General features: G+C 70.8%; 56 protein-coding genes (2 of these 56 only partly in view). 21 read left to right on the top strand and 35 right to left on the bottom strand.

Features of this window, described 5'->3' with window-relative positions:
• The 6 genes in view from nuoF to ACIPFH_RS37805 are tightly spaced (at most 13 nt apart) and all read right to left on the bottom strand, a layout consistent with a single transcriptional unit that may run on beyond the window.
• Positions 1-1033, bottom strand: partial view of an NADH-quinone oxidoreductase subunit NuoF gene (gene nuoF / locus ACIPFH_RS37830; protein ID WP_401833811.1) — the 5' portion only. Its footprint begins 317 nt before the window's first position; the window shows 1033 of its 1350 coding nt (coding positions 1-1033); it begins with the start codon at positions 1031-1033; its stop codon lies beyond the left edge, outside the window.
• On the bottom strand, positions 1033-1905 hold the full coding sequence (nuoE, locus tag ACIPFH_RS37825; protein WP_356247306.1) for an NADH-quinone oxidoreductase subunit NuoE: 873 nt from the start codon (positions 1903-1905) through the stop codon (positions 1033-1035). Before nuoE ends, nuoF begins: the two co-directional genes overlap by 1 nt.
• On the bottom strand, positions 1902-3224 hold the full coding sequence (locus ACIPFH_RS37820; protein ID WP_401833809.1) for an NADH-quinone oxidoreductase subunit D: 1323 nt from the start codon (positions 3222-3224) through the stop codon (positions 1902-1904). Before ACIPFH_RS37820 ends, nuoE begins: the two co-directional genes overlap by 4 nt.
• On the bottom strand, positions 3221-3985 hold the full coding sequence (locus ACIPFH_RS37815) for an NADH-quinone oxidoreductase subunit C (RefSeq protein WP_356247302.1): 765 nt from the start codon (positions 3983-3985) through the stop codon (positions 3221-3223). Before ACIPFH_RS37815 ends, ACIPFH_RS37820 begins: the two co-directional genes overlap by 4 nt.
• The gene (locus ACIPFH_RS37810; protein ID WP_062640096.1) at positions 3982-4536 is read right to left on the bottom strand and encodes an NADH-quinone oxidoreductase subunit B family protein; all 555 of its coding nucleotides are present in this window, start codon (positions 4534-4536) and stop codon (positions 3982-3984) included. The genes ACIPFH_RS37815 and ACIPFH_RS37810 overlap by 4 nt, the downstream gene beginning before the upstream one ends.
• A gap of 13 nt (positions 4537-4549) precedes the next feature.
• Complete coding sequence (locus tag ACIPFH_RS37805; RefSeq protein ID WP_007383963.1) at positions 4550-4909, bottom strand: NADH-quinone oxidoreductase subunit A; 360 nt, start codon at positions 4907-4909, stop codon at positions 4550-4552.
• 741 nt (positions 4910-5650) lie between these two features.
• Here ACIPFH_RS37805 and ACIPFH_RS37800 point away from each other — a divergent pair.
• Positions 5651-6454, top strand: a complete 804-nt coding sequence (locus ACIPFH_RS37800) for a C40 family peptidase (protein ID WP_356247300.1) — start codon at positions 5651-5653, stop codon at positions 6452-6454.
• A 994-nt stretch (positions 6455-7448) separates the two neighbouring features.
• On the opposite strand, the gene ACIPFH_RS37795 is transcribed toward ACIPFH_RS37800, so the two are convergent.
• Positions 7449-8744: a geranylgeranyl reductase family protein gene (locus ACIPFH_RS37795; protein ID WP_401833805.1), complete on the bottom strand. Its 1296-nt coding sequence runs from the start codon at positions 8742-8744 to the stop codon at positions 7449-7451.
• A 97-nt stretch (positions 8745-8841) separates the two neighbouring features.
• On the opposite strand from ACIPFH_RS37795, the gene ACIPFH_RS37790 reads away from it, so the two are divergent.
• Both ACIPFH_RS37790 and ACIPFH_RS37785 read left to right on the top strand, forming a co-directional pair.
• A complete protein-coding gene (locus ACIPFH_RS37790) occupies positions 8842-9348 on the top strand; it encodes a GNAT family N-acetyltransferase (protein WP_401833803.1) in 507 nt (168 codons plus the stop codon).
• A gap of 648 nt (positions 9349-9996) precedes the next feature.
• Complete coding sequence (locus ACIPFH_RS37785) at positions 9997-10311, top strand: PASTA domain-containing protein (RefSeq protein WP_401833801.1); 315 nt, start codon at positions 9997-9999, stop codon at positions 10309-10311.
• A 61-nt stretch (positions 10312-10372) separates the two neighbouring features.
• Here ACIPFH_RS37785 and ACIPFH_RS37780 read toward each other — a convergent pair whose 3' ends face one another.
• The 4 genes from ACIPFH_RS37780 to ACIPFH_RS37765 are packed head-to-tail and all read right to left on the bottom strand — an operon-like array spanning position 10373 to position 15291.
• A complete protein-coding gene (locus ACIPFH_RS37780) occupies positions 10373-11068 on the bottom strand; it encodes a demethylmenaquinone methyltransferase (RefSeq protein WP_401833799.1) in 696 nt (231 codons plus the stop codon).
• A 32-nt stretch (positions 11069-11100) separates the two neighbouring features.
• The gene (locus ACIPFH_RS37775; protein ID WP_401833796.1) at positions 11101-12483 is read right to left on the bottom strand and encodes an acyltransferase family protein; all 1383 of its coding nucleotides are present in this window, start codon (positions 12481-12483) and stop codon (positions 11101-11103) included.
• Positions 12483-14855: a bifunctional polysaccharide deacetylase/glycosyltransferase family 2 protein gene (locus ACIPFH_RS37770; protein ID WP_401833794.1), complete on the bottom strand. Its 2373-nt coding sequence runs from the start codon at positions 14853-14855 to the stop codon at positions 12483-12485. The genes ACIPFH_RS37775 and ACIPFH_RS37770 overlap by 1 nt, the downstream gene beginning before the upstream one ends.
• 19 nt (positions 14856-14874) lie before the next feature.
• Positions 14875-15291, bottom strand: coding sequence for a hypothetical protein (locus tag ACIPFH_RS37765; protein WP_401833792.1), 417 nt, complete (start codon positions 15289-15291; stop codon positions 14875-14877).
• Positions 15292-15598: 307 nt separating this feature from the next.
• Between ACIPFH_RS37765 and ACIPFH_RS37760 the strand changes: the two genes are divergently transcribed.
• Positions 15599-16645: a chitinase gene (locus ACIPFH_RS37760; protein ID WP_401833789.1), complete on the top strand. Its 1047-nt coding sequence runs from the start codon at positions 15599-15601 to the stop codon at positions 16643-16645.
• Here ACIPFH_RS37760 and ACIPFH_RS37755 read toward each other — a convergent pair.
• The 5 genes from ACIPFH_RS37755 to ACIPFH_RS37735 all read right to left on the bottom strand — a co-directional run bounded on the left by ACIPFH_RS37755 (position 16642) and on the right by ACIPFH_RS37735 (position 22040).
• Positions 16642-17247, bottom strand: a complete 606-nt coding sequence (locus ACIPFH_RS37755) for a hypothetical protein (protein WP_401833787.1) — start codon at positions 17245-17247, stop codon at positions 16642-16644. The genes ACIPFH_RS37760 and ACIPFH_RS37755 overlap by 4 nt on opposite strands.
• A 19-nt stretch (positions 17248-17266) precedes the next feature.
• Positions 17267-18466 carry a cyclic dehypoxanthinyl futalosine synthase gene (mqnC, locus tag ACIPFH_RS37750; protein WP_401833784.1) on the bottom strand — a complete coding sequence of 400 codons (1200 nt, stop codon included), beginning with the start codon at positions 18464-18466 and terminating at the stop codon, positions 17267-17269.
• 72 nt (positions 18467-18538) lie between these two features.
• Positions 18539-19294, bottom strand: a complete 756-nt coding sequence (locus tag ACIPFH_RS37745) for a prepilin peptidase (protein ID WP_401834012.1) — start codon at positions 19292-19294, stop codon at positions 18539-18541.
• Between the two features lie 75 nt (positions 19295-19369).
• The gene (locus tag ACIPFH_RS37740; protein ID WP_401833782.1) at positions 19370-21121 is read right to left on the bottom strand and encodes a serine/threonine-protein kinase; all 1752 of its coding nucleotides are present in this window, start codon (positions 21119-21121) and stop codon (positions 19370-19372) included.
• Positions 21122-21191: 70 nt separating this feature from the next.
• Positions 21192-22040: a menaquinone biosynthesis protein gene (locus ACIPFH_RS37735; protein WP_359119997.1), complete on the bottom strand. Its 849-nt coding sequence runs from the start codon at positions 22038-22040 to the stop codon at positions 21192-21194.
• A gap of 288 nt (positions 22041-22328) precedes the next feature.
• Between ACIPFH_RS37735 and ACIPFH_RS37730 the strand changes: the two genes are divergently transcribed.
• From ACIPFH_RS37730 to ACIPFH_RS37700, 7 genes are all read left to right on the top strand, one after another.
• Complete coding sequence (locus ACIPFH_RS37730) at positions 22329-22532, top strand: cold-shock protein (protein ID WP_003974443.1); 204 nt, start codon at positions 22329-22331, stop codon at positions 22530-22532.
• A gap of 285 nt (positions 22533-22817) precedes the next feature.
• A complete protein-coding gene (locus ACIPFH_RS37725) occupies positions 22818-23597 on the top strand; it encodes a class I SAM-dependent DNA methyltransferase (protein ID WP_401833778.1) in 780 nt (259 codons plus the stop codon).
• A 118-nt stretch (positions 23598-23715) separates the two neighbouring features.
• Entirely contained in the window at positions 23716-24519 is an 804-nt protein-coding gene (locus ACIPFH_RS37720) for an alpha/beta fold hydrolase (protein WP_401833777.1), read from the top strand.
• Entirely contained in the window at positions 24519-25808 is a 1290-nt protein-coding gene (locus ACIPFH_RS37715; protein WP_401833774.1) for a PP2C family protein-serine/threonine phosphatase, read from the top strand. Before ACIPFH_RS37720 ends, ACIPFH_RS37715 begins: the two co-directional genes overlap by 1 nt.
• On the top strand, positions 25805-26158 hold the full coding sequence (locus ACIPFH_RS37710) for an STAS domain-containing protein (protein WP_401833773.1): 354 nt from the start codon (positions 25805-25807) through the stop codon (positions 26156-26158). The genes ACIPFH_RS37715 and ACIPFH_RS37710 overlap by 4 nt, the downstream gene beginning before the upstream one ends.
• 83 nt (positions 26159-26241) lie before the next feature.
• Positions 26242-26775, top strand: coding sequence for a hypothetical protein (locus ACIPFH_RS37705; RefSeq protein ID WP_401833770.1), 534 nt, complete (start codon positions 26242-26244; stop codon positions 26773-26775).
• Positions 26772-27731, top strand: coding sequence for an aminoglycoside phosphotransferase family protein (locus tag ACIPFH_RS37700; RefSeq protein WP_401833768.1), 960 nt, complete (start codon positions 26772-26774; stop codon positions 27729-27731). The genes ACIPFH_RS37705 and ACIPFH_RS37700 overlap by 4 nt, the downstream gene beginning before the upstream one ends.
• Before the next feature lie 25 nt (positions 27732-27756).
• On the opposite strand, the gene ACIPFH_RS37695 is transcribed toward ACIPFH_RS37700, so the two are convergent.
• Positions 27757-28215, bottom strand: a complete 459-nt coding sequence (locus ACIPFH_RS37695; RefSeq protein ID WP_401833766.1) for an ATP-binding protein — start codon at positions 28213-28215, stop codon at positions 27757-27759.
• Positions 28216-28335: 120 nt separating this feature from the next.
• Here ACIPFH_RS37695 and ACIPFH_RS37690 point away from each other — a divergent pair, with 120 nt between their 5' ends.
• On the top strand, positions 28336-29205 hold the full coding sequence (locus ACIPFH_RS37690) for a helix-turn-helix domain-containing protein (protein ID WP_401833764.1): 870 nt from the start codon (positions 28336-28338) through the stop codon (positions 29203-29205).
• Positions 29202-29504, top strand: a complete 303-nt coding sequence (locus tag ACIPFH_RS37685) for a DUF397 domain-containing protein (protein WP_401833763.1) — start codon at positions 29202-29204, stop codon at positions 29502-29504. The genes ACIPFH_RS37690 and ACIPFH_RS37685 overlap by 4 nt, the downstream gene beginning before the upstream one ends.
• A gap of 5 nt (positions 29505-29509) precedes the next feature.
• On the opposite strand, the gene ACIPFH_RS37680 is transcribed toward ACIPFH_RS37685, so the two are convergent.
• Positions 29510-30595: a DUF5937 family protein gene (locus ACIPFH_RS37680; RefSeq protein ID WP_401833761.1), complete on the bottom strand. Its 1086-nt coding sequence runs from the start codon at positions 30593-30595 to the stop codon at positions 29510-29512.
• A gap of 98 nt (positions 30596-30693) precedes the next feature.
• On the opposite strand from ACIPFH_RS37680, the gene ACIPFH_RS37675 reads away from it, so the two are divergent.
• Positions 30694-31971, top strand: a complete 1278-nt coding sequence (locus ACIPFH_RS37675) for an MFS transporter (RefSeq protein ID WP_401833759.1) — start codon at positions 30694-30696, stop codon at positions 31969-31971.
• On the opposite strand, the gene ACIPFH_RS37670 is transcribed toward ACIPFH_RS37675, so the two are convergent.
• The 3 genes from ACIPFH_RS37670 to ACIPFH_RS37660 all read right to left on the bottom strand — a co-directional run bounded on the left by ACIPFH_RS37670 (position 31890) and on the right by ACIPFH_RS37660 (position 35963).
• Entirely contained in the window at positions 31890-32378 is a 489-nt protein-coding gene (locus ACIPFH_RS37670; protein WP_401833757.1) for a hypothetical protein, read from the bottom strand. The two genes, ACIPFH_RS37675 and ACIPFH_RS37670, sit on opposite strands and share 82 nt — an antisense overlap.
• Before the next feature lie 84 nt (positions 32379-32462).
• Positions 32463-34394 carry an AMP-dependent synthetase/ligase gene (locus ACIPFH_RS37665; protein WP_401833755.1) on the bottom strand — a complete coding sequence of 644 codons (1932 nt, stop codon included), beginning with the start codon at positions 34392-34394 and terminating at the stop codon, positions 32463-32465.
• A 210-nt stretch (positions 34395-34604) separates the two neighbouring features.
• Positions 34605-35963, bottom strand: a complete 1359-nt coding sequence (locus ACIPFH_RS37660; protein WP_401833754.1) for an acetyl-CoA C-acetyltransferase — start codon at positions 35961-35963, stop codon at positions 34605-34607.
• Positions 35964-36064: 101 nt separating this feature from the next.
• Between ACIPFH_RS37660 and ACIPFH_RS37655 the strand changes: the two genes are divergently transcribed.
• Both ACIPFH_RS37655 and ACIPFH_RS37650 read left to right on the top strand, forming a co-directional pair.
• On the top strand, positions 36065-37450 hold the full coding sequence (locus ACIPFH_RS37655) for a 3-oxoacyl-ACP reductase (RefSeq protein WP_401833752.1): 1386 nt from the start codon (positions 36065-36067) through the stop codon (positions 37448-37450).
• 17 nt (positions 37451-37467) lie between these two features.
• Entirely contained in the window at positions 37468-38313 is an 846-nt protein-coding gene (locus ACIPFH_RS37650; protein ID WP_401834009.1) for a MaoC family dehydratase, read from the top strand.
• 207 nt (positions 38314-38520) lie between these two features.
• Here the strand turns inward: ACIPFH_RS37650 and ACIPFH_RS37645 are convergent, their stop codons facing one another.
• From ACIPFH_RS37645 to ACIPFH_RS37605, 9 genes are all read right to left on the bottom strand, one after another.
• Positions 38521-39165: a TetR/AcrR family transcriptional regulator gene (locus ACIPFH_RS37645; RefSeq protein ID WP_401833749.1), complete on the bottom strand. Its 645-nt coding sequence runs from the start codon at positions 39163-39165 to the stop codon at positions 38521-38523.
• 82 nt (positions 39166-39247) lie between these two features.
• Complete coding sequence (locus ACIPFH_RS37640) at positions 39248-39556, bottom strand: DUF4229 domain-containing protein (RefSeq protein WP_356260705.1); 309 nt, start codon at positions 39554-39556, stop codon at positions 39248-39250.
• Between the two features lie 113 nt (positions 39557-39669).
• Positions 39670-40194, bottom strand: coding sequence for a GNAT family N-acetyltransferase (locus ACIPFH_RS37635; RefSeq protein WP_401833746.1), 525 nt, complete (start codon positions 40192-40194; stop codon positions 39670-39672).
• A 9-nt stretch (positions 40195-40203) separates the two neighbouring features.
• The gene (locus ACIPFH_RS37630; protein ID WP_401833743.1) at positions 40204-40860 is read right to left on the bottom strand and encodes a UdgX family uracil-DNA binding protein; all 657 of its coding nucleotides are present in this window, start codon (positions 40858-40860) and stop codon (positions 40204-40206) included.
• Positions 40861-40986: 126 nt separating this feature from the next.
• Positions 40987-42150, bottom strand: a complete 1164-nt coding sequence (mqnE, locus tag ACIPFH_RS37625; RefSeq protein WP_189925474.1) for an aminofutalosine synthase MqnE — start codon at positions 42148-42150, stop codon at positions 40987-40989.
• Positions 42151-42195: 45 nt separating this feature from the next.
• Entirely contained in the window at positions 42196-42651 is a 456-nt protein-coding gene (locus ACIPFH_RS37620) for an Lrp/AsnC family transcriptional regulator (RefSeq protein WP_054238669.1), read from the bottom strand.
• A 180-nt stretch (positions 42652-42831) separates the two neighbouring features.
• On the bottom strand, positions 42832-43503 hold the full coding sequence (locus ACIPFH_RS37615; protein WP_401833740.1) for a UbiX family flavin prenyltransferase: 672 nt from the start codon (positions 43501-43503) through the stop codon (positions 42832-42834).
• A 244-nt stretch (positions 43504-43747) separates the two neighbouring features.
• Positions 43748-44650 (bottom strand): menaquinone biosynthesis prenyltransferase MqnP, encoded by a 903-nt coding sequence (gene mqnP, locus ACIPFH_RS37610; protein ID WP_356260695.1) that lies wholly within the window; start codon positions 44648-44650, stop codon positions 43748-43750.
• Positions 44647-46104: a menaquinone biosynthesis decarboxylase gene (locus tag ACIPFH_RS37605; RefSeq protein WP_356260691.1), complete on the bottom strand. Its 1458-nt coding sequence runs from the start codon at positions 46102-46104 to the stop codon at positions 44647-44649. The genes mqnP and ACIPFH_RS37605 overlap by 4 nt, the downstream gene beginning before the upstream one ends.
• Before the next feature lie 88 nt (positions 46105-46192).
• Between ACIPFH_RS37605 and ACIPFH_RS37600 the strand changes: the two genes are divergently transcribed.
• Positions 46193-46588, top strand: a complete 396-nt coding sequence (locus ACIPFH_RS37600) for a PLD nuclease N-terminal domain-containing protein (RefSeq protein WP_401833737.1) — start codon at positions 46193-46195, stop codon at positions 46586-46588.
• A gap of 35 nt (positions 46589-46623) precedes the next feature.
• Entirely contained in the window at positions 46624-46971 is a 348-nt protein-coding gene (locus ACIPFH_RS37595) for a hypothetical protein (RefSeq protein ID WP_401833734.1), read from the top strand.
• Here ACIPFH_RS37595 and ACIPFH_RS37590 read toward each other — a convergent pair.
• The 4 genes from ACIPFH_RS37590 to ACIPFH_RS37575 all read right to left on the bottom strand — a co-directional run bounded on the left by ACIPFH_RS37590 (position 46935) and on the right by ACIPFH_RS37575 (position 50676).
• Positions 46935-48797, bottom strand: a complete 1863-nt coding sequence (locus tag ACIPFH_RS37590) for an ATP-binding protein (protein ID WP_401833731.1) — start codon at positions 48795-48797, stop codon at positions 46935-46937. The two genes, ACIPFH_RS37595 and ACIPFH_RS37590, sit on opposite strands and share 37 nt — an antisense overlap.
• Positions 48798-48869: 72 nt before the next feature.
• Entirely contained in the window at positions 48870-49046 is a 177-nt protein-coding gene (locus ACIPFH_RS37585; RefSeq protein ID WP_359119951.1) for a hypothetical protein, read from the bottom strand.
• A 141-nt stretch (positions 49047-49187) separates the two neighbouring features.
• The gene (locus ACIPFH_RS37580) at positions 49188-50129 is read right to left on the bottom strand and encodes an isopenicillin N synthase family dioxygenase (protein WP_401834008.1); all 942 of its coding nucleotides are present in this window, start codon (positions 50127-50129) and stop codon (positions 49188-49190) included.
• Positions 50130-50217: 88 nt separating this feature from the next.
• Positions 50218-50676: a nucleoside deaminase gene (locus tag ACIPFH_RS37575; protein WP_401833728.1), complete on the bottom strand. Its 459-nt coding sequence runs from the start codon at positions 50674-50676 to the stop codon at positions 50218-50220.
• A 145-nt stretch (positions 50677-50821) separates the two neighbouring features.
• Here ACIPFH_RS37575 and ACIPFH_RS37570 point away from each other — a divergent pair, with 145 nt between their 5' ends.
• Entirely contained in the window at positions 50822-51607 is a 786-nt protein-coding gene (locus ACIPFH_RS37570) for a CDP-alcohol phosphatidyltransferase family protein (protein ID WP_356260680.1), read from the top strand.
• A gap of 246 nt (positions 51608-51853) precedes the next feature.
• On the opposite strand, the gene ACIPFH_RS37565 is transcribed toward ACIPFH_RS37570, so the two are convergent.
• On the bottom strand, positions 51854-52717 hold the full coding sequence (locus tag ACIPFH_RS37565; protein WP_401833726.1) for a MerR family transcriptional regulator: 864 nt from the start codon (positions 52715-52717) through the stop codon (positions 51854-51856).
• A gap of 186 nt (positions 52718-52903) precedes the next feature.
• Here ACIPFH_RS37565 and ACIPFH_RS37560 point away from each other — a divergent pair, with 186 nt between their 5' ends.
• Positions 52904-55060: a hypothetical protein gene (locus ACIPFH_RS37560; protein ID WP_401833724.1), complete on the top strand. Its 2157-nt coding sequence runs from the start codon at positions 52904-52906 to the stop codon at positions 55058-55060.
• Positions 55060-55346, top strand: partial view of an ABC transporter substrate-binding protein gene (locus ACIPFH_RS37555; RefSeq protein WP_401833721.1) — the 5' end (the start) only. Its footprint extends 1270 nt past the window's final position; only the first 287 of its 1557 coding nucleotides appear in the window; it begins with the start codon at positions 55060-55062; its stop codon lies beyond the right edge, outside the window. Before ACIPFH_RS37560 ends, ACIPFH_RS37555 begins: the two co-directional genes overlap by 1 nt.

Genomic DNA, 55346 nt, shown 5'->3' with positions numbered 1-55346 from the left:
AGCGGGTGACGGCTCGCACGACGCAGGTCGTCTCGTCGAAACACTGGAGAGCCTTTGTGCCCAGCATGGAACCCGCGGCGCCCACTCCTTCGTAGTCAAGAGGGACGTCGAGGTGTTCCTCGGTGAACATCGGCGTCGAGGAACCGCCCGGCGTCCAGAACTTGAGCCGGTGCCCGGCTCGCATGCCGCCGCTCATCTCGAGGAGCTGGCGCAGGGTGATGCCGAGCGGGGCCTCGTACTGGCCGGGGGAAGCGACATGGCCACTGAGCGAGTACAGCGTGAAGCCCGGGGACTTCTCGCTTCCCATCGACCTGAACCATTCTTTGCCGTTCTGCAGAATCGCGGGAACCGACGCGATCGACTCGACGTTATTCACCACAGTCGGGCATGCGTACAGGCCCGCGACAGCAGGGAAAGGAGGGCGCAGCCGCGGTTGGCCACGGCGGCCTTCGAGCGAGTCGAGCAGCGCGGTCTCCTCGCCGCAGATGTACGCGCCGGCGCCGGCGTGCACGGTGAGATCGAGGTCGAGTCCGCTGCCCAGGACGTTCTCGCCGAGGTAGCCCGCCGCGTAGGCCTCGCGCACGGCCTCGTGCAACCGCCGCAGAACAGGGACGACTTCACCCCGCAGATAGATGAAGGCATGAGACGACCTGATGGCGTAACACGCGATCACAATGCCCTCGATGAGGCTATGCGGGTTCGCGAAGAGGAGCGGGATGTCCTTGCAGGTCCCGGGCTCCGATTCGTCGGCGTTGACAACTAGATAGTGCGGCTTTCCATCGCCCTGGGGAATGAACTGCCATTTCATTCCCGTCGGGAATCCCGCGCCGCCCCGCCCTCGCAGACCGGAGTCCTTGACGTACGCGATGAGGTCGTCCGGCGACATGGCGAGCGCCTTGCGGAGGCCCTCGTACCCTTCGTGCCTTCGGTAGACGTCCAGACTCCAGGACCGGTCCTCGTCCCAGAAGGCCGACAGCACGGGTGCGAGCAGCTTCTCCGGGCTGCTGCCTTTCAACTCGGGTGCCAAGGTCATCACTCCCCCTCCTCGGCGGTAGGCCCTGCCGGGTGGGCCGGGTCGGAGGCCGACGTGTCCTGCGGCGCGTCGTGCGAACTCAGGTGCTCCGATGGCGACGGCGTGTGCACCGCCCGGTCCTGCGGCTCCTCGTGCGGCCCGCCGTCCCGCGGGTGGACCACGCGCGCGGGTGCGGTCTCTCCCCTTGCCAGGCGAAGACCCACCAGCGACGCCGGTCCCGCACTGCCGCTCGCCTCGACGGCTCCGTCCCGCTCGTCGGGGAAGCCCGCCAGGATCCGGGCGGTCTCCTTGAAGGTGCACAGCGGCGCACCACGTGTCGGCGAGACGGTGTGTCCGATCCGCAGGTCGTCCACCAGGCGCTTCGCGCTCTGCACGGTCTGGTTGTCGAAGAACTCCCAGTTGACCATCACGACCGGCGCGAAGTCACAGGCCGCGTTGCACTCGATGTGCTCCAGGGTGATCTTGCCGTCGTCGGTCGTCTCGCCGTTGCCGACGCCCAGGTACTCCTGAAGCTCTTCGAAGATCGCGTCGCCGCCCATCACCGCACACAGCGTGTTGGTGCAGACACCCACCTGGTAGTCACCGCTGGGGCGGCGCCGGTACATGGTGTAGAAGGTGGCGACCGCGGTGACCTCGGCAGTGGTCAGTTCGAGCACGTCCGCGCAGAACCGCATCCCGGTGCGCGTGACGTGTCCCTCCTCCGACTGCACGAGATGCAGCAACGGCAGGAGCGCGGACCGGGAGTCGGGATAGCGGGCGATGATCTCGCGCGCGTCCGTTTCCAGCCGGGCCCGGACGTCGTCCGGATACGCGGGCGCGGGCAGTTCGGGCATGCCCAGGCTGACGCCCCGCTCGGAAGAAGAGGTGGTCACCGGTCGACGCCTCCCATCACGGGGTCGATGGACGCGACGGCGACGATGACGTCGGCGACCTGGCCGCCCTCGCACATCGCCGCCATGGCCTGCAGATTGGTGAAGGACGGGTCCCGGAAGTGGACCCGGTAGGGACGGGTGCCTCCGTCGGAGACGGCGTGCACCCCGAGTTCGCCCTTGGGTGACTCGACGGCCGCGTAGGCCTGTCCCGGCGGAACGCGGAAACCCTCGGTGACCAGCTTGAAGTGGTGGATCAGGGCCTCCATGGAGGTACCCATGATCTTCTTGATGTGGTCGAGGGAGTTGCCGAGACCGTCGGGGCCCAGCGCGAGCTGGGCGGGCCAGGCGATCTTCCGGTCGGCGACCATGACAGGGCCGGGCTTCAGCCGGTCCAGGCACTGCTCGACGATCCGGAGCGACTGACGCATCTCTTCCAGGCGGACCAGGAAGCGGCCGTAGGAGTCGCAGGAGTCGGCGGTCGGGACATCGAAGTCGTACGTCTCGTAGTCGCAGTACGGCTGCGCCTTGCGCAGGTCGTGCGGGAGGCCGGTGGACCGCAGGATCGGGCCGGTGGCGCCGAGGGCCATGCAGCCGGCCAGGTCGAGATAGCCGACGTCCTGCATACGGGCCTTGAAGATGGGGTTCCCGGTGGCGAGCTTGTCGTACTCGGGAAGGTTCTTCTTCATCTTCTTCACGAACTCGCGGATCTGGTCCACCGCGCCGGGCGGCAGGTCCTGGGCGAGTCCGCCGGGGCGGATGTACGCGTGGTTCATCCGCAGGCCCGTGATGAGCTCGTAGATATCGAGAATCATTTCACGATCACGGAATCCGTAGATCATGATCGTGGTGGCACCGAGTTCCATGCCGCCGGTGGCGATGCACACCAGGTGGGAGGACATCCGGTTCAGCTCCATCAGGAGCACCCGGATGATCTTGGCTCGCTCGGTGATCTGGTCCTCGATGCCGAGGAGCTTCTCGACGGCGAGACAGTAGGCGGTCTCGTTGAAGAAGGACGTCAGGTAGTCCATGCGCGTCACGAACGTGGAGCCCTGGGTCCACGTGCGGTATTCGAGGTTCTTCTCGATGCCGGTGTGGAGGTAGCCGATGCCGCAGCGGGCCTCGGTGACGGTCTCGCCCTCGATCTCCAGGATCAGGCGGAGCACCCCGTGGGTGGAGGGGTGCTGGGGGCCCATGTTGACGACGATGCGCTCGTCGTCGGCGCGGGCCGCGGACTGCACGACCTCGTCCCAGTCGCCACCGGTGACCGTATATACAGCGCCCTCGGTGGTCTCACGGGCGGATGCTGACTGCGTGCTCATGAGTACGACCTCCGCTGGTCCGGAGCCGGGATCTGGGCGCCCTTGTACTCGACGGGGATGCCGCCGAGGGGGTAGTCCTTGCGCTGCGGATGGCCCTGCCAGTCGTCCGGCATCATGATCCGCGTCAGGGCCGGGTGGCCGTCGAAAACGAGCCCGAAGAAGTCGTAGGTCTCGCGTTCGTGCCAGTCGTTCGTGGGATACACGGAGACCAGGGACGGGATGTGCGGGTCCGCGTCCGGGGCGCTGACCTCCAGGCGGATCAGCCGGTTGTGGGTGATCGAGCGCAGGTGGTAGACGGCGTGCAGCTCGCGGCCCTTGTCGTTCGGGTAGTGCACGGCGCTGACGCCGGTACAGAGCTCGAAGCGCAGGGCAGGGTCGTCGCGCAGGGTGCGGGCGACCCGGAGCAGGTGCTCGCGCTCGATGTGGAACGTGAGCTCGTCGCGGTCGACGACCGTCTTCTCGATCGCGTTCGCGGGGAGCAGACCCTGCTCCTCCAGTGCGCCCTCGAGTTCGTCGGCGACCTCGTCGAACCAGCCGCCGTAGGGCCGGTTCGCCGCGCCCGGGAGCCGGACGGAGCGGACGAGACCGCCGTATCCGGAGGTGTCGCCGCCGTTGTCGGCGCCGAACATTCCGCGCTGGACGCGGACCTCCTCGCCGCCCTGGCCACGCTGGCCGGGCAGGTTGGAGGCGGAGAGGTCCTTCTCGGGGTTCACCCCGTTCGAGGATCCGTTCGCGCCGTGGGTGCCGTTCGCGTCGCTCACCGCAGCAGCCCCTTCATCTCGATCATGGGCAGGGCCTTCAGCGCCGCTTCCTCCGCCTCACGGGCCGCCTCCTCGGCGTTCACGCCCAGCTTGGTGTTCTGGATCTTGTGGTGGAGCTTGAGGATCGCGTCCATCAGCATCTCGGGGCGCGGCGGACAGCCCGGGAGGTAGATGTCGACCGGCACGATGTGGTCGACGCCCTGGACGATCGCGTAGTTGTTGAACATGCCTCCGGAGGAGGCGCACACGCCCATCGAGATGACCCACTTGGGGTTCGGCATCTGGTCGTAGACCTGCCGGAGCACCGGCGCCATCTTCTGGCTCACCCGGCCCGCGACGATCATGAGGTCCGCCTGGCGGGGCGAACCCCGGAAGACCTCCATCCCGAAGCGCGCCAGGTCGTAGCGGCCGGCGCCGGTGGTCATCATCTCGATGGCACAGCAGGCGAGGCCGAACGTGGCGGGGAAGACGGACGCCTTGCGCACCCAGCCCGCGGCCTGCTCGACGGTGGTCAGCAGGAATCCGCTCGGCAGTTTTTCTTCGAGTCCCATGGCTAAAGGCCCCTCAGTCCCATTCCAGGCCGCCGCGCCGCCATACGTACGCGTACGCGACGAAGACGGTGAGCACGAAGAGCAACATCTCCACGAGCCCGAAGACACCCAGGGCGTCGAAGGTGACGGCCCAGGGGTAGAGGAAAACGATCTCGATGTCGAAGACGATGAAGAGCATCGCCGTCAGGTAGTACTTGATGGGGAAGCGCCCGCCGCCTGCCGGCGTGGGGGTCGGCTCGATACCGCACTCATAGGCCTCGAGCTTGGCGCGGTTGTACCGCTTCGGCCCGATCAGCGTGGCCATGACCACGGAGAAGATCGCAAAGCCTGCCCCGAGGGCTCCCAGTACGAGGATGGGCGCATACGCGTTCACCGCTCCTCGCTCCTCTCAGTCGGCACTGACTGCTGGCGATGACGTCGGGCTCAGCAGCCCCACAGGTCTCGCGAACCGCACCCGTCCCGGCGAAGATCGCGAACATGTGAAGCAGGTCACAAGCCCAACTGCCTCGCATCTTATGCCCGCCGCTCTGTGATCTGCGACACGGGGTATTACACAAGCTTTGTGATCTCCACCACCTGACGAAGGATCATGAAGTCATATCGACAGTGATCTTCATACGTGAAGCGTCAGAGTGATCACAAGAAGTGACATTTACGCCCGTCACCGCAGGAAACGCGGGTCGTCTCCATATCAAGAGGCTTCCCTTGCATGCAAATTGGCGATGGACGTGGGGCCCTGATAGAGGCGCGCATTCACACATCAGAGGGAGGCGGGGGCGAGGTGTGGACGCGTGCACGCGTTCACGAGCGGAAGCAGTCCCACCGGACGCGCGGGACGCGACGGTTCCGGTGACCGTTCCGTGACCTCCGCCACATTCACGAGAGGCGCCTAAGAAGGGGGCTTGGCCAACGGTCTCCACCGGTGGTAGGCGGCGGGCAATCCGGGCGTATCGACGAAAGTCCATGATCACAGGCTTGATCACCAGCGTCCGCAATGTCCGTTACGGCGTCAATAAAGAACCCGGGTCAGGGAATTTGGGGCACCCATTGAACAACTGTGGCGCAGCACACGTTTCTTGAAGGTATGGAGGAGCCCCTGATACCGGTTGTACCCATGTCCCACACCGCTCACATACGCAGCCACCGGAAACCCCGCCGCAGCGCGTCGACGATCGCGATGCGGGCCGGAGTCGCCAGTGGTGTCCTCGGCACGCTGGCCGTCGCCACAGCAGCCGGCTCGGCCAACGCAGCCGAGCCGGTGACGCAGACGCTCGAACTGCCCGTGCTGACGGGTGACCTGGCCGCCCAGGTCGCGCAGTCCGCTCAGGCCACGCAGCAGGCCGCGGCGAACTACCAGCTTCACGCCGAGCGCGACGCGGCCGCCGCGGCAGCCGCCAAGGAGGCCAAGAAGGACCTCGCCGACGCCAAGGCCGAGGCGAAGAAGAAGGACGAGGCCGCCCGCAAGGCCGCCGCCGAGCGTGCCACGCGCAACGCCGAGCGGACCACGCTCTCCACGACGGCGAGCAGTGGCAGCTCCACCAGCACGAGCAACTCCACGGCGACCGGTTCGGCCGCGGCCGTCATCGCCTTCGTGAAGGCGCAGATCGGTGACGCCTACGTCTCCGGTGGCACCGGCCCCAACTCCTGGGACTGCTCGGGCCTCATGCAGACCGCCTTCAAGCAGGTCGGCATCGACCTGCCGCGCGTCTCGCAGGACCAGTCGACCGCCGGCACCCAGGTGTCGCTGGACAACCTGCTGCCGGGCGACATCCTGTACTGGGGCAGCGCGGGCAGCGCGTACCACGTGGCGGTGTACGTCGGCGACGGCATGTTCGTCGGCGCGCAGAACCCCTCCACCGGTGTGGCCGAGAAGCCGCTGTCGTACGACCCGCCGACCGGCGCGGTACGGGTGCTCTGACGCACCCTGGGCGCCCCTGAGGGCGCCTCGAGCACGCAAGGGCCGCAGCCGCTCGGGGGCAGCGGCCCTTCGGGCTCTGCGGACGCGTCCGGCGCCATGCGCGGGTACACGAACCGCTCTTCCGGCCTGCGCGGGCTCACCAGCCGCCTCCCTGGGCCGCAGACGCGTGAGCGCACCAGCCCGCCTCCTCCGGGCCCGAGGCTCGCGAGAGCCGCACCAGGACGGCTTCCTGGCCCCTGTATGCCCTGGCCCCCTGTAGCCCTGGCCCGTGCAGGCCCGCCGATCGGCTGCCGACGCCCGCCTGCGCGGCAGTCGCTCCACTGGCACCGGGCACGCTCAGGGATACCGGGCCTCCTCACAGGGCAACTCGGGCTTACCCGTTGGCCTCGTGGTGCACTTGGGCATATCCAATGCCCTCATGGCAGGCTCGGGCGTACCCGGCGCACCCTTGGCGCCCTCGGGCGTACCCGGCGCACCCTTGGCGCCCTCGGGCGTACCGGGCGCACCCGGCGCCCTCTTGGGGTGCGCTCAGGCGTAACGAGCGCCGTTGGGGCGTACTTGGGTATATCGACTGTCACCTGGCCCAATCAGGTGTATCGGGTGCCCTCTTGGCGCACTAGGGCATAATGCGCGTCATCGTGACGTACTGGGGCACACGTGGCGCTCTCTTGGCGCACTCGGGTGTACTGCGCGTCATCGTTGCTTACTTGGGCATACCGGGCGGCCCCGTGGCGTGCTCGGGCGCACCTTGCGCTCCCGTGCACAATCGGGCCCACCGGGTGCCCTCGTAGGGGAATCGGGCGTACTGAGAGCTTTTGTGGGGCAATCGGGAGCACCGGGCGCTCTGGTGGCCAGGCGCTCCGCGCTTCGCGCTTCGCGGGGGCGATGGAGCAGGTCGGTGGGGTGGCAGGTCGGCGGTGGGCAGCGGCCGGCGGGAAAGGGTCTTCGCGCGCCGGGCCGCCAAGGACACCGTGGTGAAAAGCGCCTGGCGTGGTCAGGCCTTCGGGGCCACCTTGCTCAGGCCGTTGATGATCCGGTCCATCGCGTCGCCGCCCGTGGGGTCCGTCAGGTTGGCGAGCATCTTCAGGGTGAACTTCATCAACAAGGGGTGGGTCAGGCCGCGCTGGGTCGCGATCTTCATGACCTTCGGGTTCCCGATGAGCTTCACGAAGGCGCGGCCCAGCGTGTAGTAGCCGCCGTAGGTGTCCGCGAGCACCTGCGGGTAGCGCTGGAGGGCCAGTTCGCGCTGGCCGGGGGTGGCGCGGGCATGGGCCTGGACGATGACGTCGGCGACGAGCTGGCCGGACTCCATGGCATAGGCGATGCCCTCGCCGTTGAAGGGGTTCACCAGGCCGCCGGCGTCGCCGACCAGCAGCAGGCCCTTGCTGTAGTGGGGCTTGCGGTTGAAGGCCATGGGAAGGGCGGCACCGCGGATCGGGCCGGTCATGTTTTCGGGGGTGTAGCCCCAGTCCTCCGGCATGGACGCGCACCAGGCCTTGAGAACCTCGCGCCAGTCGAGCTCCTTGAAGGAGGTGGAGGTGTTCAGCACGCCCAGACCGACGTTCGACGTCCCGTCGCCCATACCGAAGATCCAGCCGTAGCCGGGCAGCAGACGGTCCTCGCCCGGGCCCCGGCGGTCCCACAGTTCCAGCCACGACTCCAGGTAGTCGTCCTCGTGGCGCGGAGAGGTGAAGTAGGTGCGGACCGCGACGCCCATCGGGCGGTCCTCGCGGCGGTGCAGGCCCATCGCCAGCGAGATGCGGCTGGAGTTGCCGTCGGCGGCCACCACCAGCGGGGCGCGGAAGGTGACTTCGCGCTTCTCCTCACCCAGCTTGGCGTGCACGCCGATGATGCGGCCGGTGCGGTCGTCGAGGATCGGGGCGCCGACGTTGCAGCGCTCGTACAGCCTGGCGCCGGCCTTCTGGGCCTGGCGGGCGAGCTGCTCGTCGAAGTCGTCACGCTTGCGGACGAGTCCGTAGTCGGGGAACGAGGCGAGATCCGGCCAGTCCAGCTGGAGGCGGACGCCGCCGCCGATGATGCGCAGGCCCTTGTTGCGCAGCCAGCCGGCCTCCTCGGAGATGTCGATACCCATGGCCACCAGCTGCTTGGTGGCACGCGGGGTGAGGCCGTCACCGCAGACCTTCTCGCGCGGGAACTCGGTCTTCTCCAGGAGGAGTACGTCGAGTCCGGCCTTGGCGAGGTAGTACGCGGTCGTGGAGCCGCTCGGCCCCGCGCCGACGACGATCACATCGGCGGTGTTTTCGGAGAGGGGCTCGTTCACGACGGTCACGGCGGGATCTCCCCAAGTTCGGAATCTTCGTGCCGGCCGGCACTGGACATGGGCAGTCTATTCAGCAGAATTGATCAACCGGCTGAAGGGCTGCCCCGTGAACCGAGCTCTCCCCGTCGTACGGCTGCGTGTCCCCACGGACGAGGACGCTGTCACCTGGCACCGGGTCTTCGACAACCCGGACGTGATGGAGTTCCACGGCGGACGCTCCGCGGAGCTGTCCGCCTACGAGGAGCTCACCGCCCGCCAGCGCCGGCACGACGCGGAGCGCGGTTTCTGCCTGTGGACGATGCTGGACCGGGACGACCGGGTCATCGGGTTCACGGGCGCCCAGCCGTGGCCCCAGGAGTGGGGCCCCAAGGGCGAGATCGAGATCGGGTGGCGGCTCGGGCGGGAGTACTGGGGGCGGGGATATGTGACGGCGGCCGCGCAGATGACCCTGGAGCGGGTGCGGGCGGCCGGGGTGACCGGGGTGGTCGCCATGGTCGACGCGGGCAACGCACGATCCATCGCCGTCACGGAGCGGCTGGGCATGCGGCTCGCGGAGGTCTTCACGACACCGGAGTCGAAGCGGGAGGGGCGCTGCTACCGCCTCGCGTGGTGAGGGATGCGGCCTGGCCAGCGCCCCGCGGGGTGACGGGTGCGGTCCGGCCCGCGCCGCGCGTGGTCACCGCTGCCGGAGGGCGCCTCGCGTGATGACGGGTGCCGGAGGGCGCCTCGCGTGATGACGGGTGCCGCCCGGCCCGCGCCGCGCGTAGTGAACGCTGCCGCCCGGCCCGCGCCTCGCGTGATGACGGGTGCCGGCCGGCCCGCGCCGCGCGTAGTGAACGCTGCCGCCCGGCCCGCGCCTCGCGTGATGACGGGTGCCGGCCGGCCCGCGCCGCGCGTAGTGACCGCTGCCGCCCGGCCCGCGCCTCGCGTGGTGACGGATGCGGTCCGGCCCGCGCCGCGCGGGGTGACCGCTGCCGGAGGGTGCCTCGCGCGCTGACCGCCGCTACCTGGCCGGTACCGCGCGCGGTGACCCGCATCGCCGCCCACCCCAGCCGTCCCCACCCCGAGCATCCCCACCCGGCCGCCCCCACCCGGCCGCCCCCACTCGGCCGTCCCACCCCTTTGCCGTCCCGTGTCGTGACCTTGCGTAGTCGTTGGCTACAGAAAGACACCTGGTGCTTCCGGACGACACCCCCGGCCGGTTACCCTTCCAGTACCGCTGGGGGTGACATCTGTGTTCATACCACCCAAAACACCCGACGTGCGCGTGCCGAGGTTCGTCGGTCTGATGGCCGTGGACGCGCGCGAGGCGGCTGTGGCGCAGGGCGTGCTGCTGGCCGCACCGGACCGGCCCGAGTTCCACCGCGCGGTCGTCGACTACGTGGTCCGGCAGTATCCGCCACCCGGTGTCGACGTGCCGCGCGGGACCGTGGTCACCGTGTGGTTCGACTTCGGCGAGGGGGAGGGCGGCGGAGGCGCGGGCGTGCGCGAGCCTCGGCTGCCCAGGCCGGGCGGGGGTGGGCTGCAGCGCGAGCTGGACCGGCCGGGACATCCCTTCGAGGCGATCACCGGGTGACGGCGAGCGTGACGGTGACGGCGGCGTCGAGGAACGGCCGACACCCGGTCCGCACCGCGTCTCAGGCTTCCTTGAAGCCCCGGTGCAGGGTCACCACGCCGCCCGTCAGGTTGCGCCAGGCGACCTTCGACCAGCCGGCCTTGCGAAGGTGCTCGGCGAGGGCGGGCTGGTCGGGCCAGGCGCGGATGGACTCGGCGAGGTAGACGTAGGCGTCCGGGTTCGAGGAGACCGCACGGGCGACCGGGGGGAGGGCCCGCATCAGGTACTCGGTGTAGACGGTCCGGAAGGGCGCCCAGGTCGGGTGCGAGAACTCGCAGATCACGACACGTCCGCCGGGTCGGGTCACCCGGTACATCTCACGCAGGGCCGCGTCGAAGTCCTGCACGTTGCGCAGGCCGAAGGAGATGGTGACGGCGTCGAAGACGTCGTCCTTGAAGGGCAGCCTCGTGGCGTCCCCGGCCGTGAACGGCAGCCAGTTGTGGTTCCTCTTCCCGACCTGGAGCATGCCGAGGGAGAAGTCGCAGGGGACGACATAGGCGCCGGTCTGCGCGAAGGGGAGGGAGGACGTCGCCGTGCCCGCGGCGAGGTCCAGCACCTTCTGGGCGGGACGGGCGTCGACCGCCCTGGCGACCTCCTTGCGCCACCTCCGGTCCTGTCCGAGCGACAGGACGTCGTTGGTCAGGTCGTACCGTTCCGCCACGCGGTCGAACATCGAGGCGACTTCGTGGGGCTGCTTGTTCAGGGAAGCACGGGTCACCCGCCCATTGTGGCAGCCCCGACCTCACCGCCTCACGGCAGGAGCCTCGGCTTCTTCCGTGCCGCGACGTCCTCGACCCACCCGCAGAGCAGCACGAACACCGCGATCAGCAGCCAGCCCACACCGAACATGAACCACTGGCTCTCCAGCGGCAGGTACGTCTCGAACGCGGGGACGTCCCAGAACCGGTCGATCAGCGGCACGGCCAGGATCAGGGCGATCTCGTGCCAGAGGTAGATCGTCACCGCGCGCGCGTTGAAGACGGTGACGATCCGGTTCGTGCGCCGGAAACGGGTGAGCCAGGCGAAGTCGATCCCGAAGTACGCCTTCGCCCACATCAGCAGCATGACGAAGCCCGCCGACCAGAAGGCCTGCGCGAGGGGGTCCTCGTCGAGGTCGTAGGTGCCGAACTCGGCCTGGTGCGTGAGGGCATACCAACCGCCGAACCCGATCGCCGCGAGCGACACCACGACCACCAGGGCGGGCCTCATCCGCTGGAGGACGCCGTCGCGGTGCGCGAAGCCGAGCATCCAGCAGAAGAGGTACGTCGACAGGTCCCACATCGCGGTGCCGACGCGGTTGTCCGGACCCGCCCATACGAACGTCAGCACCAGGATCGGCGCGAGGGAGAGCGCCAGCACGGGTACCGGGGCGAGCCGGAACAGCCGTAGCAGAAGCGGGGAGAGCAGGACGAACCAGAGGTAGGTCCGCAGGTACCAGAGGATCTCCCAGGCCTGCTCGCCCCAGGCGTTGCCCGGCGGATCGCCCAGCGGCACGACCCAGTAGACGATCTCCCAGCCCGGCATCCAGTCATGGACCAGCATCGCCAGGACGACGAAGACGCCCCAGAACCAGAAGGGGGGAAGGAGCCGGCGGAGGCGGCTCCTCACCACCTTCGGAGCCGGACGCTCCAGGGACTTCGCCATCAGGGAACCGGCCAGGCCGAACATGATCCCCATGGAGGGGAAGACCATGCCGGCCCATGCCCAGCCGAAGGTGTGGTACGCGACGACGCGGATGAGGGCGAGGGCGCGGAGGGTGTCGAAATAGCGGTCCCGCTGGGGCGCTTCGGGCTTGGGCGTGGGCGGGATCTCCTCCGCCGACGTCGGCGCCACGTCCTCGCCGGCGGGAGCCTCGGGCTCCGCAACGGGCCCCGGACCGGGTTCCACCCCGGGCAGGGGCGCCGTCTGCTCGACGACAGCGCCCTGCCCGTGGTCCCCGTACCCCTGCGGATACGGCAGTTGCTGGGGATACGGCCCCTGCTGGGCGTACGGCTGCTGTGGCGCGTACGGCTGCCGGCCGTGCCCGTACCCCTGCCCTTGGTCGTACCCCTGCGGGAAGGGCTGCTGATACGGCTGCTGCCCGTAGCCTTGCTCGTAGTCCTGCCCGTACCCCTGCTGCTGGTCCCAGCTCATCAGCTCACCCCGGCCGGGGTGCCGACCTCTCCGGTGCGCTTCAGTTTCTGCCAGCGCAGGCGGCCGCCGGTGAGGGCGGTGATGCAGGAGTGGATGAGGACGAGGTACATCATCTGGCGGTAGGCCAGTTGCTGGAGCGGCATCATCAGCAGGTAGCGGTACTTCTCGCGGTCCAGGCGGAAGGCGTAGGCCGCGCAGCCCAGTTGGACGCCGAGTACCGCCAGCCAGGCCAGCAGGGCCGCCTGGAAGTCGACGAAGATCATCGAGTAGACGGTGAACACGTCGATGAGCGGGGCGAAGACCGGCGTGACGATCTGGAAGAGGACCACGAGCGGCATGCCCACCCGGCCGAAGCGTCCCGACGGACCCTTGTCGGTGAGGGACTTGCGGTGCTTCCACAGCGCCTGCATGGTGCCGTAGGACCAGCGGTAGCGCTGGGACCACAGCTGCTTCAGGGAGCCGGGCGCCTCCGTCCAGGCCTTGGCGTGCTCCTGATAGACGACCTGCCGGCCCGCGCGGTGCATCGCGATGGTGATGTCGGTGTCCTCGGCGAGGGTGTCCTCGCTCATGCCGCCGACCTCCAGCACGGCGTCGCGACGGAACGCGCCGATCGCACCGGGGATGGTCGGCATGCAGCGCAGCAGGTCGTACATGCGGCGGTCGAGGTTGAAGCCCATCACGTACTCGATGTGCTGCCAGGCGCCGATGATCGTGTCGCGGTTGCCGACCTTGGCGTTGCCGGCGACCGCGCCGACGTTCGGGTCGGCGAAGGGCTGCACGAGCTGGTGCACGGCGTCCGGCTCGAAGACCGTGTCTCCGTCCATCATCACGACGATGTCGTAACCGGCGCTGCGGACACCGTTGTTGAGGGCGGCCGGCTTACCCGCGTTCTCCTGCCGGATGACACGGACGTTCGTCATGCCGAGGGCCCTCGCCGCCTCGCGCGAGATCTCGGACGTGTCGTCCGTCGAACCGTCGTCCACGACGATGATCTCGATCGGGTGGGTGCTCTTCGCCAGGGACTTGAGGGTGTTGGCGATGCACTCCTTCTCGTTGTACGCCGGGACGATCACGCTGACCGGCCGGGTGACGATCGGCCCCCAGCTGAAGCGCCGTTTGTTGCGCTTTCTGTAGTGACGGCGGGCCAGGATCAGCATCATCCCGAACCGGCCCATGACGGCCACGCCGACGATCATCAGCCCCACCGACAGCGTCGGGACGGTCCACTCGGCGAGGGTGACCGCCGCGATGAGGGCCTTGCCCTCGTAGAGGGTCACGCCGGTGGCCTCGCGGTGAGCGGCCTGAAGGCGGTTGATGGTCCCGCCGGTCCCGCCGACAGCGCCGGTCCCGGCCCCGCCCTCGCCGTTGGGCAGGGTGCCGCGCTGCTCGCCGGTCGCCCCCTGGGTCCCCGCCGTCCCCTCGGTTCCCGTGGCCCCGGTATCCGTGCCGGTGCCGGTGCCGGTCGCGCCCGTGGCCTGCTGCCGGGCCGCGGCGTTCTGCTCCTGCATCACGCCGCTGATGGTGGTGAAGGTGTAGCCCGCGGCCTTCATCCTCTTGATGTACGTCGGCAGCGCCTTGATCGTCTGTGAGCGCTCGCCGCCCGCGTCGTGGAAGAGCACCGACGCGCCCTTGCCGTCCTCCGGCGTGGCCCACTTGATGATCTTCGAGACGCCCGGCTTCTTCCAGTCGTCGCTGTCCGTGTCGACGAAGACGCTGGTGTAGCCGTCCTCCCCGAGCTTCTCGTAGATGGGCCAGCTGTAGTTGTCGATGGCGTCCGTCTCGGAGGAGTACGGGGCTCGGAAGAGCGTCGTCGTGATGCCGGCGGCGCCCGCGAGCGCGAGCTGGGTCTGCTCCATCTCCCGGTCGACGCGGGCGTCGGACTGGTAGGAGAGGTCGACGTGGGTGAAGGTGTGGATGCCCACCTCGTTGCCCTCCTCGACCATGTCCTTCACGATGCTCGGGTAGCGCGACACCATCGAGCCGACCAGGAAGAACGTGCCGGGCACGTCGTACTTCCGGAGGATCTCCAGCACCTGGGGCGTCCAGGTCGGGTTCGGGCCGTCGTCGAAGGTCAGCGCGATCGTCTTGTCCGGCACCGAGACGGTGGTGGCCTGGCCGCCCTGGAAGGTCAGGATCGGACCGCCGTCGAGGACCTTGTCGGGCACCTTGCCGGCACCGGCCCCGGTGCGCACCCGCTGGTCCCCGCCGACCTCGGCGCGCAGATAGCCGTCGAGGAGCATCACGCTGGTCAGCGCGAGCAGAAGCAGCAGGGCGAGGATGACACGCGGTTTCTGAAGCGCCGCGGCCTTGCCCGCGGCCCGCGACATGCGGGTGGGGGCGCGGCGGCGGCCGCGGGAGGTGGTGGTCGTCATGGAAGTGGCTGCGCTCCGGTCAGTTGGCGGCCGCGGAGGCGGTCGCGGTCGCGGTCGGGGCGGAGCTCGGCGGCTCGCCGGTGGCGACGCCCGTGGGCGGGGTGCCGGTGGGCCTCGAGGGCGGGGTGCCGACACCGCCCTGCGGCTGGAAGCCGCCGGGGCCCGAGTTCTGGGAACCCCGCGGGCCTCCGTTGCCGAACGGCAGCAGCGAGGACGGGGTCAACGAGGTGCCCCAGCCCATGAAGGCGGCGCCGAGGACGACGGCGTACACAAGACAGCCGACCCCCAGGAGGAGACCGATCCGGCGCAGCAGCTTGGACCTGCGTCCGGAGTTGTCAACGAACACGGGCCCCTCGGCGGAGGCGTCGTCACGTTTGCGGCTGCGACGGCTGCCGCGAGCGGCGGCACGGCTTTCGATGGCAGGCTCGGATTGCATTCCACGGATATTAGAGAGCCTTTATGTGGCGCAAACTCTGCACTGCTTGTGAGAGGCCCATGAGAAACACGTGAACCTGTCTCTTCCCTGAGAGATCCCCGAATCCCCTGCGCGACGCACACCCATCATGGGAGGGTTGATTATCCCTTTTGGGCGGATGCATATCACCTTTTGCGCGCTTACCTCCATGTACTGTCTGTGTGCCCACTGTTCCCGCGCGATCCGCCCACATGTGAGACATTTCCATTTCGGAAACGCGCTTTGTTTCCGTGCTGAGACAGAAATCACGAGAGCGGGTGCATACGCAATGAGGAGTTTCCTGATGCCGATGGCCGGGGTCACCTGCCTGTTTGCCCTGGCCGTTACAGGATGCTCCGCGGGTTCCGGCAGCACGTCGGACGCGGCACCACCCGCGGAGAGCGAACAGGCCGACAGTCCCTCACCATCGCCCAGCGCCACATCATCGAGTACCGGCACCTCCTACGCGCCGTACGTGAGCGCGGTGGAGGCCGACGGCAACGACTCGGCCGGCTCGCCGACGACGTACAACCTGGCGTTCGTCATCTCGAGCGGCAGCGGCTGCACGCCGAAGTGGAACGGTACGAACGCCATCGGCGACTCCGCGGTGAAGTCCCGTATCTCGGCGCTGACCGAGTCGGGCGCCACGGCGCGCGTCTCCTTCGGCGGGGCCTCGGGCAAGGAGTTGGCGGCCACCTGTGACAGCGCGTCGGAACTCGCGGAGGCGTACGGCGACGCACTCGACGCGGCGGGCTCCACCCAGGCCGACTTCGACATCGAGGGCGACGAACTGACCGACTCCGCCTCGGTCGCCCTGCGTTCCCGGGCGATCGCCGCGCTCCAGGCGGAGCGCCCGGACCTGGAGGTCTCCTTCACCCTCCCGGTGATGCCCTCCGGGCTGGACTCCGACGGCCTGGCGCTGCTGGCGTCCGCGAACAAGTACGACGTCCAGGTCTCCACCGTCAACCTCATGACGATGAACTACGGCGAGTCGTACGCCGGCGACATGGGCGGGTACGCGATCACCTCGGCGACGGCCGCGCAGGGACAGCTCAAGAAGGTCTTCGGGACGACGGACGCCGGCGCGTGGAAGGGGATGGCGCTCACCTCGATGATCGGCACCAACGACGTCGACAACGAGACGTTCTCGCTCTCGGACGCGGCGCAGGTGCGGACGTTCGCCGAGGAGAAGGGCATCTCGTGGGTGTCCATGTGGTCGACGTTCCGCGACCAGCAGTGTGAGGACGGCTCCGCCACGGACGACGCGTTGACCAACTGCAGCGGGGTCGAGCAGGAGGACGGGGCGTTCGCGGAGGCGTTCTCGGAGCAGGGCTAGCGTCGTCGGTGGACGAGGCGGCCGTCCACCACCGTGGCCACGCACGTGCCCGCGCCGCGCTCCGCGAGCTCGGCCTCGTCCCGAACGTCGAACACGGCGAACCGGGCCGCGGAGTGCCACTCACGTGGGGACGCGAACACCACTGGCAGCCCGGCGGCGTACGGGTCGAGCGCGGGTGTCCCACCGGGGCGCCCGAGCCGGCCCAGAACCGCCAGACCGGAGCGGTGCACGGCGTCCCGCACCGCACGGTTGCGCAGTTCCTCGCAGGCCGCCCCGACCGTGCCGTGCGCCAGCATGCGCTGCACCCCGCGCCGCACGCTCGCGCTCCAGCGGACGCCGTCCATGTCGAGCGCCGCCAGCGCGTCCCCGGTCAGCGGTGCCTCGCCCAGCAGGTCGGCCTCGCGCGGGTCCGGGTGATACGCCTCCTCCAGCAGCTCGTTGCCGTGCGGGTTGATCAGCCCGGGCGTCAGGATGCCGGGCCACCGCCGCACCCGCGCCGACGGATACGCGACGACGAGCTCCTCCGGTGACCCGGCGTCGGCGATCCAGGCGCCCTGGACGGCGAGCGCCCGGCCCCTGGAGTCCGCGTGGATCGTCAGCATGCGAAGGCCGGTTCGGAGACTAGTTGGAAGCGAGGAGCTTCAGCTCGGGGTGGGCCGTGCCGCCGGCGATCGCGGTCGACGAGATGTGGGACATGACCCGCTCGTCCACCGGGTCGTTCGCCGGATCGTCGTGCACGAGGAGGTGTTCGTACGTCGTCGCGCGCTGGGCCGGGACGCGGCCCGCCTTCCGGATCAGGTCGATGATCTCGAGGCGGTTGGAGCGGTGCTTGGCGCCGGCCGAGGAGACGACGTTCTCCTCCAGCATGATCGAGCCGAGGTCGTCCGCGCCGTAGTGCAGGGAGAGTTGGCCGACCTCCTTGCCCGTCGTCAGCCAGGAGCCCTGGATGTGCCGGACGTTGTCGAGGAACAGGCGGGCGATCGCGATCATCCGCAGGTACTCGAAGAGGGTCGCCTGGGTGCGGCCCTTCAGGTGGTTGTTCTCGGGCTGGTACGTGTACGGGATGAACGCCCGGAAGCCGCCGGTCCGGTCCTGCACGTCACGGATCATCCGCAGGTGCTCGATGCGCTCGGCGTTGGTCTCGCCGGTGCCCATCAGCATGGTGGACGTCGACTCGACGCCCTGCCCGTGCGCGATCTCCATGATCTCCAGCCAGCGCTCGCCGGACTCCTTGAGCGGGGCGATGGCCTTGCGGGGCCGGGCGGGGAGCAGTTCGGCGCCGGCGCCTGCGAAGGAGTCGAGGCCGGCGGCGTGGATACGGGCGATGGCCTCCTCGACCGACACCTTGGAGATCCGCGCCATGTGCTCGACCTCGGACGCGCCCAGCGAGTGGATCACGAGCTGGGGGAACGCCTCCTTGATGGCGGCGAAGTGCTTCTCGTAGTACTCGACGCCGTAGTCCGGGTGGTGCCCGCCCTGGAACATGATCTGCGTACCGCCGAGTTCGACGGTCTCGGCGCACCGCCGCAGGATGTCCTCGAGGTCGCGCGTCCAGCCCTTGGCGGTGTCCTTCGGGGGCGCGTAGAAGGCGCAGAACTTGCACGCCGTGACACACACGTTCGTGTAGTTGATGTTCCGCTCGATGATGTACGTGGCGATGTGCTCGGTCCCCGCGTACAGACGGCGGCGTACGGCGTCGGCGGCGGCGCCGAGCGCGTGCAGCGGGGCGTCACGGTAGAGGTCGAGGGCCTCTTCCGGGGTGATCCGCCCGCCGTCCGCGGCACGGTCGAGCACAGACTGGAGGTCGGCCTTCTCGGGCACCGGAGCGTCCCTTTCGTCAAGGGTTGTGGACAGACCGAACCAGCCTACGCCAGGCGTCCCGGCACCCGGACGTCAGGCCGCGTAGGCGCCGATCAGCAGTCCGGTCAAAGTCCCCGCGAGCATGAACGGCCCGAAGGCGATCATCGTCCTGCGTCCCGCCCGTCCCACGACGGCCAACACGCCGCCGTACAGCGCCCCGAGCAGGAACGCGGCGAACGTGCCCAGCATGACCGTCGCCCAGCCGTACCAGCCGAGGACGGCGCCCATCGAGAGCGCCAGCTTCACGTCGCCGTAGGCCATCCCGCCGGGGTTGACGAGGTGCAGCACGAGAAAGCCGCCGCCGAGGGCGAGCGCGCCCAGCAGGGCCTTCGTCCAGTCACCGGCGTGCTCGGGCAGCAGCGCGGCCGCGGCCAGCAGGAGGAGGGCGGCGGCCGCGAGCGGGAGGGTGAGCGGATCGGGCAGCCGGCGCACCCGCAGGTCGACGGCGGTCAGGAGCACCCCGGCCGGCGCGAGCAGCAGCCACACGGCGAGCTCGGGCCGGACGCCGGTGGCGGCGGCCAGCGCGGCACACACGAGAGCGGTGAGGAAGGTGAGGCGGAGGGCGCCCGGGGCGTCGGAGGGGGCGCCCGGCTCGGCACACCGTCCGCACCTCGCCCGTCCGAGCCACCCCCGGATCGGGTGCCCGGCCGGGCAGCTCGCCCGCCAGCCGCCGTCCCTCTCCTCCCACGGCACGGAGAAGCGGTGGACGGCCCGCGGCAGCAGCGCCCCCGCCATGGCGCCCCACAGCGCGGCGACGGCGATCAGCGCCAGGTCACCCGGAGGTGTCATCGACATCGACAGGGATCTCAGGGCCCCTTCCCTTCTCGCGCGGTCTCCTCGGCCGGGCCCGCTCCGCCACGCCCGCTACTCGACCTTCGACATCCGCGCCACGGGGTTGCCCTCCGCCGCGCTGTCCGAGGTGTAGGTCAGGTCGTCGCCGGTCGGGGTGAGCCGGATCGTGTGGGCCTCCGGATTGCAGCCACTGTGGTTGCTCTTCGCCCCGACCGAGGTGGCGACGACCTCCTTCCGCGTCACCTGCTTCAGCGTCAGAACGTCGAGACAGATGCCGCCGAGCACATCGGTCTGGCGCAGCTCCCCCAGCTTGTCGCCCACGTCGGCCCGTTGGACCGTCACCCGGAAGGTGCCCATCGGAAGCGTGCCGCCGAGGCCGCTGCCCTCGCCCTCCCAGGTCCCGACGTAGCGGGCCGGGAGCGCGCCGGCCGTCTCCGAGGCGGTCGGGCCGGAGCTGGAACCGCCGCTCGGGGCGGAGGCGCTCGGGGCGGAGCTCGAACCGTCCGCCGGCGCCGAGGAGTAGGCGTCGCTGCCGGAGGCCTCGTCGCGGTCGCCGTCGCCCGGCAGCAGGTGGAACACGAACACCGACCCGACCGTGACCGCCGCCATCGCCCCCGCGACCGCCAGCGCGACGGTGCAGCTCAGCCGTCGGCCGCGCCCGGCCTCCCCCGGAGTCGCGGTGGCGGCCACGGTGACGGAGACCTTGCCCGGCCGTTCGGCCGCGCGCGCCGCCGGCTCGGCGTCCCTCGGCGCGGGGACGAGACCTGGCTCGTCGACCGGAGTGACGGCACTCCCCGCGCCCCCGCCCATCACCGGTGGCGGCCCGAACTGCCCCAGCGCCGGCTCCCCCGTCGTCACCGCCGGACTGCTGAAACCCACCGGCCCGGACGCGACCGGTTCGGCCCCGGCCCCCGTCCCCTCCAGGTTCAGCAGTTGTACGGCGGTCCGCCCCAGCTGCTCCACCAGCGCGCCCGGCAGCCACCCGCCCGCCACCAGCCGGGCCGCGCCCTCGGGAGCGAGCCGCCGGGCCACCTCGGCGGGGGCCGGCCGGGCGGCCGGGTCCTTGGAAAGACAGGCCTCGACCACCGCCCGCAGTTCGCCCCGCAGCGCGCCCTCCGGCTCGCCCAGCTCCGGCTGCTCGTGAACGACCTTGTAGAGGAGGGCGGCCGAGGAGTCCCCGGGGAACGGCGGCCCACCGGTCGCCGCGTAGGCCAGGACCGCGCCGAGGGAGAAGACGTCGGCCGCGCCGGACGCGACCTTGCCGAGGATCTGCTCGGGAGCCATGTAGCCGGGCGAGCCGACCGAGACGCCGGTGGAGGTGAGCGAGGCCGTGCCGTCGGTCGCCCGGGCGATGCCGAAGTCGATCAGCAGCGGACCGTCCACCGTCAGCAGGACGTTGGACGGCTTCACGTCCCGGTGCACCAGACCCAGCTCGTGCACGGCTCCCAGCGCCTCCGCCAGGCCGGCGCCCAGGACCCGTACGGAGAACTCGGGCAGCGGCCCGCCGCCGGAGCCGACCGCCGCGGCCAGGGACGGGCCGGCCGCGTAACCCGTGGCGACCCAGGGCACCGCAGCCTCCGGGTCCGCGTCCAGGACCGGCGCGGTCCACGCGCCGCCGACCCGCCTCGCGGCCTCGACCTCGCGCCGGAAGCGGGCGCGGAACTCCTCGTCGAGCGCGAGGTGCGGGTGCACGATCTTCACGGCGACCGTGCGGCCGCCGACGCTGCGGCCCAGGTAGACACGGCCCATCCCGCCGGAGCCGAGCCGGCCGAGCAGCCGGTAGGGCCCCACGGTCGTCGGTTCGTCGACTCCGAGCGGCTGCATGGACGTCCACCCTCCCCCGAAAGGCGCCCCGCGGGGCGCCGTTGGACTCGGCAGCAGCGTAGTGCCGTGGCTACGGCCCGAGCAGCTCCACCTTGACGTCCGACGGGAAGCCCGTGGTCGGACCGACACGGCGGGCGAACTCGGTCACGGCCGCCAGCTGGGGCGCGCCGAAGCGGAAGTCGAGGGTGGTGAAGTACTGCTCGAGCACCCGCTCGTCGAACTCCTCCCAGCGGGCCGCCTGCTCGGCGACCTTGCCGACCTCGTCGAGCGAGAGGTTGCGGGACTCGATGAACGCCTCGTGGACCTGACGGGTGATGACCGGCTCACGCTCCAGGTACTCCCGGCGGGCCGCCCACACCGCGAAGACGAACGGCAGCCCGGTCCACTCCTTCCAGAGCGACCCGAGGTCGTGCACCTGCAGACCGAACTTCGGCCCGTCCAGCAGGTTGGCCCGCAGCGCCGCGTCGCCGATGAGCACGGCCGCCTCGGCCTCCTGCATCATCAGGCTCAGGTCGGGCGGGCAGGTGTAGTAGTCGGGCCGGACGCCGAAGCGGTCGGCCAGCAGCAGCTGGGCCAGGCGCACGGAGGTGCGGGAGGTCGACCCGAGGGCGACCCGGGCGCCGTCCAGCTCCTCCAGCGGGACCTGGGAGACGATCACGCAGGACATCACCGGGCCGTCGCAGCCGACGGCGATGTCGGGGAAGGCGACCAGGTCGTCGGCGTTCTTGAGGAACTCGACGAGAGTGATGGGCCCGATGTCGAGGTCGCCCCGGACCAGTCGCTCGCTGAGTTTCTCCGGGGTGTCCTTCGTCAGCTCGAAGTCGAGGAGGGTGCCGGTTCTCGCGAGCCCCCAGTAGAGGGGCAGGCAGTTGAGGAACTGGATGTGGCCGACGCGCGGCCGGGTGCGGGAATTGTCCACATCGCGAGGCTAGACCCCATCGGATACCGTGGGCACTCCACCCCCTCGGTCAACCTCTTCTACGGATCTTCAAACATCCGGGTGACGTGATCTTGACCTCTATTGCTTTCGGCTGCCTGCATGCTAGGCTCGCCGCAAGTTGCAGTTTGGTTTCCCTTGCAGTACAGAGCCTGCGGAGCATGTAACCGCGGGCTCTCGTCGTTTTCAGACGTATGCAGTTGTGCGGCACTTGCTTTCACGCTTGCAGGGTTCTGGAGCAGGGCAACCCTTTGGGCCCAAGGAGGGCTTATGGCTACCGGAACCGTGAAGTGGTTCAACGCCGAAAAGGGCTTTGGCTTCATCGCCCAAGAAGGCGGCGGCCCCGACGTCTTCGTCCACTACTCCGCGATCAACGCGCAGGGTTTCCGCTCGCTCGAGGAGAACCAGCAGGTCTCCTTCGACGTGACGCAGGGCCCGAAGGGTCCCCAGGCGGAGAACGTCACCCCCGTCTGATCTCCATACCCTGAGATCGCAAGTCTGAGAGCAGTACCCAAGGAGCCCTGTGCCGTACGGCACGGGGCTCCTGCCTTTTTGCCCGCCTGCCTTTGCCCGCCTGCCTTTGCACTCCGGCCGTCCCCCCGCGACCTCTACCCTCCACCCTCCGGGCGTGCCCCCCGCCGACCTCACACGTGCTGCGTCATGGTGGTGCCGACGGCGACGGTGACGGGGGTTCCGCGTGCGATGGGTGTGGCGTAGAACCGCCCCCGCTGTCAGTGGCGGCTCCTAGGCTCCCCGCCCATGACCGACACCACGGACCCCAACTCCACCACGCCGGACCCCGCCTCGTCCGGGACACCGGACCCGGCCGCCATCGCCCCGGGGGCACCCTCGGCCGCCCCCGGGCCCGTCACCGTCGTCCCGGAGACCGCCTCCGCCGTCCCCGGCTTCGTCGCCGCCACGCGCACCTTCTACGACGCCATCGCCGAGGACTACGCCGAGCGCTTCCGTGACGAGCTGGTGGCCAGGCCGCTGGAGCGGGCCGTGCTCACCGCCTACGCCGAGCTCGTCGGCCCCGGGGGCCGGGTGGCGGACCTCGGGTGCGGTCCCGGCCGGTCGACGGGGTTCCTGGCCTCGCGCGGGCTCGACATCTGCGGGCTCGACCTGTCGGATTCGATGCTGGCGATCGCACGGCGGGAGAACCCGGAGATCCGGTTCGAGCAGGGCTCCATGCTGGAGCTGGACTTCGCCGACGGGAGTCTGGCGGGCGTCGTCTCCTTCTACTCGTCCATCCACACCCCTGTGGACGAGCTGCCGGGCCTCTTCGCCGGGTTTCACCGCGTGCTCGTTCCCGGCGGCCATCTCCTCCTCGCCTTCCAGGTCGGCGACGAACCGCGCCACTACGACCGGCCGTGGGGCCACCCGGTCGCCATCGACTTCGAACGACGCCGCCCAAAACGGATGGCCGAGCTGCTCACGGCGGCCGGGTTCGCGATGGTGTCGCGCACGGTGCGGGAGCCGGCCGCCGACCTCGGCGAATCGGTCCCGCAGGCCTTCCTCGTCGCCCGCAAGCCCTCCTGACCGCCGGTAAGGCCTTCTGATCAGCGCCGGCCGGCCGCGCCGGATGCCCGAGTCCTGGGATTGGGGTGACACGGGACGGGTACCGGAGCGGCCGGCGAGTTTTGGGAAACTGGTGAGTATGGACATCGAGCGCAGGAACAACGTCAGCGTCACCGGTAACCCGCAGGGGCCGACGGTGGTGCTGGCGCACGGGTTCGGCTGCGATCAGAACATGTGGCGGCTCACCGTGCCCGCTCTGGCCGATGAGTACCGGGTGGTGCTGTTCGACTACGTGGGGTCGGGCCGCTCGGACCTGTCCGCGTTCTCGGAGGACCGTTACAGCTCCCTCGACGGCTACGCGCGGGACGTGGTGGAGGTGTGCGAAGCGCTCGACCTGCGTGACGCCGTGTTCGTGGGGCACTCGGTCAGTTCGGTGATCGGGGTACTGACCGCCGGCCTCGCTCCGGAGCGCATCGGGGCGCTGGTGATGGTCGCCCCGTCTCCCCGTTACATCGACTCGGACGGCTACCGGGGCGGGTTCAGCGCGGAGGACATCGACGAGTTGCTGGGATCGCTGGAATCCAACTACCTGGGCTGGTCGGCGGCCATGGCACCGGTGATCATGGGGAACCCGGAGCGACCCGAGCTCGGCGCGGAGCTGACGAACAGTTTCTGCGCCACCGACCCGGAGATGGCGCGCGTCTTCGCCCGGACCACCTTCCTGTCGGATTCGAGGGACGACCTGAAGAACGTGAGCGTGCCGACGCTGGTGCTCGAATGCGCCCAGGACGTCATCGCCCCCCGGGAGGTCGGCGCCTTCGTCCACCAGGCGATCCCCGGCTCGACGCTGATCACGCTGGACGCCACCGGGCACTGCCCGCACCTGTCCGCGCCCGAGGCCACCAACGAAGCGATCACCACGTTCCTGGCAGGCCTGCGGTGATGTGCCGCACCGGACAGCAGTGCGGCCCGGGTGACGCCGGCGACGGAAAGACGTCGGACGCGACGTTCGCCGCGCTGCTGGAGGACAGTGCCGAGGAGTTGTACGAGAGCGCGCCGTGCGGATACCTGTCCACGCTGATGGACGGCACCATAGCCAAGATCAACAACACCCTGCTGGGCTGGCTCGGCCTGGAGCGGGAGGCGGTGGTCGGGCGGATGCGGTTCACCGACCTGCTGACCGTGGGCGGCAGGCTGTACCACGAGACGCACTTCGCGCCGCTGCTGCGGATGCAGGGCAGGATCGGCGGTATCGCCCTGGAGATGAAGCAGGCCGACGGCGCCCGGACGCCGGTGCTGGTCTCCTCCGTGGTCAAGCACGGAGCCACCGGCGAGCCGTTGCTGATCCGCACCACCGTCTTCGACGCCCGGGACCGCCGCGCCTACGAGGAGGAACTCCTGCGCGGCCGGCAGGCGGCCGAGGAAGCGCGCAGACAGGCCGAGGCCGACCGCGCCCGCCTCCAGGAGGCCCTCGCCGTGCTCCAGCAGTCGCTGCTGCCCGCCGCCCTGCCGCCGGTGCCCGGGATGGAGACGGCCGCGCACTACCACACGGCCTCCCCCGACCGGCTCGGCGGCGACTTCTACGACGTCTTCCCCGTCGACGGCAAACGCTTCGCCTTCTTCCTCGGCGATGTCTGCGGCAAGGGCCCCCAGGCGGCCGCCGTCACCTCACTGACCCGCTACACGCTGCGGGCCGCCGCCGTGCACGACTCCGACCCCGTCTCCGCGCTGGCGACGCTCAACCAGGTCCTCCACGAGCGCTACTCCGGCAGCGGTGATCCGCGCTACTGCACCGCCGTCTTCGGCGTCCTCGAACCGGACCCCGCGACCGGACAGGTCGCCGTCCGCCTGGCCTCGGGCGGCCATCCGCCGGTGCTCGTCCTGCGGGCCGACGGCACGGCCGACTTCCTCCCCACCCCCGGGGGCCTCCTCGTCGGCGTGCTGCCCGACGCGCGGTTCGTCACCGCGACCACCGTCCTCGCCCGCGGCGACACCCTCCTGCTCTACACCGACGGCCTCACCGAAGCCCGTACCGGTGAGGACCGCGGCAGCCTGTACGGGGACGAGGCGCTGCGCGCCTTCGCCGCCGAGCACGCAGGCCGGTCCCCGCGGGCCGTCGTCCAGGCCCTGATCGGCCTGCTGGACGACTTCGGGGACGGCCTCGACGACGACACCGCCCTGCTCGCCCTCGGCGTCCCCGCCGCCGACCCGGCCACGAAGAACACCCGGTGAGCCCGCTGAAGATCGCCGCCCGAGACGTCGCGACCGGCCCCGTCCTGGAGATCCTCGGCGACCTCGACTTCGCCCACGCCGGCCAACTGCGCGGCCTGCTGCCCACACTCGCCCTCCGGCCGGGCCAGCGCCTCATCCTGGACCTGGCCGGCATGGAGTTCTGCGACTCCAGCGGCATCACCGCGCTGATCGCCGCCCACCACCACGCCCTCGCGGCCCAGGCGGACATCGCGCTCGCCGGCGTCCCGGCCAACACCCTGCGCATCCTGCGCGTCGTCGGCCTCGACCAGATCTTCCCCGTCCACCCCGACAGCGAGGCGGCCGCCCGGGACACCCGGCCCGGCCACTGACGTCGGCAGGCCCCCGGCCCGGCCGCCCGGCACAGTCACACGAATGAGTTGAACGGGTTCAAAAAATCTGCGAGGGTCCAGCCATGAGATGGCCCCGGGGAAGTGCGGCACTCGCCGTGTCCATGGCGTTGGCGTCCACGGCCGCGCTGAGCGCGTGCACCGCCGGTCCGGCCGGCCCCTATCAGTACTACAACGGCACCGACCTGCACGACGCCACGGTGGCCGAGGCCTCGGGGACATGGGAGGGCGCCGAGGAGACACGGCTGACGCTGCGACCCGACGGAACGGCCTCCCTCCATCTGCTCGACGGCCAGGACTTCGACTTCGACGACGCCTGGCGCGTGACCGGTTCCGGAACCTGGAAGCTCACCGACCCCTCCGGCGGCCAGCGGGTCCGGCTCTCCATGACGACCCGGACAGCGGTCGGGACACGCGCCGTCACACCCGCGCCCACGGCGTCGCCCGACGTGCCCTCGACGTACACCTGGCAGTTGTACATGGACCGCGACGCGCACAAGAAGCTGGTGCTGTTCTTCTTCTTCGGCGATCCCGACAGCGGCAGCACCTACCTGCTGACGCACACCGCCGCGGGCGATCCCGGCACAATGGGGTCATGATCGAGGTACCGCAGGCCTTCGTGCGCAGTACCGTCCGGCGGGAGGGGGAACCCGGCGCCAGGTGGGCCGAGGGCCTTCCCGCGCTGGTGGGCGAGTTGCTCGACCGCTGGGGCTGCCTGCCCGACGGTGACGTCGTGCACGGCGGCGTCGGGATCGTCGTGCCCGTGCTGCGCCAGCCCGACGGGACCCCAGCCGTGATCAAGGTGTCCTTCCCGCATCCGGGCAACGTCCACGAACCCGACGCCTTCGCCGCCTGGGGCGGGCAGGGGGCCGTGCGGCTCTACGAGCGGGACGACCCGCGCTTCGCGATGCTGCTGGAGCGGGTACGGGCGTCGTCCCTCGCCGAGGTCGAGGACACCGACGAGGTCGCCCTCGTCGCCGGGCGGATCAGCCGACGGCTCGCCGTCCCCGCCCCGGACGGCCTACCCCGGCTGGCTGACCTGGCCGACGGGTGGAAGCGGCAAATCATCGCCGACCAGGCCGAGTTCACTCACGCCCTGCGCCCTCGTACCGTCGACGTCGCCCTGGACACCGTACGAGAACTCGGGCGCGGCCGGTCCGTCCTGCTCGTCCACGGGGACCTGCACGCCCGCAACATCCTGCGCGCCGACCGTGAGCCGTGGCTCGCCGTCGATCCGAAGGGGTGGGCGGGGGATCCCGCGTACGACGGAGGCACCCTGCTCAAGCCGCTGATCTTCGGACACGTCATGCGGCATGGCGACGGCGATCTGCGCCGGGTCGCCCACCGCATCCTGGACACCTTCGCCGAAGCCGCCGGGCTCGACCGCGAACGCACCCGCCGATGGGCGCAGTTCCATCTCGTCCAGGCCGCCTTCCACGGGCGGCGACACGGCTTCCGGATCGCCCGCGAGGGCCCACGCCTCGCCCTCGTCACCCAGCTCGTGGACCTGCTGGCGGAGACGCTCACTCCGTATCGCCACCCGTCGCACCCCTAGGGTCTCGCTCGGGCTCCTCTCGGGTTCATCTCCGGCCGTGGAGCGGCAGCTCGGCCCAGACCGTCTTGCCGACCTCCCGCTCCGCGACACCCCACGTGCGGGCCAGCACCCGGACGAGGATCAGGCCCCGGCCGCCCTCCTCCTGCGGGTTCGTGACGATCCGCAGTTGCCGGTCCGCGCGGGCGTCGCTCACCTCGACACGCAGCGTGTCCTCCGGGAGCAGTCGGAGCCGCAGCTCGAAGTCCCGGCCCGGGACGCGTCCGTGCGTGACGGCGTTGGCGGCGAGCTCCGCGACCACCTGCTGCGCGGTGTGGTTGGCGTCGCTGCCGTGCGGGTGCCCCCAGGCGGTGAGCTGGTGACCCGTGAGGCGACGGGCCAGCCGGGCTCCACGCGGCGTCGCGCTGAGGCGCAGGGTCAGTTCACCGAGAGGGGTGTCCAGGGAGGATTCCCGGGTGGAGATCTGGGTCGAGATTTCGGAGTTCACCTGACTGAGCGTGGCCGGTTGTCCCTACTCTGACCAGGAGCGGCTCGGCGACTCTGCGTAGTTGTACGGCTGCGGTGCGGCAGGCGTACGGGTCGTCGGCCGTGACCACGGAGGCGGAGGGTGGTGGCGAAAGTGACGGACGACCGCAGGCCGGAGACACCGGCGGAGGCCGACGGCACGACAGGGCTGTTCACGGCCCTGGGCAAGATGCTGAAACTGCTGCGGGAGCGCAAGGGACTCACGCAGAAGGAGTTCGGGGAGCTGGTGGGGTACGGGCCGGACGCGATCTCCGCGATGGAGCGGGGCGTGCGGACGATCCGGCCCGAGGTGCTGGAGAAGGCGGATGAACTGCTCGATTCCGGGGGCCTGTTCAAGGAGGCGATTCCCGAGGTCCGGGAGGCGATGAGCCGGGTGCGGACGCGGCACCCGGAGTGGTATCGGAGTTATGCGGCACTGGAGGCGGAGGCCGTTGAGCTGCACTTCTATGCCAACCAGGGGGTGCCTGGCTTGTTGCAGACCAAGGAATACGCGTGGGCGATGTTCTCCCGCAGACGGCCGCTGCTCGACGAGGAGACGATCGAGAAGCGCGTGGCCGACCGGCTGTCACGCCAACAGGTCCTGGATCGTTGGCCTTCACCAACCGTCAGCTACGTGCTCGAAGAAGTCGTGCTGGATCGGCCCATCGGCGGGCGGGTCGTCCGGGAGGAGCAGCTGAAGCAGTTGCTGCGCCTCGGCGACCGGCGGAACGTGGAGATCCAAGTGATGCCGACCAGAATCGAGAATCACCCCAATATGGGCGGCGCGTTCAATTTGCTGACACCCAAGAAGCACCCGCAGGTGGCATACACGGAAGTCCAGGGATACCCCCGCTTGATCACCGACCTCCAAGAGGTCCGAACGATCGCGGACCGCTATGGAATCATGCGGGCAATTGCTCTGCCGCCCGAGGATTCCCGGGCGTTGATCGAGATGAAGCTGGAGGAGCTATGAGCGGCGAGGAACTGACCTGGTTCAAGTCCAGTTACAGCGATGGCGAAGGCGGCGAATGCATTGAAGTCGCCTACTCATGGCGCAAGTCGACGTACAGCGGCGGCGAAGGCGGCGAATGCCTGGAAGTGTCCTATCCCTGGCGCAAGTCGACGTACAGCGACGGCGAGGGTGGCGATTGCGTGGAAGTCGCCGTCTGCCCCCGGATCATCCACGTCCGTGACTCCAAGAACCCCGACGGTCCCCGCCTCTCCCTCGCCACCGGCGCCTGGGCCGAGTTCCTCGCCCACGCCGTGAAGTAGTCGCCTCAGCGCAGCACCGCCCCCAGCAGGTCGGACCCCAGTGCGGTCAGGCCGGGCAGGTCGAGGGTGTAGCGGACGTAGCGACCGTGCCGTCGGGCCGTGAGCAGGCCCGCGCGGCGCAGCACGGTGAGGTGGCGGGAGACCTCCGGGGGTGTGAGGTCCCAGGCGTGGGCCAGCTCACGGTTGGTGTGCGGGCCGCGGGCCAGGTTGCGCAGCAGCCGCAGCCGTACCGGGTGGGCGAGTGCCTCCAGCCGTAGGGTGACCGTCTCCAGCGATACCGGCTCCGCCGGACTCGGCTCGCCCACCGGGTACTGCACCACCGGCTGCCACCCGGGCGCGTGGACCGCCACCAGGTGCGGGCGGCCGAAGACGCTGGGGATGAAGGTGACCCCGGTGCCGTGGGCGGTGGTCGCCTTGTCCTGCAACTTGTCGACGATGATGCAGTCGCCGTCCGGTGCCAGGGTGACCGCGTCGGAGACCGACGCGAGTGCGGCCCCGACACCCTGGCGCTTCAGCAGGTCGTTCTTCAGGCGCAGGTCGGTGGCGAGTCGCACGGCGACGCCCGCCCAGGCGGCGTCGAAGAAGGCCTCGGCGCACTGTTCGAGGGTGTCGCGCACCCGCGCCCGCACGGCGGCCGGGTCCGTGAGCAGCCGTTCCGCGAAGGCCTCCTGCAGCGCGCCGCGGGACTGGGCCAGGTCCAGGGCACGTTCGCGCGCACTCGCGTCGGTGAGCGGCGACCGCGTGCCGAAGTGGACCCGGTTGCTGCCGCACGTGGTGACGAGCGCGGCGGTCACATACCTCTCGTCGTCGATCCGGTCCACGTCGTCCAGCTCCTCGGCGAGGGTCGGCCGGGGCCGGGCGGGGATCAGGAAGTCCGCCTGTGAGGAACGCCAGAGGAACTCCGCCTCCCGCAGCCGCTCGGCCAGCTCCGGCCGCAGCCCGGTCCAGACGTCCCCGGCCCAGTCGGCGAGCTGCGGATGGTGCCCGGGTTCCACCAGCACGTGCAGCATCGCGGTCAGCTCGGCCAGCGGAGAAGCGGCGAACCGCAGTCGCTCGGACGGCAGGCCGCTGATGTCGATCCTCAACGTCATCCCTCATCATCACCGACCGGACGGCCGACGACGGCGTCGGTTGACGGTCTGCGTCAACCGACGTGCCGGGCCGGGCGGTTGAACTCACCGTTGCCGCCATGGCAACCACCACCAAGATCCGGCCCCGCGCCCTCGTCCGAGCCTCCGGCGGTCCCCGCTATGCCGTCGCCCTGACCGTGGACGCGCTCGGCACCGGCATGCTGCGACCCTTTCTGCTGCTCTACGGGGTGACGGTGCTGAGGCTGTCCGCGCCGGTCACCGGCATCGCCATGACGGTCGGCGTCGTCGTGGGCCTGGTGTGCATGCCCGCGGTGGGCCGATGGCTGGACCGGGGCGCACGCAGCACCGTCGTGGCGGCGTCGATGCTGGTGCGGGTGCTGGGTGTGGCGCTGCTGCTGGCCACCCCGGCGGGGGACGCCTGGCTGTTCGCGACGGCGGCGCTCGTCCTCGGCGTCGGCAACCAGGCCTGGCCTGCCGCCCACGCCGCTCTCGTGGCCACCGTCGCCCACGGCCGGGAACGCGACACCGCTCTGGCGGCAGGCCGAGCCCTGCGCAACGCCGGACTGGGCACGGGCGCGCTCCTCGCCACCGCGTGCCTGGCGGGCGGCACCACCGCGTTGCAGACGCTGGCAGCCGTCACCGGGCTCGCCTATCTGGCGGCGGCGGGCTTGGCGTGGTCGGTCCACCTGCGCGCGGATCCGGCCGCGTTCCCGGCCGGGGACAGAGCCGACGAGCCCACCCCCGCCCCTCGGATGCGCGCGCTGCTGGCCGCCAACGTGGTCTACGCGTTCTGCCTCAACGTGCCGGAGATCGCGCTCCCCCTGGTGTTGGTGACCCGGTTGCACGCGTCCCCGGTGTGGTCGGCGGCCATCTTCGTGGCCAACACGGTGCTGGTGGTCACCTTGCAGGTTCCGGTCACCGTCCTGATGTCCCGCTTCTCCCGGCGGAGCGTGCTGGCTCTGGCCGGGGTGGTGCTCAGCGCGTCCTACCTCGGCTTCCTCGCGGCCACCTCGCTGGGACACGGGTGGGGCGCCCCGGCCGTCGCCGTGGTGTCCGTGGTCTGCACGCTGGGCGAGATCGTCTATGCCGGCAGCGCCACCGCGCTCGTCACCGTCCTCGCCCCGGCCCGCGTCCTGGGACGCACCCTCGCCCGCTTCGAGCTGTCCACGGGTTTCGGCCTCGCCGTCTCCCCGGCGGTCATCACCGCCCTCGCACCCCACGGCCCGGCCGCGCTCTGGGGCGGCCTCGCCGGTGCGACGCTGCTCTCCGCCACCGCCGTCGCCACCGAGAGGGATCAGGAAACGCCCAGGGAATCCGGAGCCGGGCCCATCGGATCCTCCGCCGCCACCGCCGGGGAGCCCAGCGCCGTCTCGTAGGCCTTCCGCTCGAAGACGAACGGGCCCAGGGGCAGTTCGCCCCACTCTTCGCGCTCCGGGTAGTGGAAGGCGGACCAGGTGACCGTCGTGGGGGTCACCGCGACGCGCGCCATGAGGGGCCAGCACTGCCAGATCCCGCAGGGGCAGCCGAGGAGCGGGGTCCGGTCGGCCGTACGCAGAAACGGGTTCTCGGTGAAGTCGAGAACGCCCAGCCCGCCGTGCTGTCGCCAGATCAGCTCGGCCGACTCCCGCTCCTGGTCCTCGAACTGGCCCCGCAGTTCGGGTCGCCACAGCTCACGCGTCGCCCAGGCCGTGTGAGCGCGCAGGTCGACGCCGTCGACGCGGACGCCCCAGACCGGGTCGGGGCCGTCGTCCCCCGGGTGGTGGAAGAACTCGATGCCGTTCACGAGCCGTATGCTCCCCGGCCGGGGTCCGCCCCGCGAATCCTTTACCCCCTCCACCCCGTCCACCCCGTCTCGCGCCCGTCGCGTCTACCGCGTCTGCTGCTCGTACAGGCCCTCCACCTGTTCCGCGAAGTCCCTCAGGACCGCCTCGCGGCGGAGTTTCATCGAGGGGGTGAGATGGCCGGCGTGCTCCGAGAAGTCCGTCGGGAGGATGGCGAACCGGCGGATGGACTCCGGCCGGGAGACCAGCTTGTTGGCCTCTTCGATCGCGCGCTGGAGTACTGCCTTCAGGTCGCCGTCGTCCACCAGCAGCTCCACCGGGACCGGGTGCTTGCCGTTCATCTGACGCCAGTGGGTGAGCCCGTCCGGGTCGAGGGTGAGGAGGACGGAGACGTAGGGGCGGCCGTCGCCGAGGACCATGGCCTGGGAGATCAGGGGGTGGGAGCGCAGCCAGTTCTCCAGCGGCGCGGGGGCGACGCTCTTGCCGCCCGCCGTGATGATCATCTCCTTCTTGCGGCCGGTGATCGTCAGATAGCCCTCGTCGTCCAGTTCGCCGAGGTCGCCGGTGGCCAGCCAGCCGTCGGGGGCGGCGGGGACGACTCCCCCGGCCGCCGGGTCCCAGTAACCCCGCAGGACGTGTTCGCCGGCGATCAGGATCTCGCCGTCCGCCGCTATGCGGATCTTCGTGCCCGGCAGGGGCCAGCCCACCGTTCCCAGACGGGGTTTCAGCGGCGGGGTCACCGTGGACGCGCCCGTGGTCTCCGTCAGGCCGTAGCCCTCGTAGATCTCGATGCCCGCGCCGAGGTAGAAGGCGGAGAGGCGTTGGCCCAGGGGGGAGCCGCCGCAGATGGCGTGACGGACGCGGCCGCCCATGGCGTTGCGGATGCGGCGGTAGACGAGCGGGTCGTACAGGGTGCGGGCGGCGCGGAGGGTGGTCGCCGGGCCGGAACCGGCGCCGGTCTTCTGGGCCTCGACCGCCTCGCCGTAGCGGCGGGCCACGTTGACGGCCCGGTCGAAGGAGGACAGCTTGCCGCCCGCCTCGGCTTTCGCGCGGGCGGTGTTGAAGATCTTCTCCAGCATGTACGGGATGGCCAGCAGACAGGTCGGTCTGAAGGCCGCCAGGTCCGGGAGGAGTTCGTCGGCCTTGAGGCTCGGGGCGTGGCCGAGGCGGACGCGGGCGCGGACGCAGGCGATGGCGACCATGCGGCCGAAGACGTGGGACATGGGGAGGAAGAGGAGGACGGAGAGGTCCTCGCCGCCCGACTTGAAGACCGGGTAGAGGAGTTCGATCGCGTTGTCCACCTCGGCGAAGAAGTTGCCGTGGGTGAGCGCGCAGCCTTTGGGGCGGCCCGTGGTGCCGGAGGTGTAGATGAGGGTGGCCAGCGTGTCCGGGACCAGCATCCCCCGGCGGATCTCGACCTCCGCGTCCGGTACGTGCTCGCCCGCGTCGATCAGCCGGTCCACATGCCCTTTCTCCATGACCCACAGGTGGCGGAGGTCGGGCAGCCGGTCGAGTTCGGGGCCCAGGGTCGCGGCCTGTCCCGCCGTCTCGGTGACCAGGGCGACCGCACCCGAGTCATGGAGGATCCAGCGGGTCTGGAAGACGGAGGAGGTCGGGTAGATGGGTACGGTGACCAGGCCGGCCGCCCAGGCCGCGAAGTCGAGCAGCGTCCATTCGTAGGTCGTGCGGACCATGATGGCGAGCCGGTCGCCGGGCACGAGGCCCTCCGCGATCAGTCCTTTGGCCACCGCGTGGACCTGGGCGGCGAAGCGTTCGGCCGTGATGTCCGTCCACTCGCCGTCCGGGCCCTTGCGGCTGAGGACCACCGACTCGGGGGCGGTGGCCGCGTTGTCGTAGGGCAGATCGGCGAGCGATCCGTACGTCACCGGGCGCGCGAACGGTGGTACGGACGCCTCCCGTACCACGCCGTCCAGTCTTCGTGTCTCGGGTTCCACCAGGGTGGGGGGAGCGTCGGGGTCGGCGTAGGCCGAACCGGTATCTGGATACGGCGTGGACACGGGCAGCTCCCTGGGCGTGCAGCGACGAAACTGCTTGCTGCATGACGTACGTGCCTCGCCTACCGAGGCGTTCAACCGGGATGCCCCCTAAGGCAGGGGTTACCGCCAGTTAGGTAGGGGATCGTACGGCGCGCACGTGTGGGGCTTGTGCGTGTTCGGGGATGTTCCGGGGCTGGGAATGTGCAACCTCGGGGTTTATGTGAGGAATCTTCACGTTCGTTCCAGAATCGCGGTGACCCCCTGCCCGCCCGCCGCGCAGATCGAGATCAACCCCCGTGCGGGGCCCTCCCGTTCGGCGAGCAGTTTGGCCAGGGTCGCCACGATGCGGGCACCGGTCGCCGCGAAGGGGTGACCGGTGGCGAGGGAGGAGCCGACGACGTTCAGGCGGTCGCGGTCGACCGGCGCCAGTCCCTGCTTCTCCCAGGCCGCGAGCGTCGCCAGCACCTGGGAGGCGAAGGCCTCGTGGATCTCGAACAGGTCGAAGTCCTCGATGCCCAGACCGGCCCGCTCCAGCATGCGCGGCACAGCGTACGCGGGCGCCATCAGCAGCCCGTCCTCGCCGTTCGCGACATCGCCGCGTACGAAGTCGACGGCCGCCGTCTCGTAGGCCGTCAGGTAGGCGAGCGGCTCCAGACCGCGCGCCTCGGCCCACTCCTCGGAGGCGAGGAGCACGACCGCGGCGCCGTCCGTGAGCGGCGTCGAATTGCCCGCCGTCATGGTCGGGGCGGGGCCGTCGGTGCCGAACACCGGCTTCAGCGTGGCCAGTTTCTCCACCGTCGAGTCCGGGCGCAGGTTCTGGTCGCGGGCCAGGTCGTGGAACGGGACGACCAGGTCACCGAAGAAGCCGCGCTCGTAGGCGGCCGCGAGCCGCTGGTGGCTGGTGGCCGCCAGTTCGTCCTGGGCCTCGCGTTCGACGCCCCAGGCGCGGGCGGTGACAGCCGCGTGCTCGCCCATGGACAGACCGGTGCGCGGTTCGGCGTTGCGCGGGATTTCGGGGATCAGGTGAGCGGGGCGGATCTGCGCGAGCGCCTTGAGGCGGGCGCCCGTCGACTTCGCCCGGCGGGCTTCGAGGAGGATGCGGCGCAGGCGGTCGTTGACACCGAGCGGGGCGTCGCTCGCGGTGTCGGCGCCGCCCGCGATCGCGGACTCGGTCTGGCCGAGGGCGATCTTGTTGGCGGCGGCGATCACGGCCTGGAGGCCGGTGCCGCAGGCCTGCTGGATGTCGTAGGCGGGGGTGCGGGCGTCCAGCTTCGAGCCGAGCACGGTCTCGCGGGCGAGGTTGAAGTCCCGGCTGTGCTTGAGGACGGCTCCGGCGACGAACTCGCCCACGACGCCGGGCACATCGAGCGCGTACCGGTTCACGAGCCCGTTCACGGCCGCCGTCAGCATCTCCTGGTTGGAGGCGGTGGCGTAGGGGCCGTCGGAGCGGGCGAAGGGGATGCGGGTGCCGCCGACGATCGCCACCCGGCGGACGCGCGGGAGTTCGGGACGGGATTGCGGCGCGCCGCTCCCGGCGACTTTCAGGTGACTTACCCGCTGGCTCGCCCGTGACGGCTCCGAGGTACTCATCTCGACCTGCTCCTCATCCGTGACCTAGACTTACCCACGGTAACCTTACTCCAGAGTAAGCACCCGGTACGTCGTGTGCGCCGAGCCCGTGGGAGATCATCATGGCCGACCGCTATCTGAGCTTCACCGCCACCGCACCCGGTCGCCTCCTCGCCCGGCGGCTCGGGCTCCCACAACCGGCGGCGCTCAGCCGATGGACGGCCGAACGGCCCGCCCTGGAAGGCCACTTGACGCACCTCACGGCCGGCGGCCCGACCGCGCTCGACCTCGCGCCGGTGCTGGCCCGCACCGGGCTGCCCGCCGAACCCACCGGCTCCGCGAGATCCACCGGAGCCAAGGGGTCCGGGGGACCCACGGCATCCTCCGGCCCCGCCGCCGTCGTCCTCGACGCGACCGGTGTCCGTGACGTCGACGCGCTCGCCGAGGTGCACGCGGCCCTGCACCCGGTCGTGCGGTCGGTCGCGGCGAGCGGGCGGATCGTCGTCCTGGGCGCGCCCCTGGACGCCCGCGACCACCACCAGGCGGCCGTACAGCAGGCCCTGGAGGGGTTCGTGCGGTCTCTCGGCAAGGAGATCGGGCGGGGCAGGACGGTGAACCTGGTCCGGCTGACCGACGCGTCCGCCGCCGAGTCCACCCTGCGCTTCCTGCTCTCCCCCAAGTCGGCGTACGTCAGCGGCCAGGTGATCGGGGTGGGGACCGAGGCGGCCGAGGAGGTCGCGGGGTCCCCGGGGTCCGACGGCCCCGTCGACTGGGCGCTTCCCCTCGCCGGCCGCACCGCGCTCGTCACCGGCGGCGCCCGCGGGATCGGCGAGGCCGTCGCGGAGACGCTGGCCCGGGACGGCGCCCATGTCGTCGTACTGGACGTGCCGCAGGCCGAGGAGGACGCCCGCCGGGTCGCCGCGCGGCTGGGCGGCAGCGCCCTCACGCTCGACATCACGGCCGCCGACGCCGGCGAGCGGATCGCCGCCGAGCTCCCCGACGGGCTGGACGTGCTGATCCACAACGCCGGGATCACGCGGGACCGGCGGCTGGTCAACATGCCCGCCGACCGCTGGAGCCCGGTGCTCGACGTCAACCTGGCGAGCGTGCTGCGCACCACCGACGCACTGCTCGCCAAGGGCGCCCTGCGGGCGGGCGGGCGGATCGTGGCCACCGCCTCCATCGCCGGGCTCGCGGGCAACGCGGGGCAGACGAACTACGGCGCGAGCAAGGCGGGCGTCGCCGGTCTGGTCCGGTCCCTCGCGCCGCGCGCGCTCGCCGAGCACGGGGTCACGGTGAACGCGGTGGCACCGGGCTTCATCGAGACGAGGATGACGGCCGCGGTGCCGTTGTTCATCCGTGAGGCGGGCCGCCGGATGAACTCCCTAGCGCAGGGAGGACTGCCCGTCGACGTCGCCGAGACGACCGCCTGGCTCGCCCATCCGGCGTCCGGCGCGGTGAACGGCCAGGTCGTGCGGGTGTGCGGCCAGAGCCTGCTGGGGGCGTAGTGACCGGCGTCGTGATCATGCTGTCCGGGCCGCCGTCCCTCGGTCCGCTGCTCGCCCTCGGCGCGCTGCGCTCGCCGTTCAAGCGGCCCCGGCCGGGTGTCGTGTTCTCCGGCACCGGTGACCGCCTCGTCCTGCCCGACCTGCGGGTGGACCTGGGCCGGCTGGCCGCCTACGAGCGGGTCTGCGGCTTCCCGACCGGCGAGGACTCCCTGCCGCTCACCTACCCCCACGTCCTGGGCTTCCCGCTGGCCATGCGGATCATGAGCGGCGGCGGCTTCCCCCTCCCGCTGCTCGGCCTCGTCCACACGTCGATCGAGATCACCCGCCACACCGCCCCGGCAGCCACCGGCGCCTACGAACTCACCGTGTACGTCGAGCGGTTGGCCGCCCATCGGCGCGGGACGGAGGCGGTCGTGGTGACGGAGCTGCGGGAGCGCGACGCGGTCGTGTGGGAGTCGACGAGCACGTATCTGGCCCGGCACCGTACCGAGTCCGTTCCCGCCGCCGAGGCCCCGCCGGCCCGGGAGCCCGTCCCGGTGCTCGACGAATGGCGGCTCGCCGCCGACGTGGGGCGGCGCTACGGCGCCGCGTCGGGCGACCGCAACCCGATCCACCTGCACCCGCTGACCGCCCGCCTGTTCGGCTTCCCGCGGGCCATCGCGCACGGCATGTGGACCGTGGCCCGCTGCCTCGCCGCGCACGGCAGCCCACCGGCGGTGCGCGTACGGGCGGAGTTCCGGGCGCCGGTCCTGCTGCCGGGCACGGTGGCCTTCGCGTCGGACGGCGCACGCTTCGAACTGCGCGGGCCGGGAGAGGCGGGACGGGTGCATGTGAGCGGGCGGGTGGACCCCCTCACGCCGTGACCGGCTCGACGGCCGTCCGGGTCGCGTGACCGGCCCGCCGTCGGCCGTCCGCACCCCGTGACCGGCCCCGTCAGCCGTCCGCACCCCGTGACCGGTGTCGTCGGCCGTCCGGTTCGCGTGACCGGTGGCGTCGGCCGTCGGCGTCCCATGACCGGCCCGTCGGCCGTCGGCGTCCCGTGACCGGATCCGTCGGGCCCGCTTGGCGTGTCAGGGTTCCGGTGGGGACCAGGGGCGGTTGTTCATGAGGTTGCCGAGGCCCGCCCAGGCGAAGTTCATCAGGGTCGCCGCCGCCTGGCGGGCCGTGGTGCCGTCGGCGGTGTTGGCCCAGGCGGCGAGGGACTCGGCGGCGCCGACCAGCGCCTCGGCGAGCCCGGCGACCTCGCGTTCGGGGAGATCGGGGTCGCGGTGGGCCTCCCTGGCCGCGACCACGATCAGCTGGGTGACGAACGCGACGATCTCCTCGCGCATCGCCGCGACCTCGGCGGCGAACGGCTCGCCGTGCGTGCGGGCCTGGAGATGCAGGACCGACCAGGCGTGCGGGTGCTCGGCGGTGTGCGCGAAGAACGCCAGCAGGCCGTCCCAGAGTTGGCGGTCGGCGGGCAGATCGGTGTGGACGCCGGTGCGCACCGCCGCGACCAGCGCCTTGGCCTCGCGCCGGATGCAGGCGGTGAAGAGGTCTTCCTTGGAGTTCAGGTACAGGTACACCAACGGCTTTGACACGCCCGCGAGTTCGGCGATCTCGTCCATCGACGCGGCCATGTACCCGCGGCGGCCGAAGGTCTCCACGGCGGCGTCCAGCATCTGCTGCTCACGGACCGCACGCGGCATCCGCTTGGTCTTCACGGCACCCATGGGCACAGCGTAGTTGGGCCCGACCCGGCCCGCCTCGCCCGATGGGGAGGCCACCCCGCCGACGGGGAGGCCGCGGCGCGGACTAGGAGGTCTGCGCCTGGCCCTGGGAGTGCGCAGCCTCGTCGACCGTGGCGTCCTCCTGGGACCGGTTGGCCTCCAGGTTGGCCTTCATGCGGTCCACCCGCTGCACGACGTGCACCGAGGCGCGGTCGCGCTCCTTGCGCAGCACCACGAAGCTGATCGGCGCGGAGATCACCAGCGAGAGGAGGAGGACCCACATGATGTTGGAGTCGCCGAGGCCGCGGGGGATGACGCCCGAGTAGACGAGACCCCAGACGACCACGAGGCAGCCGGCGAAGACACCGAGGCGCATCAGTGTGTAGCGGAGCATGTCAATCCACTCTTCCGATTCCAAAGGGGGCCGTCATCCAGTGAAGCACGCCGGTGCCCCGATCTTGCAGCGGGGTGTGAGGGGTCGGAGCGGTCACGTCGGGGCACATCGGCTCACGTCAGGGGCAGCAGCATGATGATGTCGTCGCGGTCGTCGTCCGGCGCGACCCGGATGGCGCCGGGGACGCGGCCGACCTCCTTGTAGCCGCAGGAGCCGTAGAAGTGCTCCAGGCCGAGTCCGCCGCGGCAGGTGAGCCGGATCGCGTCGATGCCGTCGAAGGCCCGGGCCTCCTCGGCGGCGGCCCCCAGCAGGTCACGGCCGTAGCCCCTGCCCTGGTGCCGGGGATGCACCATCACCGTGTACAGCATCACCCAGTGGGTCTGGAGCCGGTGCGTGTTGAAGCTGAAGAACGCGGTCGCGGCGACCTCGCCGGCCGTGTCGTGTCCGACGAGCAGCCGGGTGCGGCCCTCGGCCATCTGGACGAGGTGGCGGACCAGTTCCGGCCGGACCGTCTCGCGCTCCACCGGCGGCACGAAGCCGACGGCTCCGCCCGCGTTGGAGACGTCCGTCCACAGGTCGAGGATGCCGTCACGCAGGGCGGGGGTGACGGCGGGATCCAGAGTGAAGGTAAGGGACACGCAAGGATGCTAATCCTTACCGCGATCCTTCGACAGGACCCGCGCCGCCGTTCTCAGATCCTGGACCAGCCCCTGGTAGGCGCCCTCGCGGTCGTCCGCGCGCAGGACCGACGAAGGATGGACCGTGGGTACCAGTCGCTCGGGCCGGCCGTGGATCTCCTCCTCCAGGACCGTGCCGCGTACCTCACCCACCCGGAACGAGGAGCCGAGAAGCGCCTTCCCCGCTGTCGCGCCGAGCACGACGATCAGCTCCGGCTCGACGACCGCCAGCTCGGCCGCCAGCCAGGGCGAGCACGCGGACATCTCCCGCAGGTTCGGCGCCTTGTGGATCCGGCGCTTGCGCGGCTCGGCCCGGGTGAACTTGAAGTGCTTGACCGCGTTGGTGACGTACGCCTCGCCCGGGTCGATGCCCGCCTCCGCCAGGGCCCGGTCGAGCAGCTTGCCCGCCGGGCCCACGAAGGGTTTCCCCTGCTGGTCCTCCTGGTCGCCGGGCTGCTCTCCCACGAGCATCACGCGGGCTTCCGCACTGCCCGCGCCGAACACGGTCCGGGTCGCGTCCCGGTGCAGAGGGCACCCCCGGCAGTCGGCGGCGGCGCGACGGAGAGCGGGAAGACCACCGCGCGCCGGGACGAAGGGTTCAGCGGTGTAGTCGTCCTCGGGAGCCATGCCGGACGAGTACCCATGGCGACAGAAGTGTCCCGGCCCGGGGGGCGCGGGGCTGTCTCGACAGCGGCTCCGCCGCGTGGGCGCGACCGGCCCCCACGCGGCGCAGCCGGAATACGACCCGCCCCGTCACACCCGCATCGGCTGCGGCGACTCGCGCCGCGCCGGGTCGGGGCCGTCGTACTCGCGGATGATCTCGTACCGCGTGTTGCGTTCCACCGGGCGGAAACCGGCGTCGCGGATGAGGTCCAGCAGGTCGTCGCGGGTCAGCTTGTTCGGGGTGCCGTAGTTGTCGGCATCGTGGGTGATCTTGTACTCGACGACCGAGCCGTCCATGTCGTCGGCGCCGTGCTGGAGCGCGAGCTGCGCGGTCTGGACGCCGTGCATGACCCAGAAGACCTTCACATGCGGGACGTTGTCGAACAGCAGGCGGGAGACCGCGAAGGTCTTCAGGGCCTCCGCGCCGGTCGCCATCTGGGTGCGTGCCTGGAGCCGGTTACGGACCTTGCCGTCCTGCATGTCCACGAAGTCGTGCTGGTAGCGCAGCGGAATGAAGACCTGGAAGCCGTTCGTCTCGTCCTGGAGTTCGCGCAGCCGCAGGACGTGGTCGACGCGGTGCCGCGGCTCCTCGATGTGGCCGTACAGCATGGTGCACGGGGTCTTGAGACCCTTCTCGTGCGCCAGCCGGTGGATGCGCGACCAGTCCTCCCAGTGGGTGCGGTGGTCGACGATGTGCTGCCGGACCTCCCAGTCGAAGATCTCGGCGCCGCCGCCGGTCAGCGATTCCAGACCGGCGTCGATCAGCTCGTCGAGGATCTCGGAGGCGGACAGCCCGCTGATCGTCTCGAAGTGGTGGATCTCCGTCGCCGTGAACGCCTTCAGCGAGACGTCCGGGAGAGCGGCCTTCAGTTCCCGCAGCGAGCGCGGGTAGTAACGCCACGGCAGGTTCGGGTGCAGGCCGTTGACGATGTGCAGCTCGGTGAGGTTCTCACCCTCCATCGCCTTCGCGAGCTTCACCGCCTCCTCGATGCGCATCGTGTACGCGTCCTTCTCGCCCGGCTTGCGCTGGAAGGAGCAGTAGGCGCAGGAAGCCGTGCACACGTTCGTCATGTTGAGGTGACGATTGACGTTGAAGTGCACGACGTCGCCGTTCTTGCGGGTCCGCACCTCGTGCGCCAGTCCGCCCAACCACGCCAGGTCGTCCGACTCGTACAGCGCGATGCCGTCCTCACGGGTCAGCCGTTCACCGGCCCTGACCTTCTCCTCCAGCTCGCGCTTGAGCCCGACATCCATGCCCACACCTTTCGACGACGACGCCATCAACGACCAACCGTACGGCTAGACCTCTTCGGGAAGCTCCCCGACCCGGTTCTCCCACTTGGTGGAGAGCACGATGGTGGTACGGGTGCGGGAGACACCCTTGGTCCCGCTGAGCCGCCGGATGATCCGCTCAAGACCGTCCACGTCGTTGGCCCGCACCTTGAGCATGAACGAGTCGTCGCCGGCGATGAACCAGCAGTCCTCGATCTCGCTGAGGTCCTTCATCCGGTTCGCCACGTCCTCGTGGTCGGCGGCGTCGGAGAGGGAGATGCCGATGAGGGCGGTGACGCCGAGACCGAGCTGGGCCGCGTTCACCGTGGCGCGGTAGCCGGTGATGACGCCGGCCGCCTCCAGCCGGTTGATGCGGTCGGTGACGCTGGGTCCCGACAGACCTACGAGGCGCCCCAGCTCCGCGTAGGAGGCCCGGCCGTTCTCCCTCAGGGCCTGGATGAGCTGCCTGTCCACCGCGTCCATGCGAATCGAAGCCTTCCGGTGAGGAGAGATGAAGAGCTGTGGGGGGTTCCTGAAGTGCGGGCTCAGAAGTGGGGATTCTGAAGTGGGGTTCCGAAGTGGGGGGTTCCGAAGTGAGGTTCCGAAGTGGCGATCACTGCGGTGACGGAGCGTGCGGCCCGCGCCACCCGCGCCGTCCGGTGCTCAGGCCGGAGGACGGAAGCCGCCGCCGATCTCGCCCTTCCAGCGGCGGTACAGCCCGTGCCCGACGCCCGCCGCGTCGAGGACCCGCCCGGCGACGAAGTCCACCAGGTCCTGGATGTGGGTGGCACCCGCGTAGAAGGCCGGGGAGGCCGGCACGACGCTCGCGCCCGCCTCGTCCAGGGCGACCAGCTGGCGCAGGGTCTGCCCGTTCAGCGGGGTCTCCCGCACCGCCACGACCAGCGGGCGCTTCTCCTTGAGCGTCACGCTCGCCGCCCGCTGGAGGAGGTCCTTGGAGAGGCCGAGGGCGACACCGGCCACGCACGCGGTGGAGGCGGGCACGATCAGCATGCCCTTCGTGGCGTACGACCCGGAGGACGGCCCGGCGGCCAGATCCCCGGCCGCCCAGTACCGCACCCGGTCGCCGTCACCCTCGCCTTCGAGGTCCACGCCGAAGGCACCCGGCTTTCCGTCGGCCCCACGCGCGAGCCATTCCCGCAGGTCGTCGCGCCAGTGCGCGTCCCGGAAGGAGATCCCGGTCTCGTCGAGCAGAGTGAGCCGCGAGGCCCGGCTGACCACCAGGTCGACGCTCTCGCCCCCCGCGAGCAGCGCACGCAGCACAGCGGCGGCATAGGGCGTACCGGACGCCCCGGACACCCCCACGATCCAAGGCACGCGCTGCGATTCTCCTGCGTTCACACCTTGAGCGTACCGGTGAGCGAAGAGGTCCTCGGGACCGGCCGGGCCTTGAGCCCGCGCGCTCCCTCCGCTTCCTCCGCACTCCAGTTCACCCGGACGGACTACAGAGACCGGCCCAGAACCGGCCGAGAACCGGACCAGGGCCGGCCCAGGACCGGGGATCAGGAGCGGACCTGGACCGGATCAGGAGCGGCCCTCGGCCGGACCTGGGCCGCCTGGGCTAGACCGTGAGCCCCCGCACCAGCAGGTCGATCAGCGCGCAGCCGAACAGGCTGATGCCGATGAACCCGTTCGTCGAGAAGAACGCCCTGTTCAGCCGGGTCAGGTCATGGGGCCGCACGATCGTGTGCTCGTAGACGAAGGCGCCCGCGACGATCACCAGGCCCAGCCAGAAGAACGCGCCGGCGTCCGTGGCCAGCGCGTACCAGACGAACAGGGCCGTCGTGATCGCGTGGCAGACCCGCGCGCCCCGGATCGCCGCCGGGATGCCGAAGCGGGCCGGGACCGACATGACACCGATCTCGCGGTCCGTCTCGACGTCCTGGCAGGCGTAGATCAGGTCGAAGCCGCCGATCCAGATGCCCACCGCCAGGCCCAGGATCACCGCGTCCCACGACCACTCCCCGGTGATCGCCAGCCAGCCGCCGATCGGGCCCATCGCCTGCGCCAGCCCCAGGATGGCCTGCGGGAAGTTCGTGAACCGCTTGCCGTACGGGTACACCACCATCGGGATCACCGCGATGGGGGCCAGGGCCAGGCAGAGCGGGTTGAGCATCGCCGCCGAGCCGAGGAAGACGGCGACGGCGATCAGCGCGCCGGTCCAGGCGTGCCGCACCGACATCGCGCCCGTCACCAGCTCGCGGTGGGCGGTGCGCGGGTTACGGGCGTCGATCTCGCGGTCGATGATCCGGTTGACCGCCATGGCGAAGGTGCGCAGGCCCACCATGCAGACGGTGACCAGCAGCAGCCTGCCCCAGTGGATGTTCCCGTCCGTCTCGAACATCGCGGTCAGCGCGGCGATGTAGGCGAAGGGCAGGGCGAAGACCGAGTGCTCGATCATCACCAGGCGGAGGAAGGCCTTCGTGCGTCCCGGCTGCGGGAGCGCTGCGGAAGCGGAGCTCACAGCCCGTACTCCTTCCAGCGCCGGTCGACCTTCGCCGCCGTCTCCGGGTCGGACAGCACCATCTCCGGCCAGCCGCCGTCGCGCGTGTAGCCCTCCTCGGGCCACTTCCTGGTGGCGTCGATGCCCGCCTTGCCGCCCCAGAACTGCTGGTAGGAGGCGTGGTCGAGATGGTCGACCGGGCCCTCGACGACGGACAGGTCACGGGCGTAGTCGGTGTTGCCGAGCGCCCGCCAGGCGACCTCGTGCAGGTCGTGGACGTCGCAGTCGGAGTCGACGACGATGATCAGCTTGGTCAGGGACATCATGTGGGCGCCCCAGACCGCGTGCATGACCTTCTGCGCGTGCTTGGGGTACTTCTTGTCGATCGAGACGATCGCGCAGTTGTGGAAGCCGCCGGCCTCGGGCAGGTGGTAGTCCACGATGTCCGGGACGATGATCTTGAGGAGCGGCAGGAAGAAACGTTCCGTGGCACGGCCCAGCGGGCCGTCCTCCGTCGGAGGCCTGCCCACCACGATCGACTGGAGCAGCGGGCGCTTGCGCATCGTCACGCAGTCGATCTTCAGAGCGGGGAACGGCTCCTGCGGCGTGTAGAAGCCGGTGTGGTCGCCGAAGGGACCCTCCGGCAGCATCTCGCCCGGCTCCAGCCAGCCCTCGATCACGACCTCCGCCTGGGCCGGCACCTGGAGGGGCACCGTCTTGCAGTCGACCATCTCGATCCGCTTGCCCGCGATGAACCCGGCGAACAGGTACTCGTCGATGTCGCCGGGCAGGGGGGCGGTGGAGGCGTACGTCACGGCGGGCGGGCAGCCGAAGGCGATCGCCACGGGGAGCTTCTCGCCCTTGCGCGCCGCGACCTGGTAGTGGTTGCGGCTGTCCTTGTGGATCTGCCAGTGCATGCCGATCGTGCGCTTGTCGTGGCGCTGGAGGCGGTACAGCCCGAGGTTGCGGATCCCGCTCTCGGGGTCCTTGGTGTGCGTCAGGCCCAGGTTGAAGAAGGAGCCGCCGTCCTGCGGCCAGGTGAAGAGGGCGGGGAGGGCGTCGAGGTCGACGTCGTCGCCGTGCAGGACGACCTCCTGGACGGGCGCGTCCTGGGGCTTCACCTTCTTCGGCGGTACGTGAGTCATCGCGCCGAGCTTCCCGAACGCCTCGCGCACGCCGACGAACCCGTGCGGCAGCTCGGGCCGCAGCAGCCCGCCGATCTTGTCGCTGATCTCGGCGTAGGACTTGAGCCCGAGGGCCTTCAGGAGCCGTCTGTCGGTGCCGAACACGTTCATCGCGAGGGGCATGCTCGACCCCTTCACGTTCTCGAAGAGGAGCGCGGGGCCACCGGACTTCTGGACCCGGTCGACGATCTCCCCGACCTCCAGATACGGATCGACCTCTGCCTTGACGCGCTTGAGGTCGCCTTCGCGTTCCAGTGCCCTGAGCAGGGAACGAAGATCGTCGTAAGCCATGTGTCCCAGTATCGGCCACCCGCTACCCTGGCCCGGTCACCGGGGCTGCCCCACGCTCCGTCACCGTCTTCTGGGAGAGCCCGCCACCATGCTCAGGTATCTGCCGTTCCTGCTGGTCCTGGCGCTGTGGATCTATGCCTTCATCGACTGCCTGAACACCCCCGAAGAGGAGGTGCGGGGCTTGCCGAAGGTGGTCTGGGTCATCATCATCCTGCTCTTCGGCGAGGTGCTCGTCGGGCCGATCGCCTGGCTGGTGGCCGGAAAGGCCCGCCGCGCGCCGGGCGGCGCCACGGCGTCCGAGTCGCCCGGCGCCCGGCGCACCGAGTGGGTGGCGCCGGACGACAACCCCGAGTTCCTGAAGTCCCTGAAGGACGAGACGGCCAAGAACGACGAGGAGCTCCTCAAGGACTGGGAGGCCGACCTGCGCCGCCGCGAGGACGAGCTGAAGCGCCGCGAGTCGGGCGAGGAGCCCAAGGAAGGCTGAGCCGACAGCCTCGGCTGGTCCGCCGTCCCGCCCCCGTGCGTGACTGCGCGGCCTGTGCCGATCTGGCCGGCCTGCGTGACGACGCCCGCGCCCGGCACGACGGCAGCGCCGAGACCGACACGGACGTCCTCCTGCGACGCCACCGACTCCGTTACCACACGGCCCTGCTGGGCCTGCGGAAGTACGCGCTGGTGCCGGACGCCTCGGCCGGGGCGGAGTACGAGACGTCGTGCACACGGTGCCGGGCCGGGCCCGGGGCGCGGCGGCTCCGGGCCGACGTGGAGGAGTGGCAGCCCGGGCACACGCGGGAGACCGGGCACGCCCGCTACCGCCGTGGCGTCGCCGACTACGCCGTGTACGAGTCCCAGGTGCCCTCGCCCTGAGCGCCCAGGTGAGTGTGGGAGACGGCCGCGGGCGGCAGCATGACCAGTGCGGTGGCGCCGCGCATCTCGTTGGGACGCAACTGAACGCGGAATCCGTACAGTTCGCAGATTCGACCCACCACGAACAGGCCCATGCGCTGACAAGTGCCGGCGTCCGGGGCCATCGGCAGGTTGGCCAGCCTCCCGTTGATGTCGGCGAGGCCGTCGGCGTTGAGGCCGAGCCCGCGGTCGTTGATCTCGATCATGATTCGGCCGTCGGGCAGGAGGTGCGCGACCACACCGACCTTGGCGTGGGGCGGGGAGAACACGGTGGCGTTCTCCAGCAGCTCGGCCAGCAGATGTACGAGGCCGCTCGCGTGGAAGCCGTCGATCCCGGCCTCGGGGAGACCCGACAGATCAAGGCGCTCGTACTGTTCCACTTCGAACGAGGCGGCGCCGAACACCTCCGCCAGCGAGACGGTCCCGTCCCAGCGAGCGGCGGGCCTCTCGCCGGCAAGGATCTGAAGTGTCTCGCAGCCGCGCCACAGACGGGTGATCAGGTGGTCCAGGCGGAAGAGCCGCCCCCGACGGTACGGGTCGGCGTCATGGCCCGCCAGATCGGAGACCACGCGCCGCTGCGCCGTGAGCAGGGCCTGCTGGCGACGGGCCACGGAACTGAAGACGGCACGGAGCTGCGCTTGTTGGGCGACGATACGCGTCGCCCGCAGGTGGACCCTGTCGAACGCACGGGCGACCTCACCGATCTCGTCCTTGGTGTGGATGGCGATCGGCTTGACGGCGGTGGTCGCGGCCTCGACGTCCCCCGGGTCGAACGAGGACAACCGCAGAACCAGTTCGGGAAGCCGGACGTCGGCGACCTTGACCGCCTCGTCCCGCAGCTGCCGCAGCGCCGCCGATCTGCTGACGACGGAAGGACGGATCCTGGTCACCCTGTTGGTGGCCTCTTCGATGATCTCCCGGGCCTGCGCCTCCGCCTCCAGGCGCAGCCGTTCGGCATCCTGCTGAGCATCCCGCCTGGCACGTTCCAGGTCCACGCGACGCTGTTCGGCGGTACCCGCCGCCTCCGCCGCGCGCAGACGTTCCTCGGCGACCAGTCTCTCCAGCCGCTCCCGTTCGGCCGACTCCTCCGCGACCGCGAGTTCCGCTTCCAGTTCCGCACATCGCACCCTTGCCGCGTCGCGTTCGCGCACCGCTTCGGCGAGCCTGGCCTCCAGACCCTCGATCGTCACGTTCAGCCGCTCGCAACGGGCCTCGAGATCGGCCTTCCGGCGGCGGTAGAGGTCCAGCTCGGTCCCGAGCTGTTGCCGCTCGCGCACGCACACCACTTCGATCTCCTGGATGCGCGTCTCGAGCTCACCCACCTGGAGCCTGTGGTGGGACAGGTCTCCTTCGAGTTCGCGGATGCGCAGCTCGGCCTCGTCCTTCTTCAGCACCTCGTCCTCCAGCCGGTCGCTGGCCATCTGTTCGCGGTACCTGGCGGGCTGATCGGCCATCAGGGCCTCACGGTGGCGCTGGTAGAGGTGCGCCTGTAAGTCGGCGGTGACCTCCCGCCCGTTCAACTCGCAGGCCGACTTCATGAGGACATCGAGGAACTGCTTGTCGGGAATGCGGTCGCCCTTGAGGTAGCGGGAGACCGAGGGCGGGCTGAAGTGATGGCGAGCGGCGAACTCGCGCAGGCTCAGCCCCGTGGCCTCGAACAGGCCCCGCATCGCGAGAACCAGGTCCCGTGTCTCGTCGGAGAGATCGGGTCGCAGGGGCTGGAACCCCTTGAGGTGCTCCACGTCGCCGAAGGAAGTCTCTCCTCCGTTGAATTCGTCATCGCCCACTGCCCGTACCGCCTCTCCGTGACCCTCGGCCCAGATGGATTCCCACCGCTCGCGCCACTTCCACGTCCACGATCAGTCGATGAGGGTGTTGAAGAAAGGCACGGCGAGACCGAAGCCGCCCGCGCCCGACAGGACGGCCTGCGGCGTGCTCAGACCGGCGAGGACGGTCATGACGCCCGCTCCGATGCCACACAGGATCGCGAGCAGGAAGATCAGGGCCGACCGGGTGGTCAGCAACGTACGGGGCACAGCCGCCTCCTTGGTTCTCGGCAAGTGGCTCCAGCGTGCCGAGAACCAAGGGTGTTGCGGAAGGAAACACCGCCTGTTTCCGCAGGTGGAAACAGAGCCCCGGCGCCGGACGCATGTTTCCGGCCGGAAACAGGGCGGAGGTCAGCCGACCGTGATCGAGTCCAGCTTCTCCCTCAGGTAGACGTGCGAGTCGACCGGCTCGTACGCCACCCGGCCGACCGGGGCGGGCACGGACTCCACGAGCGTTCCCGGGGTGCACTCGCCGAAGTAGACGAGGGACATCAGCTCCTCGGCGGGCTCGTCGGCCGGGGGCGGGAGGACCCGGTGGCGGCCGGAGCGCCAGCGGTCGCCGGTCCAACGGGCCAGCAGGTCACCGATGTTGACGGTGAAGGCGGCCGGATCGAAGGGCGCGTCCTCCCAGCCGCCGTCGTCCGTCCAGACCTGGAGTCCGCCCTTGCCCGCCTGCCGGTCGAGGATGGTGACCGTGCCGAAGTCGGTGTGCGGGCCGATGCGGAACTGGCCGGGCCGCGGCTCGCCGACGACCTCCCGCCCCGGGTACCAGTTGATGTTGAAGCCGTAGGTGGGGTGGTCCATGTGGCGGGAGAAGAAGTCCGGTTCGAGGCCGAGGGCGTCCCCGAGCAGGGAGAGGAGCTCCTTCTCCAGCCCGGCCATCAGTTCCAGGTACTCCTCGCACAGCGCCCGGAGCCGCGGCGTCTGCGTCGGCCAGACGTTCGGCGCGTACCACTCCGCGTTTACGACCGGGTCGTCGAACGGCTCATGGGTGGCGAAGGTCAGGGACTCCTTCAGGTCGGGAGGCGTCTCGGTCCCCTCCGAGTAGCCGTTGGCCTCCGCGCCGGGTCCCAGCCAGCCGCGCCCGCCGACCTTCGCCGCGTACGGCTGCTTGACCTCGACGGGGAGGGTGAAGAACGCCCGGGCGGCCTCGCGGATGCGGCGGCGCAGGGCGGGGTCGACTCCGTGACCGGTGACCAGCAGGAACCCGGCGGTCCGAAGGGCCTCGTCGACGGTACGGGCGATCGCGGCCCGGGCCTCGGGGCCGCCGCTCAGCCAGGGCCGGAGGTCGATGGTCGGGACGCGCGGAGAGGCGGGGGCACAGGGAGGGGCGGAGGCACGGGGAGGGGCGGAGGTATGGGGGGCCGGGGCGGCAGTGGGGTCACTCACCGATGTCCTCGTTCCAGAGTGCGGGGTTCTTGTCGATGAACTCGCGCATCATCGCGACGCACTCGGCGTCGTCCAGGAGCACGATCCGCACGCCGTGCTCCGCCAGCCAGTCGTGGCCGCCGTGGAAGGTGGCCGTCTCTCCGACGATCACCCGGGAGATGCCGAACTGGCGGACCAGGCCCGAGCAGTACCAGCACGGGGAGAGGGTCGTGACCATCGTCGTGTCGCGGTAGGACCGCTGCCGGCCGGCGGCGCGGAACGCGGCCGTCTCCGCGTGCGTGGAGGGGTCGTCGTCCTGGACGCGCCGGTTGTGGCCGCGGCCGAGAAGCGTGCCGTCCGGGCCGTAGAGGGCGGCGCCGATCGGGATGCCGCCCTCGGCGAGGCCGGCCCGGGCCTCGGCGACGGCGGTGGCCAGCCAGGTCCGTGCCGTCGCCTGATCCAGAAGGTCCATGGACCCATGCTGCTGTGGCGAGCGTCCCGGGGCAATGCGGGACCACTCGATCGGGGTGTCCGCCCGTGCAACCGCCCCGCCGTGGCGGCCACTTGAGCGATCTGTAACCTGGCCCGATCATCGTGGGCTCGTGGGAGGAACGTTCATGGTTGCTGCTCCGGTGCTGGAGGAGCTGCGGGAGGTCTGCCAGCCGCAGGCCAAGCTGGCGAGCCGCAACGGCGAACACTGGGCGGGCCGGCTGTACATGCGGCGGGTCTCCCTGCGGTTCACCCGCCAACTGGTGCGCACCGGGGTCACCCCGGACCAGCTGACCTGGACGATGGTGGTGTGCGGGGTGCTGTCCGGCGCCGCGCTGCTGATCCCTGGCCTGGCCGGGGCGCTGCTCGCCGCCCTCCTGATGCAGTTGTTCCTGCTCTTCGACTGTGTGGACGGCGAGGTCGCCCGCTGGAAGGGCCAGAACAGCGCGACCGGCATCTACGTCGACCGGCTCGGCGCCTACCTGGCCGACGCGGCGCTGATGATCGGCTTCGGCTTCCGCGCCGCGGAGTCCGGGCTCGGCGGCTGGGCGGGGTTCAACGGCTGGGTGTCCCTCGGACTCGCGACCGCGCTCGGTGTCGTACTCCTGAAGGCGTCGACCGACCTGGTGGACGTGGCCCGGGCCCGGCGCGGGCTCACCGTCGCCGACGACGAGGCCGCCGCACCGCGCTCGCAGGGCGTCGCCTCGGTGCGCCGGCTCGCCGCCGCGTTCAAGATCCACCGGGTGACCAACGGCATCGAGGCCTCCCTGGTCCTCGTCGTCGTGGCCTTCGCCGACGCGGCCACCGACTCGGTCGACCCGACCCGCTGGGCACTGGCCGCCATCGCCGTCATCACCTGGCTGATGGTCCCGGCCCACCTGCTGTCGATCCTTTCGTCGTCCCGCCTGCGCTAGAGCTCTCCGAGCCGCGCGGAACATACGAACGACCGGGACGATCACGACCGCCGAGGGCATCACGACGGCCGAGGCCCCCCGTCCGCAGGGGGCATCCCGACCGCCGGGGCATCGCGATCGCAGGGGGCATCCCGACCGCCGAAGTCGTCTCGACGGCCATGGGCATCCCGACCGCAGGAGGCATCCCGACGGCCGAGGCCCCCCGACCGCCGAGGCCCTCCCGACCGCCGAGGTCCTCCCGCCCGCCTAGGTCCTCCCGAGCGCCGGGGGCACGCCGACCGCCGGGGGCATCCCGACCGACGGGGGCATCCCGACCGCAGGAGGCATCCCGACCGGCGGGGCATCGCGGTCGCCGGGGGCGTCTTGACGGGCTGCGTCGTCCCGATGGTCGAGGTAGTCGTGCAGGCGGCCCGCTCCCGCCAGCATCGCGCGGGTGCGGGCCGTCAGCGTCTCTCCGCGCGCCGCCAGCGCGGACCGCAGCGCCGCCTCGCTGCCGCCCTCCCGGCGCAACTCCGCGAGCACCGGCCGGATCTGCGCGAACAGGTAGTGACCGCGACGCAGACTGTGCACGATCCGCGCGTCCCGCACCTCGGCGGGACCGTACAGCCGGTAGCGCGTCCCGCGCTCGCGCGGCGGGGTGACCAGACCGGCCGCCTCCCACACCCGCAGCGCCGACGTCCGCACGCCGAGCAGCCGGGCCACCTCCCCGATCCGCAGGCCGGAGGGCGGAGGGGTCCCGGAGGCCCCGGAGGTCGCGGAGGACTGCGGGGTTTGCGCGGCCAGTGCCTCCAGGGCCTCCCCCGTCGCCCGCACGGCGGTGCGTTCCTCGTGCAGTCCGGCGTGGGCCGCGTCGACGAGGGCGAGCGCGGCCGGGGTGTCCCCCTCGTGCACGGTCCGCATGATCCGGGCCGCCACCACCGGCCCGTACCCCTTCACCAGCGCCCGGTACGTCAGCAGCGCCTGCCGGTGCTCATCCCCGAAGACGCGATACCCGGACTCCGTGCGCCCCGCCACGGGCAGCACGCCCGCCTCCTCGTAGTTGCGGATCTGCTGCGTCGAGAGCCCCACGAGACGGGCGAGGTCGACGGTGCGCAGCCGGCGGTCGGTCATGCTGAGCGGCTCCAGGGATCGAGGTGGACGAGCGGACGGTATCGAGGAAAGCGCGCCCGCTGATCCGGCACGGCCCGGCCCCCTTATCGGAAGTTTCGTAACCCAACGGACACCACGCGCTCTGGCACATACCAACTCCCTCTCTTTACCCTTGCGTTGGGAACCGAGCCCTGGGGGAGGTGCGCGGTGCACAGACAGTTGTACGGGCGTGGCGCGCTGTTCGACGTCGGGCCCGCCGGTCTCGTACCGCGACTCGTGGGGATCCGTCCGTACGAGCTCCACGCGGAGAAGCTGGAACACCCGGCAGGACCGCCCCTGTTGGTGCTGGCGGGCGGCCGGGGTCTGGGCAAGAGCGCGGTGCTCGCCGAACTCTGGGACGCCTACACGGAGCACACCCGTAGGGGCGAGGCCCGCAGACGCACCCCGGTCGCGTTGATCGACTGCGAGGACGAGCAGTTCGCGCGTCCGCCGCACGAGGAGAGCCCGGAGTCCTGGTCACCGGTGTGGCAGGCCCTGCTGGTGGTAGCGGAACAGCTGACGGAGCCGGTGCGGGCGGCCGGCGGGCTCACCTTTCCGCGGCTGACGGCGGGACTGGTGGCGGTCCGGGCGAGCGACTGGAGCGGCCGGACCGACTCGGACCGCATCCGACGGGAGCTGGTACGGATCCTGCTGCTGAACGAGCGCCCCTCCCGGTTCAGCCTGGCCGGGCGGTGGGCGGCCAAGGTCGCGGCGAAGGTGATCGCGGCGGCGAGCGGCGGGGGCCCGTTCGTCGCGGCGACCGTCGAGGCCACCCTGGAGGCGCTCTCCGACGGGGTCACGTACCGCAAGGAGCAGCGGCCGGCCACCTGGTACCGGTCCTATCCGAACGCGGGCGGCAACGCCAAGCGGGGGCTGCTGCTGCTCGCCGGGAACTTCCGGGCGGGCGGCGCCTCGCGCGAGCACGCCGAGCGCTGGCTGGTGCGGGCACTGCTCGCCGACCTGGCCGAGGCGTACTCGGGGCTCGGCTCGCATCTGACCCGCCTGGGCCGGCCGCTCGTGCTGTTGGACAACGCGCGCGGTGGTCCGGGTCCCGGGCTGCTGGACGCCGTCCTGCGGGACCGGGCCGACGGGGTCGCGGACCAGGTGGTGTGGGTGGCGACGATACGCGGCGCGGCCCATCCGGCGCTCGGCGACGCCGTACGCCGTGCGCTGCCGGAAGTCGCCCGGGCCACGGACTGGGAGCCGGGCAGTTCGCCCTCGTCGCGGGCGCTGCTCGTGCCGCTGCCGCCGCTGTCTCCCGACGACACCCTGCACATGGTCGGCGCGGTCTGCGACGACACGGAGCTGCCGCCGCAGTTTCCGCACGCCACGCACCGGTTGACCGGCGGCAACCCGCTCGGCATCGTGCTGCTCGCGACCGCCGCCCGACAACACCCGGAGCGGGCCGTCTCGTTGGGCCGGCTGGTCACGGCGAAGATCAAGCTGGAGGAGGGACAGGCCGACGACGGCCGGCCCGCCTACGCCGAACTGCTGGCCCGCCTGGTCCCCGCCGACCGGCTCGACGAGCTGACGGTCCTCGCGGCCGCCCACGACCACGACTCCGCCGTGGCCCTCGCCGACGCCCAGCTCCCGGACGACTTCGGTTCGTCGGGCGTCCGGTCACTGCGGACGCGGCTCGCCGAAGAGGGGCTGCCGGCCACGCCGGGCCACTTCGTCGGCGACCCCTTCACCCGCGCCCTGCTGCTGCTCCGGCTGCATCACCGGCACGCCGACCACGGCAAGTGGCGAGAGGTGCACGAGACCCTGATCCGGCACTACACCCCGGCCGACGACCACGACGCGAACGGCGAGGACCCCGCCCACGCCCGTTACCGGCTCTACCACGAGCTGGCGCTCGGCGACACGGCCGGCGCGGTGGCCTACCTGCGCGACACGTTCACCACCCTGCGCACCCGCACCTGGCTCGACACCCTCCGCTTCCTCGCCTCCGCGCCCTACTTCCACGCCCACGACGCCGAGGGCCGCGACTCCGACGGCGAGGACGACCGCCGGTCGGCGATCGCGCTGGGCCGCACGGACGCCGGCCAGGAGCCGCCGGAGGGCGTGAACGCCTCCCTCCACCTGCGGATACGACGGCTGCTGCACGCGGTGTGGCAGGTGACCGACCCGCTGGTGCTGCCGGACCCCAAGGTGTGCGGGCGGCTGGAGTTCGAGCTGCGCCAGCTGTCCGACCTGAGGCCCGCCGGGGGCGCGCTGCTGTTCGCGACTTCCCGGGCCTGGCCCAGGGACGCGGCCGCGGGCCGCCCGCTGCACACCCCGGACGAGGACGAAGAAGGCGACGGCGACGGGGACGGGGTGGCGTGATGGCCGGCGGAGTCAGAGGCACGCTGGTGCGGTGGCTGAGGGAGGTCTGGGAGATCCGCCTCCACCGCTATCTGGCTCTGCTGGTCACGGCCGCCGTGCTGACCGGGCTGGTCTTCGCCGTGCGGGCGGTCACGGACGAGGACCGGGCCTGCGCGCCCGGGGTGGCCCGTCCGGCCGGCAGCGACGAGTGCGTGGGCGTGGCCACGGGCGCGTACGACTTCGGGCATCCCCAGCTGCGGGACGCCGTGCAGGCCATCGATCGGGAGAACGACGGGCTCAAGGCGGA

The sequence above is a fragment of the Streptomyces sp. NPDC088157 genome (assembly GCF_044741545.1).
In the GTDB taxonomy this organism is placed as follows: Bacteria; Actinomycetota; Actinomycetes; order Streptomycetales; family Streptomycetaceae; genus Streptomyces.
The sequence above is the reverse complement of the archived record's forward strand: the minus strand, read 5'-3'. Positions and strand labels throughout refer to the sequence as shown.

What these genes read in the sequence shown, in the direction of transcription:
- ACIPFH_RS37820 (WP_401833809.1), bottom strand. Translation starts at nt 3,224, where the DNA reads ATGAGCACGCAGTCAGCATCCGCCCGTGAGACCACCGAGGGCGCTGTA.
- ACIPFH_RS37810 (WP_062640096.1), bottom strand. Translation starts at nt 4,536, where the DNA reads ATGGGACTCGAAGAAAAACTGCCGAGCGGATTCCTGCTGACCACCGTC.
- ACIPFH_RS37800 (WP_356247300.1), top strand. Translation starts at nt 5,651, where the DNA reads ATGTCCCACACCGCTCACATACGCAGCCACCGGAAACCCCGCCGCAGC.
- ACIPFH_RS37775 (WP_401833796.1), bottom strand. Translation starts at nt 12,483, where the DNA reads ATGAGCTGGGACCAGCAGCAGGGGTACGGGCAGGACTACGAGCAAGGC.
- ACIPFH_RS37770 (WP_401833794.1), bottom strand. Translation starts at nt 14,855, where the DNA reads ATGACGACCACCACCTCCCGCGGCCGCCGCCGCGCCCCCACCCGCATG.
- ACIPFH_RS37765 (WP_401833792.1), bottom strand. Translation starts at nt 15,291, where the DNA reads ATGCAATCCGAGCCTGCCATCGAAAGCCGTGCCGCCGCTCGCGGCAGC.
- ACIPFH_RS37760 (WP_401833789.1), top strand. Translation starts at nt 15,599, where the DNA reads ATGAGGAGTTTCCTGATGCCGATGGCCGGGGTCACCTGCCTGTTTGCC.
- ACIPFH_RS37755 (WP_401833787.1), bottom strand. Translation starts at nt 17,247, where the DNA reads ATGCTGACGATCCACGCGGACTCCAGGGGCCGGGCGCTCGCCGTCCAG.
- ACIPFH_RS37745 (WP_401834012.1), bottom strand. Translation starts at nt 19,294, where the DNA reads ATGACACCTCCGGGTGACCTGGCGCTGATCGCCGTCGCCGCGCTGTGG.
- ACIPFH_RS37740 (WP_401833782.1), bottom strand. Translation starts at nt 21,121, where the DNA reads ATGCAGCCGCTCGGAGTCGACGAACCGACGACCGTGGGGCCCTACCGG.
- ACIPFH_RS37730 (WP_003974443.1), top strand. Translation starts at nt 22,329, where the DNA reads ATGGCTACCGGAACCGTGAAGTGGTTCAACGCCGAAAAGGGCTTTGGC.
- ACIPFH_RS37725 (WP_401833778.1), top strand. Translation starts at nt 22,818, where the DNA reads ATGACCGACACCACGGACCCCAACTCCACCACGCCGGACCCCGCCTCG.
- ACIPFH_RS37720 (WP_401833777.1), top strand. Translation starts at nt 23,716, where the DNA reads ATGGACATCGAGCGCAGGAACAACGTCAGCGTCACCGGTAACCCGCAG.
- ACIPFH_RS37715 (WP_401833774.1), top strand. Translation starts at nt 24,519, where the DNA reads ATGTGCCGCACCGGACAGCAGTGCGGCCCGGGTGACGCCGGCGACGGA.
- ACIPFH_RS37705 (WP_401833770.1), top strand. Translation starts at nt 26,242, where the DNA reads ATGAGATGGCCCCGGGGAAGTGCGGCACTCGCCGTGTCCATGGCGTTG.
- ACIPFH_RS37700 (WP_401833768.1), top strand. Translation starts at nt 26,772, where the DNA reads ATGATCGAGGTACCGCAGGCCTTCGTGCGCAGTACCGTCCGGCGGGAG.
- ACIPFH_RS37685 (WP_401833763.1), top strand. Translation starts at nt 29,202, where the DNA reads ATGAGCGGCGAGGAACTGACCTGGTTCAAGTCCAGTTACAGCGATGGC.
- ACIPFH_RS37680 (WP_401833761.1), bottom strand. Translation starts at nt 30,595, where the DNA reads ATGACGTTGAGGATCGACATCAGCGGCCTGCCGTCCGAGCGACTGCGG.
- ACIPFH_RS37675 (WP_401833759.1), top strand. Translation starts at nt 30,694, where the DNA reads ATGGCAACCACCACCAAGATCCGGCCCCGCGCCCTCGTCCGAGCCTCC.
- ACIPFH_RS37660 (WP_401833754.1), bottom strand. Translation starts at nt 35,963, where the DNA reads ATGAGTACCTCGGAGCCGTCACGGGCGAGCCAGCGGGTAAGTCACCTG.
- ACIPFH_RS37655 (WP_401833752.1), top strand. Translation starts at nt 36,065, where the DNA reads ATGGCCGACCGCTATCTGAGCTTCACCGCCACCGCACCCGGTCGCCTC.
- ACIPFH_RS37650 (WP_401834009.1), top strand. Translation starts at nt 37,468, where the DNA reads ATGCTGTCCGGGCCGCCGTCCCTCGGTCCGCTGCTCGCCCTCGGCGCG.
- ACIPFH_RS37645 (WP_401833749.1), bottom strand. Translation starts at nt 39,165, where the DNA reads ATGGGTGCCGTGAAGACCAAGCGGATGCCGCGTGCGGTCCGTGAGCAG.
- ACIPFH_RS37640 (WP_356260705.1), bottom strand. Translation starts at nt 39,556, where the DNA reads ATGCTCCGCTACACACTGATGCGCCTCGGTGTCTTCGCCGGCTGCCTC.
- ACIPFH_RS37630 (WP_401833743.1), bottom strand. Translation starts at nt 40,860, where the DNA reads ATGGCTCCCGAGGACGACTACACCGCTGAACCCTTCGTCCCGGCGCGC.
- mqnE (WP_189925474.1), bottom strand. Translation starts at nt 42,150, where the DNA reads ATGGATGTCGGGCTCAAGCGCGAGCTGGAGGAGAAGGTCAGGGCCGGT.
- ACIPFH_RS37620 (WP_054238669.1), bottom strand. Translation starts at nt 42,651, where the DNA reads ATGGACGCGGTGGACAGGCAGCTCATCCAGGCCCTGAGGGAGAACGGC.
- ACIPFH_RS37605 (WP_356260691.1), bottom strand. Translation starts at nt 46,104, where the DNA reads ATGGCTTACGACGATCTTCGTTCCCTGCTCAGGGCACTGGAACGCGAA.
- ACIPFH_RS37600 (WP_401833737.1), top strand. Translation starts at nt 46,193, where the DNA reads ATGCTCAGGTATCTGCCGTTCCTGCTGGTCCTGGCGCTGTGGATCTAT.
- ACIPFH_RS37575 (WP_401833728.1), bottom strand. Translation starts at nt 50,676, where the DNA reads ATGGACCTTCTGGATCAGGCGACGGCACGGACCTGGCTGGCCACCGCC.
- ACIPFH_RS37570 (WP_356260680.1), top strand. Translation starts at nt 50,822, where the DNA reads ATGGTTGCTGCTCCGGTGCTGGAGGAGCTGCGGGAGGTCTGCCAGCCG.
- ACIPFH_RS37565 (WP_401833726.1), bottom strand. Translation starts at nt 52,717, where the DNA reads ATGACCGACCGCCGGCTGCGCACCGTCGACCTCGCCCGTCTCGTGGGG.